We start from the raw sequence: 55793 nt of genomic DNA on the forward strand, positions 1-55793 counted from the left end.
TCCCGCAGTAAAGCAGGATCTGAAGCCATCCGTTGAGGGTCATGGGAGGAAACTTTCAGTACCCGGCTGCTTCTGGATGAGAAGCGCCGGCGCTTTCAGAAACGTTCTGGGCGGATGAGAGCGTAGGTGAGGTAGACGGTGAGAAACACGGTCACGGCACCGCTCAAGATGTAATCGAGGGTCATCTGTTCTCTCCTGTCAAAGCCTGTCGCAGGCGCGTGTATAGGCAAAGCAAAGTCCGAAGAATACGATTGCAGTGCCGAGTAAAATTATATCCATCATCGATCTTGACTCCGGTTGTTATTCTTGGAGTCAGACAAGACAAAGGGCGCCGGCTCGCAGAGGCGGCACCTTTTATGCTTTCTGGCGTGGAGATGATCTTTGCGATCTCTCGGACATTAATATGCGACCGAAGGGCATAAAGGTTCGAGATTGGGCGAAGGGTATCTATATAAAAATCTTATAAATGCCTTTATGCGGTCGGAGGGGCCAGTGAGAACGCTTCAACAGACAAAAACGCCGTGTCCAACGACACGGCGCAATATCAGATGGCGAAATATCGCAGCGTTCAAGGCTCAACCCTAAACTGGTAGTGGCCTTCGGCGCTGTGGCCGTCCATCGAGAGTACGCGCCAGTTGAGTGTATAAACACCGGGCGCCATGGACGGATCGAGAGGAACCTTGAAGACCGAACCTTCCGGTCCTGAAAGAAACGGCTTGCCGGTCGGCAATGTCAGGCCCTGGGCATCGAGAAGGGTGGCGGTCGAACGAGCGAGATCGACAGGGCCAGTGAACGTGAGCTCCAGATTGGCCGGCACCAGCCTTTCTTCCTGCTGCGGTGGCGGAAGGGATGCTTCCTCGATCGCCGCGGACGCCTCGGTTGCGGCAAAGAGAAGAGATGCGAACAGGCAGAATGACACAATCGATTTCATGACGGTCTTCCTTGTATTGCCGATCCGCATGGTGCCGGAAGCGTCATGCCCCCGCCACGCCATGCCGGCGCATGCCTAATAACGCTGCGGAGGCCGATTTCGATCCCGCGCCCGTGCAACAACCCTAACCGGCTGAAGCAATGCCTGCGGCTCGCGATCCTGATGGATTGCAGCAACAGCCTCATCCACCAGGTTGCGCCAGAATTCGCGGAGCTGCCGCGTGATCTGAGAGTTGGAAACCAAGTTTCGGCCGACATTGTCGTTGTCGTGCTTCATCGCTTTTCTCCTTCCCACTATGTCGTGGTCGTTGAAGATAAATGTAGTCCTCGCCGGGCTTCTCCGGAATCATACGGACGTCTAGGAAGAGCTTATCTTTCGGGTGATAATCATGTGAGCATTTCGTCACATAGCGAGCAAAAGCCTGACAGAGATGATTGAATTGCTGCGGCTTGCAGTCTTATAGTCGCCAGAACGGCGCCCCATGAACCGCGGGAGCCATAGGGAAGGAAACCGATCATGACAAAAGTCCGTGCGCTGGTTCTGGAGCGCCAGCATGAGCTTGCGCTTCGCGATATCGATCTGCCTCTGGAGACAGGTCCGGGGCAGGTGAAGATCAAGATCCATACCGTTGGTGTCTGCGGCTCCGACGTGCATTATTATACGCACGGCAAAATCGGTCCATTTATCGTCAACGAGCCGATGGTGCTCGGCCACGAAGCGGCGGGCACGGTGGTCGAGGTCGGCTCCGGCGTTACTTATCTGAAGGTTGGCGATCGCGTTTGCATGGAGCCTGGCATTCCTGATCCCAATTCCAAGGCAAGCCGGCTCGGCATGTACAATGTCGATCCGGCCGTCACCTTCTGGGCGACGCCGCCGATCCACGGCGTGTTAACCCCCGAGGTCGTGCACCCGGCCAATTATACGTTCAAGCTGCCGGACAATGTCAGCTTCGCCGAAGGCGCAATGGTCGAGCCTTTCGCGGTCGGCATGCAGGCAGCCACCAAGGCGAAGATCGCACCCGGCGACACGGCCGTTGTCCTCGGCGCCGGCCCGATCGGCACCATGGTTGCGATCGCCGCGCTCGCTGGCGGTTGCGCCCGTGCGATCGTTGCTGATCTTGCCCAGCCGAAGCTCGATATAGCTGCGCAGTATCAAGGTGTCATTCCGGTCAACATTCGCGAAAAGAACCTTGCTGAGGAAGTCGGCCGGCTGACTGATGGCTGGGGTGCGGATGTCGTCTTCGAATGCTCAGGTTCACCGAAGGCCTGGGAGACGATCATGTCTCTGCCACGTCCGGGCGGCGCTATCGTCGTCGTCGGCCTGCCGGTCAATCCTGTCGGTTTCGACGTCTCGACGGCTTCGACGAAGGAAATTCGCATCGAGACGGTGTTCCGCTACGCGCATCAGTATGAGCGCTCGATCGCGCTTCTCGGATCGGGGCGTGTCGACCTGAAGCCGCTGATATCAGAGACGTTCACCTTCGAAGATTCGATCAAGGCCTTCGATCGTGCGGTCGAGGCACGTCCTGATGATGTCAAACTGCAGATCGTCATGGACTAGGACCCTTTACGGGTACTTGACCAAATTTCCTCTTGCGAAGCACCAGCGCCGCGCCCGCGATCAGGGCCGCGGCGCCAAGTGCTATCAGCAGATGATGATGCAGTGGCAGGCGGCCGAATATCTGGTGAATTCCGTGGCCGAAGGCATAACCAAGCGCGGTGAAGAGCTGTCCCCAGACGAGCGCCGCCAGGAGGTTGAGCACGAGAAACCTCTGCGTCGAGATGTGTGTCGTGCCGATGACGATCGGGCTGATCGTCCGCAATCCCACCAGAAAGCGGAACGCGAAGATGAACCCGGTCGGATATTTTTCGAGAAGTCGCGTGACGCGTGCAAGCGCCGGTGTCTCCATCACGCGGCGAACGAAGTTCCATTGGGCTGCATAGCGGCCGGCAAAGAACCACATCTGATCTCCGGCGAATGATCCCGCCGAAGCTGCCATCGAGGCGGCCCAATAGGTTAGAAGCTCGCGATGCGCGATGACGCCGCCGAGAAAGGCAGCAGTTTCGCCCTCGAAGGCGGTGCCGAGAAAGATTGCCGGCAGGCCATAATTTTCGATCAGCAGTTCGATATTCAATGACCGGCCTCCGGCTGATTGCGATCTATCAGATCGCCTTCAAATCACCCAGAAGCGTCGGGATCAATTCCGAAACGGTGGGATGGATCGGTACCGACCACTGCAGCACCGGATAGGTCGTCCCGGCATTCATCGCATCGATGATGCCGTGAATCACCTCGTCGCCCTCGATCCCGAGGATCGCCGCACCCAGGATTTCCTTGCTCTCCGCATCCGCGACCACCTTCATGAAGCCCTTGGTTTCGCCGCGCTCATTGGCGCGGCCGACCTTGCTCATCGGGCGGGTCGACACCATGATCTTGCGGCCCGAGGCGCGTGCCTGCTTTTCCGTCATGCCGACGCGACCAAGCGGCGGATCGATATAGAGGGCGTAGGCGAGAATGCGGCTCGACAGTTTCCTGTCGCCACCGTCCAGCAGATTAGCTGCGGCGATCTCGAAGTCATTGTAGGACGTATGGGTGAAGGCACCGTGGCCGTTGCAATCTCCGAGTGCCCATATACCTTCGACATTGGTTGCCAGCCGGTCATCGACGGTAATGAAGCCGTGCTTGTCAGTGGCCACGCCAGCGGCATCGAGACCGAGGTCGTCGGTATTCGGCGTCCGGCCGGTCGCGACGAGCACATGGCTTGCTTCGATTGTTTCCTTGTCGACCGTGACCGTCGCGCCATTGTTGGTTCTGGCGAAGCTAATATCCTTGACGTCTGTATGGATCTTGATGCCCTCGGATCTGAGGATATCGGCGATCGCATCGGAAATATCCTCGTCCTCGCGGGAGGCGAGTTTCGGGCCGCGCTCGATCACCGTTACCTCGGCGCCGAAACGCCGGTACATCTGTGCAAATTCCAGGCCGATATAGCTTCCGCCGATAATGGCAAGATGCTTCGGCAGGCTGTCGAGATGTATGATACCGGTGCTAGTGAGATACTCGATATCGCCAATGCCCGGCATGTCGGGGACGACAGGGCGAGCGCCGACATTGAGGAAGATCTTCGGCGCCGTCAGCGTCTCGCCGTTGACGACGACTTCCTTCGGGCTCGTGAAGCGGGCGTGGCCGTAGATGACGGTCATGGTTTTCATGCCGCTGAACCAACTGCTCAAACCGTTGCGGGCATTCATGATGATTGTTTCTGCTCGACCCCGCACGGTCTTCATGTCGATAGCGATTTCGCCCGGTATCCGCACACCGTAATCGGCGCCGTGCCGCGCCACGTAGGCGGCGCGCGCACTTGCGACCAGCGTCTTTGTCGGCATGCAGCCTGCGTTGACGCAGGTGCCGCCGAGGAACTTGCGTTCGATCAGCGCCACCTTCATACCCTTTTCCGCCATGCGGGCAGCGAGGAATGGGCCGGCCTGGCCGGCGCCGATGAAGATTGCGTCGAAGCTCTTCATCAGACTGCCCACGCGATAATAATGGCACCGATGACGGCCACGGCATCCTCTATCAGGGCTGCCGGCCGATCCTGGCCGAAAGAGGCCGCGAGCTTGCTGCGCACCGCAGCCCCGCCAAGCGTGCCGATGACAGCGCCGATGACGCCGGCGAGAAGGCCTCCGAAGAGCAGGCTGCTGGCCGCGCCGATGACTGCGCCGGAAAGTGCCCCCATAACGATGCGTGCGCCGAATTGGACGGGCACCTTGCGCGAGGGGGTGGTCGGCAGCTGGTCAGTGATGAGCTCGACGACAGCCAGCACCGTGAAAATCCACGGTGTCCACTGGTAGCCCATGAAGGCGAGCGGTGTCTGGGAGACATCGAACCAGCCGAGCGCCGCGCCCCAGGCCACGGCGGCAGGTGCGGTCATGGCGCGAAGACCGGCAATGACGCCGATCAGAAGTGCGAGCAGCAGAAACATATGCAAATCCCCCTTGCACCGTCGGCCTGTCTGCCGCGGTGAGGGGAGGTTTGCACATTGTTATCCAGCTTGCAATTCGCCTCGTGCGCGACTGAATCAGTTGGAGAAGGCTGCAATGCCTGTGATCGCGCGACCGAGAATAAGCGCATGAATGTCATGCGTTCCTTCATAGGTATTGACCACCTCGAGATTGACGAGGTGGCGGGCGACGCCGAATTCGTCGGAAATGCCGTTGCCGCCCAGCATGTCGCGGGCTGCTCGCGCAATCTCCAGCGCCTTGCCGCAGGAATTGCGCTTGAGGATCGATGTCAGTTCGACGGGTGGATGGCCCTCTTCCTTCATGCGGCCGAGACGTAGACATCCCTGGAGCCCGAGCGATATTTCGGTTGCCATATCGGCAAGCTTCTTTTGAATGAGCTGGTTGGCGGCGAGCGGCCGGCCGAATTGCTGGCGGTCCAGCGTATATTGCCGAGCCGTTGCATAGCAGGCTTCGGCCGCGCCCAGCGCACCCCAGGCAATGCCGAAGCGAGCGGAGTTGAGGCAGGTGAACGGTCCCTTGAGACCGCTGACATGGGGCAGCAGGTTCTCTTCCGGTACGAAGACATTGTCCATGACGACTTCGCCTGTGATCGAGGCGCGAAGTCCGACCTTGCCCTGGATCTTTGGAGCCGACAGGCCCTTCGAGCCTTTTTCCAGGATGAATCCGCGAATAAGTCCATCCTCGGTCTTTGCCCAGACGACAAAGACATCGGCAATCGGCGCGTTCGAGATCCAGGTCTTGGAGCCCGTCAGGCTATAACCGCCATCGACCTGCTTTGCCCGTGTCGCCATGGAGCCCGGATCAGAGCCGTGATTGGGCTCGGTCAGGCCGAAACACCCGATCCATTCGCCGGTCGCAAGCTTCGGCAGATATTTCTTCTTCTGCTCTTCGGAACCAAAGGCGTCGATCGGCACCATGACAAGCGAGGACTGTACGCTCATCATCGAACGGTAACCGCTGTCGATCCGCTCTACTTCGCGGGCAATCAGCCCGTAGGCGACGTATCCGAGGCCAGCGCCGCCATATTCCTGATCGATTGTCGGGCCGAGAAGGCCGAGTTGGCCCATCTCCCGGAATATTTCCGGATCGGTCTTTTCGTTGCGAAAGGCTTCAAGAACACGGGGGGCGAGCTTTTCCTGCGCGTAAGCATGGGCGGTGTCCTGCACCATGCGCTCCTCGTCGGTCAGCTGTTCCACGAGCCGAAACGGATCAGCCCAGTCGAAAACCTCGCGCGTATGCCGCATGTCCAGTCTCCTCACCTGTAATCACGCATGCCTGACTTAAGGTCGCATAGACCTGCCTGTTTGCGGCGTCAACAAGGCGACCATCCCGACAAAGATCAGGGCACATCTTTTCAAATGCCGGCTGGTGCGCCAGTTTGCGCGCAATGGATTCGGATGTGAGGAGCAGACATGTCATCGAGCGATCTCTTCGTATCGGCGGAAGGTGCCGAATGGGTAAACCCCGAACCGGGCGTGACTCGCCGTATCATGGCCTATCTGCCCGAGATGATGATGGTGGAGGTCGCTTTCGAGGCGGGCGCCGTGGGTGCGGCTCATTTCCACCCGCATATCCAGGCAAGCTATGTCGCCGAAGGTAGCTTCGAGGTGACGATCGATGGTCGCACCGAAGTCTTGAAACAGGGCGGCAGCTTCATTGTGCCACCCAATCTGGTCCATGGTGTCAAGGCATTGGAAAAGGGGCGCCTCATCGACACCTTTACTCCGCATCGCGCCGAATTCCTGAAGTAGTCACATTTCTGCCTTTGCCTTTCGAGCTGCGGCGGAGCCAATGTAGGGCGGTATGAAACAGGCGTCTTCGCTGCGCACGGCTTCGCGCAGGAAGTCGATGACGGCGCGCACGCGCGGCGCCTGCTTCAGATCCCGATGGCAGGTGATCCAGTAATGCCGCTTGAGATCGATCTCGTCAGGCAGCACGCGCACCAGTTCGGGATAACGGCAGGCAAAGAAATAGGGCAGGATGCCGAGGCCCAGACCGTTTCTGGTGGCCGTCAACTGCGCGAAGATGCTGGAACTCTGGAATTGCGGCTTGATGCGCGGATGCACGTCGCCGAGATAATCTAGCCCCGGTGCGAAGATCATTTCCTCGATATAGCTGATGAAGGGATGGTTCAGCAGGTCGTCACGCGTGGCGATGGGTGCTGCGCGGGCGAGATAGTCGCGCGAGGCGTAGACCTGCAGATGATAGTCCGTCAGCTTTTCCGCAAAGTAGGGGCCACCTTTGGGCTCGTCGAGGACGACCGAGATATCCGCCTCCTTACGGGAAAGCGACATGATCTGCTGGATGGTGACGAGTTCCAGTGCCAGATGCGGATGGCGGGCGGCAAATTGCGGCAGGACGGTCGCAAAGAAGAAATTCGCAAAACCTTCCGGTGCGCTGAGGCGCACGAGGCCGCGCTGGCTGAGCGAGCCATCGGCGAGATCGGCGCGCAGCCGTTCCGTTTCCTGTTCCATCTTCTCGGCGGTTTCTACAAAACGTGTGCCCATGGCAGTCAGCACGTAACCGCGCGGATTGCGCTCAAAGAGCTTGACCTTCAATGCGAATTCCAGCCGATCAATGCGCCGTGAGACGGTCGCATGGCTTGAGCGCAACTGCCGGGCCGCCGTTGAAAGCTGGCCCGTGCGGGCGACGGCTAGAAAAAACTGCAGATCGTCCCAAGTAAACTGCGAAGCATGGCTCATCGGCGTCGCCCATCCGTCTACGTCTTTGGTCTAATGTCGCCCGGCAACGAGAGCGCTGCGACTGTTGGCGGAGCACCATTATGACGGGTTCTGTTCAAAAACGAACAGATACTGTTTGGAATTAGATGTAAACCGCCAGTTGCCTCGTGGAGGAAATTCCGTGATCGTAAGGGTGGAGCGGCCGCTTTGAGGAGAGTGGATCGCCAAATTTGAACAGATTCGCGATCTGGCCAATCTCTGGGAGGAGAGAATATGCGAAAGAATTTCATTGCGTCCATTGCATTTTTGCTTGCAAGCAGCACCGCCGTGTTTGCCCAGAGCGCAGCTATTTCCGATGGTAAGGTCAAGATCGGCATCCTGAACGACCAGTCGGGCGTTTATGCCGACTTTGGCGGCAAATCCTCTGTCGAGGCCGCCAAGATGGCCGTCGAGGACTTTGGCGGCAAGGTGCTGGACATGCCGGTCGAGATCGTCGATGCCGACCACCAGAACAAGCCTGATATCGCCTCCAACATTGCCCGCCAGTGGTATGACACCGAACAGGTCGATGCCATCATGGAACTGACGACCTCTTCGGTTGCGCTCGCAGTCCAGGCGGTCGCCAAGGAAAAGAAGAAGATCGATATCGTCACGGGTGCTGCGACGACTGATCTCACCGGCAAGGCCTGCTCGCCTTATGGCTTCCACTGGGCCTATGACACCCATGCACTTGCCGTCGGTACCGGCGGGGCACTGGTCAAGCAGGGCGGCGACAGCTGGTTCTTCCTGACGGCGGATTACGCTTTCGGCTACTCGCTGGAACAGCAGACCACCGACTATGTAAAGGCAAGCGGTGGCACGGTCGTCGGTTCGGTACGCCATCCCTTGTCGACACAGGACTTCTCATCCTTCCTGCTGCAGGCACAATCATCGGGCGCCAAGGTTATCGGCCTTGCCAATGCCGGCCTCGATACGTCGAATGCCATCAAGCAGGCGGCAGAGTTCGGCATCACCCAAGGCGGCCAGCATCTGGCGGCATTGCTCTTCACGCTCGCCGAAGTTCACGGTCTTGGCCTCGAAGCAGCTCAGGGCCTGACGTTGACGGAAGGCTATTACTGGAACCGCGACGACGACAGCCGCGCATTCGCCAAGAAATTCTTTGCCCGTACTGGCAAGATGCCGAACATGATCCACACCGGCACCTATTCGGCGGTTCTGCAATATCTCAAGGCGATCCAGAAGGCCGGAACGGATGAGACGGAGGCCGTCGCCAAGCAGTTGCACGAAATGCCTGTCGATGACGTCTTCGGCCGTGGCGGCACGGTTGGCCCGAACGGTCGCATGATCCATGACATGTACCTGCTGCAGGTCAAGAAGCCCGCGGAAAGCAAGGAGCCGTGGGATTACTTCAACGTTCTCGCCACCATCCCGGGCAAGGAAGCCTATATCGACCCCGCCAAGAGCGGCTGCGATCTGGTGAAGTGAACGATGGCGGTTTCCGCGATTGAAACTGGAGCCAAGCCGCGGGTGGTACTCTCCGCCCGCGGCCTGCGCCGCGATTTCGGCGGCTTCACGGCCGTCAAGAATGTCGATCTCGATGTGCATGATGCGAGCGTCCATGCACTGATCGGGCCGAACGGTGCCGGCAAGACGACGGTGTTCAACCTGCTCACCAAGTTCCTGCAGCCGACATCAGGCGCCATCACGCTGATGGGGACCGACATCACCAGGACGCCGCCGGACCGGGTGGCGCGCATGGGCCTCGTCCGTTCATTCCAGATCTCTGCCGTCTTCCCGCATCTTTCCGTGCTCGATAATGTCCGGGTCGCCCTGCAGCGGCCGAATAATCTTTCCACGCAGTTCTGGCGACCGCTTTCGGCGCTCGACAGCCTCAATGATCGGGCCGAGCAATTGCTCGCCAGTGTCGGGCTTTCCAAGGAGCGTGATCATATCGCCGCCGACCTCTCCTATGGGCGCAAGCGTGTACTGGAGATTGCGACCACTCTCGCGCTCGATCCGAAAGTGCTGCTTCTCGATGAGCCGATGGCCGGTATGGGGCAGGAGGATGTCAGCGTCGTCTCCGCCATCATTCGCGATGTCGCCCGCGACCGCGCGGTTCTGATGGTCGAGCACAATCTGTCCGTCGTTGCCAATATCTGCCAGCATGTCACCGTGTTGCAGCGCGGCGAGATCCTCGCCGAGGGCGACTACGCAACAGTCAGTCAGGATGAGCGCGTGCGCCAGGCCTATATGGGCACGGAGGAGCATCACTGATGGCGCCGCTTCTGGAAGTTCAGGGGCTGAACGCCTGGTATGGCGAAAGCCATATCCTGCACGGCATCGATATGATGGTCGGCGAGGGCGAGATGATTACCATTCTCGGCCGCAACGGCGTCGGCAAGACGACGACTTTGCGCACCATCACCGGTATTGTGCGCTCCCGGAAGGGAAAGATCAGCTTTGCTGGGACGGATATGATGCAGGTGCCGCTGCATAAGACCGCCCATAAGGGCATCGGCTTCGTACCGGAGGAGCGCGGTATTTTTTCGACGCTGACGGTTTCGGAAAATCTGATGCTGCCGCCGGTCGTAGCGCCCGGCGGCATGACCCTCGATGAAATCTACGAGCTTTTTCCGAACCTTTACGAGCGGCGCACGAGCTCCGGCACCAAGCTCTCGGGCGGCGAGCAGCAGATGCTGGCGATCGCCCGCATTCTGCGCACCGGCGTGCGCCTGCTGCTGCTCGATGAGCCAACCGAGGGGCTGGCGCCTGTTATCGTGCAGCGGATCGGCGAGGTTCTCAGGACGCTGAAGGAGCGCGGCATGACGATCGTGCTCGTCGAGCAGAATTTCCGTTTCGCAAGCCGTATTGCCGATCGCTTCTATCTGATGGATCATGGGCAGATGGTCTCGGAATTCCCGGTCGGCGAACTGCCGCAGCGCATGGATATGCTGCACAAGGTTCTGGGAGTGTGACGCGATGACGATGATCTTCGGCATTCCCTTGCAGGCACTGCTCGGCCAGCTGCTGATCGGCCTGATCAACGGGTCCTTCTATGCGCTTCTGAGCCTTGGTCTTGCGATCATTTTCGGTCTTCTGCGTGTCATCAACTTCGCGCACGGCGCCCAGTACATGCTCGGCGCCTTCGTGGCCTACCTGCTCTTGAACTATCTCGGGATCAGCTACTGGCCGTCGCTGATCCTGGCGCCCGTCATCGTCGGATTGGCCGGTGCTGTCATCGAGCGGCTCTTCCTTCGCCGGCTCTATGATCTCGATCCGCTCTACGGCCTGCTCTTCACCTTCGGTCTGGCGCTCGCAGTCGAAGGCACGTTCCGCTATCTCTACGGCTCATCCGGCCAACCCTATGCGACGCCACCGGCACTGGCCGGGGGCGTGAATCTCGGCTTCATGTTCCTGCCGATCTATCGCGGTTGGGTGGTGGTCGTTTCGCTCGTCGTCTGCATCGGCACCTGGCTGCTGATCGAAAAGACCAAGCTCGGCGCCTATCTGCGCTCGGCGACGGAAAACGCCACGCTCGTGCAGGTCTTCGGCGTCAACGTCCCGGTGCTCCTGACCTTTACCTATGCGCTCGGCGCCGGCCTTGCGGCCTTCGCCGGCGTGCTCGCCGCCCCCATCTACCAGGTCTCGCCGCTGATGGGCTCCAACATGATCATCGTCGTCTTTGCCGTGGTCGTCGTCGGCGGCATGGGGTCGATCATGGGCGCCATCATCACGGGCTATGTGCTTGGCATCGCGGAAGGCCTAACCAAGGTCTTCTATCCGGAGGCCTCCAATATCGTCGTCTTCGTCATCATGGCGATCGTGCTTCTCATCAGGCCCGCGGGCCTCTTCGGCCGGGATGCGTGACATGGCTGACATCACCGAAACCATCCGAACGGAAAAGAGCCGCACTGCTTTATCGGTGCAGACCGCGTTCCTGATCATCGGGCTCCTGCTTCTCTTGCTCGCGCCCTTCTTCTTCTACCCGATCTTCCTGATGAAGCTGCTTTGCTTCGCGCTCTTTGCCTGTGCCTTCAACCTGCTGCTCGGCTACACGGGACTGCTGTCCTTCGGCCATGCCACCTTCTTCGGCGGAGCTGCCTATTTCACCGCCTATACGGTGAAATCCTGGGGCTTTCCGCCCGAGCTCGGCATCCTCGTCGGCGTCGCCGGGGCCGCATTTCTGGGCCTCGTCATGGGTTTCTTTGCGATCCGCCGCCAGGGTATCTATTTCGCCATGATCACGCTGGCGCTGTCGCAGATGTTCTTCTTCTTCTGCTTGCAGGCAAAATTCACTGAAGGTGAGGATGGCATCCAGTCTGTGCCGCGCGGCCACCTCTTCGGCTTCGTCGATCTCAGCAGCTCCACCAACATGTATTATTTCGTGCTGGCGGTGTTCCTGATCGGACTTCTGATCATCTGGCGCTTCATCAATTCGCCCTTCGGCATGATCCTGAAATCGATCCGCGAGAACGAGCAACGGGCAATCTCGCTCGGCTATTCCGTGGCGCGTTACAAACTCGGAGCCTTCGTAATGTCGGCAGCTCTTGCCGGGCTGGCAGGATCGGTCAAGGCTCTGGTCTTTCAGTTTGCGACGCTGACGGATGTCGCTTGGCAGATGTCGGGTGAGGTGATCCTGATGACCCTGCTCGGCGGTATCGGCACGCTGATCGGCCCGGTATTCGGCGCTGGCCTCGTCGTGACGCTGCAGAATTATCTCGCGACGTCGGAATTTCCGGTGACTATCATCACCGGCGTGGTCTTCATGATCTGCGTGCTGATCTTCCGCCGTGGTATTATCGGCGAATTCTACGCCTCGCGGCTCGGGCGTAAACTGGGCTTTGTCTACCGCCGCTGAACGGGCGGACCTCTTTTCCTGCAATGGGAAAAGATGTGCAGCGGCGCCGCAAAATCCCGCCTCCGCTGCCCCGGGGAGGCGGGAGGGCAGCCATTTCGGAGTGCATGATCCATGGATCGCTACGACTATATCATCATCGGGGCAGGCAGTGCCGGCTGCGTGCTCGCAAACCGGCTATCGGCCGACCGCAATACAAGGGTCTTGCTGCTGGAGGCGGGCGGCAACGACAACTACCACTGGATCCATATTCCCGTCGGCTATCTCTATTGCATCAACAATCCGCGCACCGACTGGTGTTTTACGACCGCGCCCGAGGACGGGCTGAACGGGCGGGCGCTGAATTATCCGCGAGGCAAGGTGCTCGGCGGCTGTTCCTCCATCAACGGCATGATCTATATGCGCGGTCAGGCCCGCGACTACGATCTCTGGCGGCAGATGGGCTGCACCGGCTGGGGGTGGGACGACGTGCTGCCCTATTTCCGCAAGTCGGAGGATCACTATAGGGGCGAGGACGACATGCATGGCGCCGGCGGCGAATGGCGCGTGGAAAAGGCGCGCGTGCGCTGGGATGTGCTCGATGCCTTCCAGCAGGCGGCCAAGGAGGCCGGCATTCCCGAAACGGCAGATTTCAATCGCGGCAGCAACGAAGGCTCCGGCTATTTCGACGTCAACCAGCGCGCCGGCATCCGCTGGAACGCGACGAAGGCCTTCCTGCGCCCGGCCATGAAACGCGGCAATCTCACTGTCATGACCAAAGCGCAGGTGCGGCGGCTGCTGGTTGAGGAGGGCTCCGTCACCGGCGTCGAGTTCCAGCATGGCGGCAGGGCGAAGCGGGCCTATGCAGCGAAGGAGACGGTGCTTTCGGCCGGCTCCATCGGCTCGCCACACATTCTGGAGCTGTCAGGCGTCGGCCGCGGTGACGTTCTCCATCAGGCCGGTATCGACGTGCTGACCGAGGTGAAGGGCATCGGGGAGAACCTGCAGGATCATCTGCAGCTTCGGCTTGCCTATAAGGTGACAGGTGTGCCGACACTCAACGAAAAAGCGTCGAAGCTGCTCGGCAAGGCGGCAATAGGCCTCGAATATCTCATGCACCGTTCCGGACCCATGGCGATGGCGCCAAGCCAGCTGGGCATCTTCACGCGGTCTGGCCCTGATAAGGAAACACCCGATCTGCAGTATCATGTGCAGCCTGTATCCCTCGACAAGTTCGGCGATCCCGTCCACTCCTTTCCGGCAATCACGGCGAGTGTCTGCAATCTCCGGCCCGAAAGCCGCGGTTCTGTGCATGTCTCCAGCCCCGATTTTGCCGCTCAGCCCGTCATTGCGCCAAAATACCTCTCGACACAGCGCGATCGCGACATAGCTGTTCGCTCGATAAAGCTGACGCGCCGGATCGTCGCGCAGCCATCCTTCGCCCGCTTTCATCCAGAGGAGTTCAAGCCGGGGCCGAGCTACCGAAACGAGGCGGAACTGGAAAAGGCGGCAGGCGAGATCGGCACGACGATTTTTCATCCGGTCGGCACCTGCCGCATGGGCATCGACAGGGACAGCGTCGTCGATCCGCGGCTAAGATTGCGGGCGCTCGGCAGGCTCCGGATCGCGGATGCCTCGGTGATGCCGGCCATCACTTCGGGCAATACCAATTCGCCGACGATCATGATTGCCGAAAAGGCGGCGGCCATGATCATCGAGGACAACAGATAGGAGAAGAGCATGGCAAGGATCGGATTTATCGGGCTTGGCAACATGGGCGGGCCAATGGCTGCCAATCTCGTCAAAGCCGGCCACGAGGTTCTTGGCTTCGATCTGGCGGCTCCGGTGCTGAAGGCTGCGGAGCAAAGCGGCGTGAAACCGGCCAGCCATGCCAGCCAGGCGGTCAAGGAGGCCGAGATCATCATCACCATGCTGCCGCAGGGCAAGCACGTGCTGACGGCCTGGGCCGACATATTGCAATCGGCGGCGCGGGGTACGCTCGTCATCGATTGCTCGACCATCGATGTCGAAAGCAGCCGCAAGGCGAACGAAATGGCGAAAGCAGCAAGCTGCCTGTCGCTCGACGCACCCGTTTCCGGCGGCACGGGCGGAGCGAGCGCCGGTACCTTGACCTTCATGGCAGGCGGCTCGGAAGAGGCCTTTGCCAAGGCAAAGCCGATCCTAGAGGCTATGGGCAAGAAGATTGTTCATTGCGGTGAGGCAGGCGCCGGACAGGCGGCGAAGATCTGCAACAACATGATCCTCGGCATTTCCATGGTCGGCGTCTGCGAAGCCTTCGTGCTTGCCGAAAAGCTCGGTCTCTCGCATCAGGCGCTCTTCGATGTCGCCTCCACCTCATCCGGCCAATGCTGGTCGATCAACACCTATTGCCCGGTGCCGGGACCGGTGCCGACCTCGCCGGCCAACAATGACTACAAGCCGGGTTTTGCTGCAGCACTGATGCTGAAGGATCTGAGGCTTTCGCAGGAGGCTGCACTCGCGAGCGGTGCGTCCACGCCGCTTGGTGCGGAAGCCGCGCAGCTCTACGCACTCTTCGAGAAGCTCGGCAACGGCGGCAGGGATTTCTCCGCCATTATCGAGATGTTCCGCGAAAAGGCATAAGGCGCCTCTACCGCTCCCAATAGGCGCCGATGCTCATCTTGTGCCGGTCGTGGCCACGTTCGGTCTTGAGGAAATCGCGGATGCGCTTGGCCTCGGATCGTTCACAGCCGGCCCAGACGAAGGTCTCTGCGTCGACATCCGTCAGTGCGCCTTTGATGGCGCTTTCGATGAGACCCATGGTGCCGGCCGGCGCGCCGTTACGATGCATCCAGGTCAGGTCGACAATGCCAGCGGACGGCAGCGACAATTCCTCCGAGGTACCATCGACTTCGAGGAAGATACGCAACTTCGTTCCCGCGGGAACTTCTGCCGCAATGCGCGAGATCGCGGGCAGGGCCGTCTCGTCTCCGGCAAGGATCATCGACGTGGCATCGGGGACACCGCCGCCGCCGGGGCCGAGCGCACCGGCGATATCGCCGGGCTGCGCATTCACCGCCCATTCGGCGCCGGGCATGTTTTCGCCCTCATGCAAGACGAAATCGATATCGATCTGGCCGCGCTCCAGATCGATCCTGCGGAACGTGTAGATACGCACGGTCAGCGCATCCTCATCCTTCGCCCATTCAATGCGGCCATCGGAGCGGAGCCTTGGCCATACGGGCGCACGACCCTTCGGTGGGATCAGCAGGCGGAAGTGCAGCCCGCCGTGCGCGAAATGCCTGGCATCATCACATGCCACAGTCACCCGGCGCATATGCGGGCTGATGTTACGAGCGCCGATCACGCGGATTTCGCGCAGATCCGGCAGGTGGTCGGCTTTCGGTGCGTCCGACCATGTCAGCTCCAGCGTGTCTTCGCCGGCGAACTGAAAGAGATGCTCGGCAAGCACCGAGCGGACATTCTGGAGTGCACGCGCACTTCGGCACGAGAGTTCGATCTCAAGCTTGCGGCCCTCGTGCCGGATATCGGCCTTGCCGGTAATCATTTCCAGCGTGACCAGATCGCCGTCGCGCTTCACGGTGCTGTGCTCGACGAAATGCGAGCAAAGCTCGTCGAGCATTCGGCCTGGATCGACGGCGATTGCGACGCCGGATGCGGTAAAGGGTTCGCCCATCATTGTTTGATGTCCTTTCGCGAAAGCAGCCAGATGAGGTAGGGGCCGCCGATCAGGGCGGTGAAAAGGCCGACCGGCACCTGATAGGGGTAGATGACGACACGCGAGAGCCAGTCGGCCGTCATCAGCACCCCGGCGCCTGAAAGCACGCTCGCAGCAAGCTGATGTGCAGGTCGGTCGAAGCCGGCCAGACGCGCCAGATGCGGGGCGATGAGCCCGGTGAGGCTGAGTGGGCCGACCAGGAATGAAGCGATCGCCGTCATCAGTGCGGCGAGCACGGCCAGAACCAGGCGGCTTGCGCCGACCCGGAGGCCAAGAGATCGACTGGAATTGCCGCCGAGCGGCAACATCGTCAGCCAGCGGCCGAGGAAGGGCAGCGGCGTCACCAGCACGATGAGCGAAATCATTGCCGTCCAGGCTTCAAAAGCACCCGCGCGATTGGTCGAGCCCGAAAGCCAGGTGAGCAGGATGTAACCGCGCATGTCGCCCTGCGCGAGCACCATCGTGACGATTGCCATTGCGAAGGCGCCGATGCCGACACCGGCGAGCAGCATGCGCTCCGGCGAAAACTGCGCGCGAGCGGAAATGGCGATCATCGCGCCGAAAGCCGCGAGCGCGCCAAGCGCCATAGCAAGCAGCATGATGACGGGCGACGGGAAGCCGAACAGGAAGAGCGCGACAGTCAGGCCCGCTCCGGCGCCGCTGCTGATGCCGAGCACTTCCGGACTGGCGATCGGATTGCCGGTGACGCGCTGCATGATGAAGCCGGCGGCGGCGAGCATGCCACCGGCACCGGCCGCAACTAACGTGCGCGGCAGGCGGAAAGGCAGGACGTCAGTGAAGAGCACGCCGGTGGCCATATGCCAGCCATCATCGGACGGACCGAGCGTGAGGAAGAGTGCGAAGAGTAGCAGGATTGCGGCTGACAGCATGGCAAGGGCGGTGATTGGCTTCGACAGCCTCCTGAGCGCCTGTGTTGACTGCGCTGCCACGGCCGAGACGGAATGCACGCGCGGCAGCAGGAACAGCAGCAAGGGACCGCCGAGCAGCGCGGTGGCAGCGCCGGTAGGGGCGAGATCGGTGAAGCCGGGGCCGAGAATTTGCGTCAGGCAATCGGTAAGGAACAGTAAAGCGGCGCCGGTCAGTGGCGCAGCGATCATCAGGCTTCCGGTACTGCGCGCACCCAGGAGCCTGGCGATGGCTGGTGCTGCGAGGCCGAGGAAGCCGATGACGCCGACTTCAGAGGTGACCGAGGCTGCAAGCCAGACAGCGAGCGCGAGGACGGCAAAACGCGCCATATGCAGCGCGAGGCCGAGGCTTCTGGCGCTGCTGTCGTCGAGCGTCAGGATGCGCAGCGGTCGTATCAGGATCAGGGCGGAGACAAAGCCGAGAACGAGGCGGGGTGCGAGCGTGATGACGCCATCCCAGTCCTGCTGGCTCAGCGAGCCAGCACCCCAGATATAGATCGACATGGCATATTCGCCGCGCGCGAGGATGAGGGTCACGCTCAGCGCTGCAGCGATCATGCTGACGATCATGCCGGAGAGCGCCACGGTGACCGGATCGAGCCCGCGTCGGCAACTGAGCGCCAGCACGATCGCGACGGCGCCAAGGCCGCCGCCGAAAGCGACGATCTCTCGCGAAGGGCCGATCAGCAACGGCGAGAAACTAAGCGCTGCCGTCATCGCCAGTTCTGCACCGGAGGCAATGCCGAGTGTGGAGGCATCGGCTATCGGATTGCGCAGCACGCGCTGCAACAACGTTCCGGAAAGTCCGAGCGCAGCACCGGCAACCAGCGCCAGCACAGAGCGGGGGAGGATGCTGTTCCAAAGCAAAACGCTATCGAGGGCGGCCGCCTGAACGGCATTGCCGGGCACCTGCGGGCGTGTCGCGATCAGAAACACGAAGGCAGCGACGCAAAGGGCGGGAAGCACAATCGCCGCAAGCGGAAGACTGTGACCGCGGGCGGGCTGAGCAAGGCTAGCCATTCCATGCATGACCAAGCCCCTCCTGCAAAAGATCGGCGAAGCGCTTGGCAGCAGGCAGCGCGCCGTAGGGGTTGATCGAACCAAGTACGAGCACGCGTTTCTCGCGTACTGCCGGCAACGCATTCCAGAAGGCACTTGTCGACAGCGTGGCGAGCGCATCAACGGGATGCGGCGGGATCATGACGATCCAGGCATCCGGCATGGAGGCCAGCGTCTCGATGCCGACAGGGGCCGCAGCCGAGTAGCTGGTCGCGCCTTGCCAGGCGTTGATCAGACCGACGCGCTTCAACACCTCGCCGAACATGCTGTCGGAACCGAAGACGCGAAAATGCCTGGCATCGCCGAGATTGATCGGAAGGACAGGCCGGCCGTCGCCCGCCGCAAATGTAGCCTTGTAGCGGTCCAGCCTTCCGGCAAGCTCTTCTATGAGCTTTCTCGCAGCATCGAGCTCTAGCCGATCGCCGATGGCGATTGTTGCCTGTTCTGCGAGCATGTAAGGGCTCTCGCCAGGCTTATAGATCGCGTGGCTTTCGACGGGTGCGATCGGCTGCATACGGGCATCCGCCCAGGCGTAGAAGTTCGAATTGAAAATCAGGTCCGGTCGGGCAAACCGCAGTACTTCGAGGTTTGGCGTGCCCCGCAGGCCGAGATCGGCGACATCATCTGGCACCGCGGGTATGACCGCCACCTCGCGGAACTGGCGAAGTTCTGTTCCGGCAACAACATTGGCGCCGATTGCCAGCAGGGTTTCGAGCAAGGCCCAATCGAGGGTCGCGACACGGATGCTATCGGCCGCCCGCAGTAAAGCCGGGGCCGACAGCGTGGCCGCCGCACCGGCGAGAAGCTGCCTGCGGGAGAAAAATGCCATGGCCTACAACAGATAACTGACCGGCTCGTTTCGAACCGGGTGCGAGAAAACGCCCATGCCGACGCCGAAGATCGACTGCAGCATGTCGGCCTGCATGATATCGGCTGGCGTGCCTTCGGCGGTGATGCGGCCACGGTTGAGCGCGATGATCGCATCGCAGTAGCGCGCCGCGAGGTTGATGTCGTGCAGCACTATGACGACGGTTAGCCCGCGCTCATGGCTGAGTTCTTGCACCAGCGACAACACGCTGGCCTGATGCGCAAGATCGAGCGCCGACGTCGGTTCGTCGAGCAGCAGGCAGCGGGCGTTCTGGGCAAGCATCATGGCGATCCAGGCGCGCTGGCGCTCGCCGCCAGACATGCTCGCGACGAGACGATCGGCAAAATCCTCAAGCTCAGTGCGGACGATTGCTTCTTCGACCATGTCGCGATCGGTGGCACTGAAGCGGCCGAGCGTACCATGCCAGGGGAAGCGGCCGAGCGCCACCAGTTCCCGTAGTCATGCCATCGGTTGCTGGCGTGAACTGAGGCATATAGGCGACATGGCGGGCGAACGCGCGACTGCCCCAGTCGGCGGCCGCCTTCCCGTCGAAAGAGATGGACCCGCTCTTCGGGGCGATCTGCCGGGCAATGATCTTCAGAAGGGTGCTTTTGCCGGAGCCGTTTGGGCCGACGAGGCCATAGATACGGCCAGCCTCAAGTGTCAGATCGATACCGTCAAGTATCGGCCTGTTGCCTATCGCGTAATCGATCCCGGCAAGGTTCAGGAAGGGCGTGGACACGAGGAAACTCCGGCTTTGCTGCAAGGGTTCGGGAGGACTATGTCCTCCCGTTCATGCAGCTTCCTGAAAAACTAAACTCGATTTGTCAACTTACCATTTCTTGCTAAGCTTAAAAGTGACCGTGCGTGCGTCACCGTAACCGCAGACCGTCAGGCCCTGGCAGCTCGACACATACTCCTTGTCGAAGAGATTGGCGACGTTGAGCGACGCCGCCCAATTTTCCTTTTCGTAGCGGATGGCCGCGTCGAACACGGTCGCTGCCGGTACCTTCTCGGTGTTGGCCTCGTCAGCCCAGGACCAGCCCTGATGCCGAACGCCGGCGCCGAAGCTCACCCCTTCCAGCGCGCCCGTCGTGACGAGATAGTCGATCCAGAGCGAAGCCTTGACTTTCGGCGTGATGTAGGGGGATTTACCGACGAGAAGCGGGTTGGCTTCGTTTTCAAGCACTTCCATGTCGGTATAGTCGAGCCCGGCAGTGACCTTCCAGTTGTCGTTGACGTTGACCTTGCTTTCGAGTTCGAAGCCGCGCGAACGCACCTTGCCGAGCTGACTCTGTTCGAAGGTGACCGGGTTCGTCACGGCATTGTTGCGCTTGTCGATCTGGAACACCGAGGCCGTAATCACGCCGTCGAAGAAAGTCGGCTCATACTTGACACCGCCTTCGATCTGATAGCCTTCCTCAGGCTTGAGCGGGCCGGAAATGCCGGTGCCGATCAACGGGTTGAAGAAGCTTGCGACACTGACATAGGGGGTCAGGCCATTGTCGAACTCGTAGGCGAGGCCGGCACGGCCGCTGGCTGCGCCATCATCGAAGCTGTAGCTCGTCCCGATCGCGGCATCGGAGTCGATATCGACATGGTCATAACGGCCATTCAATGTCAGCAGCCAGCCATCACCGAAATGGATCTGGTCCTGAGCGTAAATACCGATCTGCTTCATGGTGACGATGCCATCGGCGTAAACGAAATTGGCTCCTTGCGGCGTGCCGTAGACCGGATCGGTTGCGCTGATCGGGTTAGAGCCGCAGCAAGCCTGCCAATTGTCCAACCGGTAATATTTGTAGTCGATGCCGGCGAGCAGGTTATGCGTTGCGCCGCCGAACTCGGCCTCGCCCTCGATGCGATTGTCGATACCGACGGAATCGACGCCGGAACGGCCTTCGAAGCCGATACGAGCCAGATCGTAATCCGGTGCTGTCGGAACGCCGCCGACATAGCCGTTGAGGTATGGGCCCTGCTCATGCTTGTCGAGCCGGCCATAACGGAAGTTCGAGGTGAATTTCACGCCGCTGTCGAATTCGTGCTCGAATTCATAGCCGATCATTTTCTGGACATAACTGCCGTCGTCGATATCGGGCTCGCCGTAGAAGGCGTCGCGCGGAATCTTGCCGAAGGGCGCGTCTACGACCGTGCCGACATATGGGAAGAAACCGTTGCCGGTATGGACCTGATCGAGGCCGGCGAGATAACCCCAGACGGTAAAGCTCGTCGTATCGTCAGGTGCGATCTTCAGCTGCGGCATGATGAAGCCGCGGAAATCATGAGAGAAATCCGAGTAGTTGTCGCCGCCGGAGACCTTGCCGGTGATACGGTAGGTCATCGTATCGCTGGAGCCAACCTTGTCGGATATGTCGAAACCGGTGAAGGCGTTGCCGTTACTGTTGATACCGATATCGGTGTAATAAAGCGGCTCGTCGAGTGGGCGCTTGCGGACGAGATTGATGATGCCGCCCGGATTGGCGCCACCGTAGAGAACCGAGGCCGGCCCCTTCAGAACCTCGACGCGCTCCAGCATGAACGGATCGATCTGGAAACCACCGAAGCCGTAGCTGAAGAGGTTCAGGTTGTCGAAGAAGACGCCGGTCTGGGTCGCGTTGAAGCCGCGGATATAGAACCAGTCCGTATCGGGATCGTTGCCGAAGGGCTGGGTCGTGACGCCGGGCGTATAAAGCAGGGCCTCGTCGATCTTGTTGGTGATGCCGTGATCGTCCATTTCCTGCTTGCCGATAACGGAGACCGACTGCGGGATCTCGTTCAGCGGCGTATCGCTTTTGGAGCCTGTGGAAGAGGTTTTTGCAACATAGCCTTTGACGGGGCTGGTGGCGGTTTCATCGCCGGCGCCCTGGATGACGATCGGCGCCAACTGCGTGGGATTGGCATCCTGGGCAACGGCGGAAGAGATCGCCATGATGCCGGTGACAGCCGTTCCTGCCAATAGATATGTCCTGAAGGTGAGCCCTTTGGTCTGCGCTCGCATAGATTACCCCACTCGTGCCGCGGCTTTTCCTGCCGCGCAATGGCCTTGAATAAGTCGAGTGTTTAACTCAAATTTAATTGGGCGGATTGTCCTGATCGGGTGGAAATTGAACGTTCTTGGGCAATATTCCGCCCGGCGCGCAAAAGCTCAGGCGCGTTGCACCTACGCAATCTGCGCCTTTTTCCAGTTCGCCGGCGTGGTTCCCAGATTCTTGCGGAAGACACGGGTGAAATGGGCTTGGTCAGCAAAGCCCGTTTCGACGGCGATGGTCGTCAGAGGATACTCGCTGCGCACGAGCAGATGTTTTGCGCGCTCGAGGCGGAGATTGGTCTGATATTGATGCGGTGCCACACCGGTCGATGCCTTGAAGGCGTGGCTGAAATGCGATTGCGACAGGCCGGTGACAGATGCCAGTTCCTCAAGCCGGATGTTGCGCAGGCAGTTTTCCTCGATGAAATCGGTGGCACGGCGCAATTGCCAGCCGGCAAGCTTGCTGCGCTTGCGCGGCTGCACCTTGGTAAGCTTCAGTACATCGATGATGAGGGAGAGCGACAGGCCGTCGCCATAGAGATCATGCAGCGGCTGCGGATTGACGCATTCAGCAGCAATCAACTGGGCGAGCGACAACAGCCGCTCGTCGGAAAACAGGAGCTGGGCATTGGCGAGGCGCTGCGGATCGAGATCATCGCCGAGCCTTCGGCCGATGGTCTCGACATCGAAATGGATATCGAGATGGCGCAGGGAATGCACATCCACCAGATCTGCCCAGACTTCCATATCGGCCGGCACATAGGAGATCGGCCGCTTTTCGGTGTCCTGGACCGTGCCATGGGCACGCGGCGAGAGTTTTACCCGCGAATTGCCCGGCCCGCGCTTCTCAAGGAGGATGAAAAGCCGCGGGTCGCGCGATACGTAGTAGCCGCCGGAATGGGGATCGCAGTCGACATCCCAGACATCCGCCACGATGCCGTTCCACACCCGGCGATTGACGCCTTTGGTGACGGAAAAGCCATGAATCCTGTTTTGCATGCGCGGTTGAAACGTCATTTCCACTTCTGTCTCCGGCTGGACGCCGAAATAAACCTTCGTAATAAACTCAAGTTTAATACAGGAGGCGGAGTGGGATGACAATCATCCAGTTCATGCGGGTAGAAATGCCGGTATCAGACGACGGAGAAGGTCAACCTTGCGCTGTCGCCGAAGCGGATGTCGATCTCGCCGGGTTCGGTGAGTTCGACGGCGCCACTGAGCGTGCCGGTGGTGACAAGCGCGCCCGATTTCAGCGAATCTTCCGGGCGCAGCGGGTCGTTGGCGTAATCGACCAGCCAGGTCACGACGTCGCCCTTCGGATGTTTGGCTAGGCCGTCATAGATCGTCTTGCTGCCTTGGGTGACCTTCAGCGGTGTGCTTGCGGCGGTATCGATGAAACTCTTTGCGACGGAGGGGCCGAGCACATAGCCGCTATTGCCGAGGCGATCTGCGAGGAAGAGAAGGAAGGAGACAGCACCGCTTTCCCTGACCGCGCTGACCAGCAGTTCGGCGCCGAGATAGGCGGTGGAGATCGCCTCCAGCACTTCGGCACGGCTGTAGGGGGTGCCCTTGCGGTAGGGCAGATCCCTGCCGAAGCGAACGGCAATTTCGGTTTCGAACTTCAGGCCCGGATACCAGGCAATGGTCGCGCCGGAGACGGCTTCGGCATAGGGATGGAGAGGTGCTGTAACCGGCTGGCCCTCGGGCGAGGACGTGACCTTCCAGGCGTTGCTCGCGATCCCTTCTTCAGCCTTCAGGGCATTCTGGGTTTCCATCGCCTGGTTCAGATCAGCCGGCAATGAAAAAGCGCTCGTCGGCTCCTGCTTTGCGGCCTGGCGCAAGCCGCGGAGTTTGGTGGCGAGTGCGCGCGGGTCGAATGAATCAGTCATGCTGTTTCCTCCATCAAATCGAGAGGTGCCACAGTAGCGGCGCAGCCGACGTGGACAAGGCTAGTCTTGGAAAGACTGTTATTCCATCGCGGCGTACCAGCGATCCCGGTAGGCGGGAAGGCCTGGAATTGCCTGGGGCGAGAAGTGTTTTTCCACCCCTGATACCGGCTTGATGCCGGCAAGCAGGGCAGCGCCCTGACTGGTGCCGGTCGAGCCCGGCAGCGCCATCGTATCACGGCCGGTGATTGCGGCAATCAGCGACAGATAGGTCTCGTTCAATGCGAAAGGGCCTTCGACGATGATTGGGCCTTTGGCGCCGATCAGCCCGAGGCAGGCCTCCGTCATCAATGCGAGATAGAGGCAGGCAGCGGCATATTGTTCGTCGCGGCTCGCATCTTCCACGTTGATCCAGCGGCTGACTTTGCCCGGAAAGGGGCCCGAGCCGGGTGCCACGTTCGGCAGCAGCATGATGCCCCTTTCGACGACATCCGCGATAGCAGCTTTTGCCTCAGCATCGCCAAGCTTGCCGATCTCGGCCGACAGGATTTCGAATTCGCGACCGCCCATGAAACGGGAGGAGGGCACGGCGCGGCCATAGGCATCGACATTGGCGAGCGCATCGCGCTTGGCGTCGAGATGGGCGAGATCCCCGCCGACGCCGAAATTGATGACCCAGGTCCCGGTCGAGACGACGGCAAAGGGCGCCTCGCGGCCGACGAGATGCGGCAGCAGTGACGCGTTGGAATCATGGATGCCGCAGTAGACCGGCACCGAGAGACCGATTTCTTCGGCAATGTCCGGCAGAACGGGACCGAGTGGATCAAAGGCCGAATGGATCGGCGCCATCCGGTCGCGAATGGCAAGCGCATCGACCAGCGAAGAGTAGGCACCGGTCTTCGGGTTCCAGAGGTCCGTGTGGCAGCCGAGCGAGGTTGCCTCGTTTGCCGCCACGCCGGTCAATCGTGCCGACCAATATTGCGCATAGGTGAGGATGGTTGCGACCTTGGCAAACTCTTCGGCAAAAGCCGTTTTCTGGTAATGGAGTTGTGCGCCGATATTCAGGCCCATTGAAAGACGGGGCGAGAAGGTTTCGGAGAAGGGCGGCCGCAACGCGTCATAGGCGTCCCGGATCTCCTGTGGATATTCATGCTCATAATCGATGACGGGCATCACAAGCTTGCCGTCCGCGCCGAGCAGGGCGGCGGCCGCGCCGTGCGTGGTGATCGAGATCGCATCGAAACCCGGCTCGCTCGCAAAGGCTTTCAGCGAGGCGAGAGCGAAGCTCCAGAGTGCTTCAATATCATAATGCGGATAGAGGCCGTCGCGGATGACCGTATTCGGCTGCTTGCGGACGGCGATTTCTGCGCCCGTCGTGCTGTCGAGAACGACGACCTTGGCGTTTGTCTTGCCGATATCGAGAACGGCGATGCGGCGGTAATCGCTCATGGCATATGAAAAACAGTAACGAGGTCGCTCTGTACGGGCGAATTGTCGGGATTGGACGCCATGATATCAGCCATATGCGCCCACCATTTCTTCATGACGGGATGGTCCGGCAGGCTTGCCATCGTGTGATCCTGCGGCCGGGTCAGCACGCCGAAAAGCGTGTTGGTCTCGCGGTCGAGATGGATCGAATAGTCGCTGGCGCCGGACTGATGCAGCAGATCGACAAGTTCCGGCCAAATCTCGTCATGCCGCTTCCTGTATTCGGCCTCCATGCCGGGATTGAGCTTCATCTTGAAGGCGTGTTTTTCCAGGGTCATTTGGCGCTCATGGCTTTGATGCGGCGGGCGATGATCGGGATCGCGATGGTGATGATCAGGAGCAGGCCGATGAAGATCGACATCACGATGCCGGGTACGTTCAGGAGCCCCAGACCGAAAGTGACGAGGCCCATAACGAAGGCAGCGATAACGACGCCGCCGATCGTGCCGGAACCGCCGAGGATCGAGATGCCGCCGAGCACGACCATGGTGACGACTTCCAGCTCCCATCCTTGAGCGATCGACGGGCGCGTCGAGCCGAGGCGCGAGGTGAGGCAAACGGCGGCGATGCCGCTCATCACACCGGTCAGCAGGAAGAGGATGAATTTTACGCGCTCGACCGGAATGCCGGAGAAGCGGGCGGCAAAATCATTGTTGCCGATCGTGTAGACTTGCCGGCCGAAATTCGTGGCATGCAGCAGGATGGCGAAAAGGATCGCCAGTACGATGAACAGCACGAATTCAAAAGAGAAAACCCAGACGACGTAACCCTGGCCGAAATAGGCGAAATCAGCCGGATATTTTCCATAAGCCTGGTCGCCGAGCACGATGTAGGAAATGCCTCGGAAGAGGCTCATCGTGCCGATGGTGACGACGATCGACGGCAGTTTCAGCACGGAAACGAGCACACCGTTGAAGATGCCGCAGAGAAGACCGGTGCCGATGCCGATCAGCACGAGGCCCGGTGTGCCGACGCCGGCCTGCGCCGCAGCACCCATGGCCGTGGAAGCAAGCGCGATGATCGCGGCAACCGACAGGTCGATTTCACCTGCGATGACGAGCAGCGCCATTGCAAAGGCGATCATCGCCTTTTCGGTGAAGTTGAAGGTCGCGTCAGAGAGGTTCCAGGCATCGAGAAAATAGGGCGAAGCCACGGAATTGAAGATGAAGATCAGGACGGCCACACCGAAGAGCAGCACTTCCCAGCTTGACATGACACGCTTGAAGGGTGTGCCGAGGCGATCGGGAATGACGCGCTTTTCGGGTGTTGACGAAACGGCGCTCATGCTGCGACCTCCGCTGCTGCGCGATCCCGCAGGATGATGCGGCCGCGATTGCGCTCGCGCCTTGCATTGAAGACGACGGCGAGAATGATGACGGTTCCTGAGATCGCCATCTGCGTGAAAGGCGAAATGCCGATGACGGGCAGGGCGTTCTTGATGACACCGAGGAAGAGCGCGCCGAGCACCGTGCCGGCAACCGAGCCGACACCGCCGGCAATCGAAATGCCGCCGATGACGCAGGCCGCGACGCTGTCGAGTTCGAAACCGTTGGCGATATCAACATAGGCGACCGCATAACGGGAAACCCAGAGATAGCTGGAAAGACCGGCGAGCGCGCCCGAGAGCACAAAGGCCAGGAATTTCGTCTTGCCCGTATCGATACCGGCATAAATGGCGGCGGTCGGATTGCCGCCGGTTGCATAGGCCGAACGGCCGAACGGGCTGTAGCGCAGGAGCATGTACATCAGCGCGACGATGATGATGGCGACCCAGCTCAGCACAGGCAAGCCGAGGATCGGCGTGCGAGGAACGGCAAGGAAGGTCGGCGTCATCTGATGCGCGTTCACCCAGGCGCCGCCCGAGAGCACGAAGGCCATGCCGCGATAGATGGTGAGGGTGCCGAGGGTAACGACAATCGGCGGTATTTCGAGCCGCCAGACGAGGAAACCGTTGATCGAGCCGAGGGTTGCGCCGATCACGACTGCCGCAAGGATGAGAACGATGAGCGGCAGTCCGGGAAAGGCGGCGTTCATCATCGCGATCGCCATGCCGGTAAAGGCGAGGTTGGCTGCGACCGAAAGGTCGATCGATTTCGTCAGGATCACCGTCATCTGGGCAAGCGCCAGGATGATGAGGATTGCCGTATCGTTGAAGATGCCGGCGAGATTATCCGGTGTGGCGAAATCGGCTGCGCGCGTCGAGAACACGGCAATCATCACCACGATGATGGCGAAGAGCAGGGTTTCGCGTTTTCTGATCAGTCTCATCATGCCCGTCACCTCATGCATTTCCGGTCGCCGCGCGCACCAGCGCTTCCGGCGAAAGCTGATCGCGTTCGAAGAATCCCGCCGACAGGCCTTCCTTCATGACGAGCACACGGTCCGACATGCCGATGATCTCGGGCAGTTCGGAAGAGATCATGATGATGGAGAGACCTTCTGCCGCAAGCTCGCTGATGAAGCCATGAACGGCAGCCTTCGAACCGATATCGATGCCCTTGGTCGGCTCATCGAGAATGATGACCTTCGGCATGGTGGCAAGCCATTTGCCGATGACGACCTTCTGCTGGTTGCCGCCCGAAAGTGTGCCGACCGGTACGGAAAGGGCAGCAGCGCGCAGGTCCAGCCGCTCGGCATATTTGCGGGCGAGCGCGAATTCCTCCGCGGCCTGCAGGAAGCCCTTGCGTGAGGTGCGCGTCAACGACGGCAGCGTCATGTTCTGATAGATCGGCATCGGCAGGGCCAGGCCGTGTCGGCCGCGCTCTTCCGGCACGTAGACGATGCCGGCGCGGATGGCGTCATGCGGCGAGTTGATCGAAATTGAACGGCCTTCAAGTGTCAAACTGCCCGAGAGCGGCTTGGTGATGCCGAAGAGCGACTGGGCCAGCTCCGAACGCCCGGCGCCGATCAGCCCGTAGATACCGAGGATTTCGCCCTTGCGCAGCGTCAGGGAAATGTCACGGAATTCGGTGCGATGGCTGTATTTCTCGACTTCGAGGACCGGGCCGCCGATCGCCACATCGATTTTCGGGAACGCGTTCTCGACGTCACGGCCGACCATCATGCGGACGATTTCGTCCTGCGGTGTTTCCTTGAGCTTTCCGTGGCCGACGGCACGGCCGTCGCGGAAGACGACGTAATTGTCGGCGATCTCGTAGAGCTCGTCGAACTTGTGGCTGATGAAAAGGATTGCCTTGCCGCTTGCCTTCAACCCCTCGACGATGCGGAAGAGATCGTCGATTTCCTTGCGCGACAGCGCAGCCGTTGGCTCGTCCATGATGACGATCCGGGCCTCGATCGACAAAGCGCGAGCGATCGCCACGAGATGGCGCTGCGCAATCGAGAGGTCCTTCAGCCGGATCGTTGGATCGATATTGCTTTCAAGTGAGGTCAGCAGCGCCCGTGAGCGGCTATTCATCTCGCTCCAGTCGATCGTACGCCAGCGGGTGCGCGGCGCGTGGCCGAGGAAGATATTTTCGGCGACCGATAGCTCGTCGAAGAGCACGGTCTCCTGGTGGATGGCAGTTACACCTGCATCGATCGCGGCCTGTGCCGTTGCAAAATGCACTGAGTTGCCGTCGACAATGATCTCGCCCTCATTGGGGCGATAGATGCCGGTCAGGATCTTGACGAGCGTCGACTTGCCGGCGCCATTTTCGCCGATAAGTGCCGTCACCTTGCCGGGATAAAGCGCGATGCTGACATTATCGAGCGCCTTCACGCCCGGAAAGATCTGCGAGATGCCGCGCATTTCCAGAATGGCGGATGCGTCATCGGTTTTTTGATCCGCGACGGGGTGTTGAAGGGCAGGGGACATCAGCAAGCTTACCACCATCGAAAGAGAAGCCCGGCGGCAGAGCCGCCGGGTGTCCGTTCATGATCTCTGAAATCAGAAGACCTTGGAGAACTGGTCGATGTTCGAGGCATTGTAGACGAAGGGGTCGGCCATAGCGGCTTCGCCATTGTCGCCGATCTTGATCTTGCCCATGCGGCCGGCTTCGATTTCGCTGCCCGGCTTGCCATCAGCATCACCCTTTGCAAGGTGATAGGCGATCTGCGTTGCAGAGTAGCCGAGATCGATCGGGTTCCAGATGGCGAATTCCTTCGTGGCACCCGACTTGATCGCGCCAGCCATTTCAGAGGGCAGGCCGAGACCGGTGACGTAGACCTTGCCGACCAGACCCTTGTCTTCGACAACCTTGGAGGCCGCGAGAACGCCGACCGTCGTCGGAGCGACGATGACCTTGACGTTCGGGTTGGACTTCAGGAGGCCTTCGGCCTCACGATAGGACTTGTCCGAGAGGTCGTCGCCGTAGACGGTGGTGACGAGGTTCAGGCCCGGGAAGTCCTTGAGCTGCTTCTTCATCTGGTCGATCCAGATGTTCTGGTTGGTCGAGGTCGTCGTTGCCGACAGGATGGCGAAGTCACCCTTGCCGCCGTCAAGATGATCCTTGGCGAGCGTCAGGCACATCTTGCCGATCAGCTCGTTCGAAGACGGGTTGAGCTGCAGGATGCGGCCTTCCGGAGCAACGCCGGAGTCCCAGGAAATAACCTTGATACCGCGCTGGGTAGCCTTCTTCAGCGCCGGAACGACGGCGTCGGGGTCATTCGCCGAGATCGCGATGGCATCGACGCCCTGAGCGATCAGCGAGTTGATCACTTCGATCTGGCCTTCGGCCGTCGTGCTCGTCGGGCCGGTGTAGATGACTTCCACGCCGCCGAGTTCCTTGGCTGCTTCCTGGGCACCCTTGTTGGCGGCGTCGAAGAAGCCGTTGCCGAGCGACTTTACGACGAGGCCGATCTTGATGTCCTTGGCGCTTGCGGCGCCAGCCATCATGGCGACGGCCACACCGATTGCAAGTGTCTTTGCAAGTTTCATGTCATGTCCTCCCACTAAGATTTAGACTTCCACACCTCGCCGACGCCTCATGCGACCGACGAGGAATCCTCCTTCACAGCCTGGGCCACCGCGCTTGCCACGACGAGTCGGACGCCGGCATTCTCGATCATGCGAGCCGCTTCTTCCGAGATGCCGTCGTCGGTGATGACCACAGATACGCGGTCGAGCGGGCAAAGAATGAGGCTCGACCGGCGATTGAATTTGCTTGAATCGACCATGACGATGAGTTCATCGGCCTGGTGCATCAGTTTCTGCTCGCTCTGGATGATGAGGGCATCCGCCTCCATGATGCCGAGCGGGCCGACGCCCTGGGCGCCAATGAACATGCGCCGCGCATAAAAATTGCGGATCGCATCATTGTCGAAGGGCGACAGGATCAGGCTCTGCTCGCGATAGATCGCGCCGCCCGGCACTGTCACACTGTTCTTGGAATGCTTCACCAGATGTTCGGCAATGGCGAAGGAATTGGTCATGACCTGCATGCGATGGCCGGCCATGTAATGCACCATCTGGAAGGTCGTGGTGCCGCCATTGATGATGATGGCGTCGCCCGCTTCACAGAGATCGACGGCTGCACGCGCGATTGAGCGCTTTTTATCGATGTTGACCGATTCTGAAACCCTGAACGGGCGTCCTGCAAGATTTCCAAGCTGCGGCGGGTGCACAGCCTCCGCGCCGCCACGAACGCGCCGGATCTTACCCTGCACGTGAAGAGCCGCAATGTCGCGCCTGATCGTCGCTTCAGAAGCGTCCGTCAGCTCGGAAATGTCCTGAATCGTAACGACGGACTTTTCCTGGACAGCGCTTAAGATAATACGATGGCGTTCGCGTTCGTGCATCGGGCTCCTCCTCTTGTCATATTTATTTCGTATCCGTTAAAGCCTGTCAATCAGAAACGATCATAAATTTTCATATTGCGATGCAGCATAATCGAATTTGATCGTTTTCGATTGACAAGCGCCATTTTGATGCGCGATACCGTGAGCGAAAGGGCGTGCTTATCGCGGCGCCCGCAGGCCTATACACAAGCCTATATGGGAGGATGACATGGCGGCAAAGGTTCGACTACTCGAGAACCGGTGGGATGATGCTTATGCGGCGGGCCTCGATGAGCCCGGCAAGCTTCTCTATCGCTCGAATCTGCTCGGCGCCGACAAGCGCATCACCAATTATGGTGGCGGCAACACGTCGGCCAAGGTCATGGAAACCGACCCGCTAAGCGGCGGCAAGGTTCAGGTTCTCTGGGTCAAGGGCTCGGGCGGTGATGTCGGCACGATCAAGCTCGACGGTTTCGCGACACTTTATCAGGACAAGCTGGAATCGCTGAAAGGCATCTACAAGGGCGTCGAAGACGAAGACCGCATGGTCGGCTTCCTGCCGCATTGCACTTTCAACCTCAATGCCCGCGCCGCTTCGATCGACACGCCGCTGCATGGTTTCGTGCCCTTTACGCATGTCGACCACATGCATCCGGACGCGATCATCGCCATCGCCGCCTCCAAAAACTCCAAGGAACTGACCAAGCAGATCTTCGGTGACGCGATCGGCTGGCTACCGTGGCGCCGCCCGGGCTTCCAACTCGGCCTCGACCTTGAAGCGTTTGTCAAGGCGAACCCCACCGCTAAGGGTGTCGTGCTCGAGAGCCACGGCCTCTTCACCTGGGCAAACGATGCCAAGGCTTGCTACGAACTGACGCTCGATATCATCAACAAGGCAATCGAATGGTTCGCCGGCCAGACCGAAGGCAAGACGATCTTCGGCGGTGCCGTCGTGCAGAGCCTGCCGGTAGCGGAGCGCCGCGCGATTGCCGCCCGCCTGATGCCGGAAATCCGCGGCCGTATCGGCAAGCAGGAGCGAAAGCTCGGGCACTTCGATGATCAGGACGCCGTACTTGAGTTCGTCAATTCGAAGGACCTGCGCCCGCTTGGTGCGCTCGGCACCAGCTGCCCTGACCACTTCCTGCGCACCAAGATCCGCCCGCTGATCGTCGATCTCGATCCGGCAAGGCCTGATGTCGATGCCATCATCGCCGGCCTCGACAAGGCGCTTGAAGATTATCGCGCCGATTACGCGCGCTACTACAATGCCTGCAAGCACGCCAATTCGCCTGCCATGCGTGACGCCAATCCGGTCATCTTCCTGGTGCCGGGCGTCGGCATGCTGTCCTTTGCCCGGGACAAGGCGACGGCTCGTATCGCCAGCGAATTCTATGTCAACGCAATCAACGTGATGCGCGGTTCCTCGACGGTGTCAGAATATCAGGGCCTGCCGGAGCAGGAAGCCTTCGATATCGAATACTGGCTGCTTGAAGAAGCCAAGCTGCAGCGCATGCCGAAGCCGAAGAGCCTGGCAGGCAAGGTCGCCTTCGTGACCGGCGGCGCCGGCGGTATCGGCCGCGCCACGGCTGCGCGCCTCGTCGGCGAGGGCGCCTGCGTGGTGCTTGCCGATATCGATCAGGCCGCCCTTGAATCGACCGAAGCCGAATTCGTGAAGAAGTACGGCGCGGATGCGGTGCGCACTCTGAAGCTCGACGTTACCAAGGAAGACGGAGTCATCTCTTCCTTCGCCGAATCCTGCGTCGAGTTCGGCGGCATCGATATCCTCGTTTCGAATGCCGGCATCGCGTCTTCGGCGCCGATCGAGACGACAGAGCTTTCGACGTGGAATCGCAATATCGACATTCTGGCGACCGGCTATTTCCTCGTTTCGCGAGAGGCTTTCCGTCTCTTCCGTCGTCAGGCGCTTGGCGGCAACGTCGTCTTCATTGCATCGAAGAATGGTCTTGCCGCTTCGCCGAATGCGGCGGCCTATTGCACGGCAAAGGCTGCCGAAATCCACCTTGCCCGTTGCCTGGCGCTCGAAGGCGCAGAGGCCGGCATCCGCGTCAACACAGTCAATCCGGATGCTGTGCTCCGCGGCTCGAAGATCTGGAGCGGCGAATGGCGTGAACAGCGCGCGGCTTCTTCGAAGATCGAAGTGGACGATCTTGAGGAACATTACCGCAAGCGTTCCATGCTGAAGCTCAACGTCTTCCCGGAAGACATCGCCGAAGCCGTCTACTTCCTGGCATCCGATCTTTCGGCCAAGTCGACCGGCAATATCATCAACGTCGATGCCGGCAATGTTCAAAGCTTCACGCGCTGATAGCGAGCGGCGGGCGTTGCCCGCCGCAACAAAATCTCTGGGAGGAAGACATGGCTGAATTCAGGATTGCGCCGGATCTGGTCGCAACGGAAAACGACAAGCGCGCTGGCGCGCTGAAGGCTGACTACGAAGCGCTTGGCGCCACACTCGCCCGTCGCGGCGTTGATATCGAGGCGATCACCCGCAAGGTTTCGGAATTCACCGTGGCCGTGCCCTCCTGGGGCGTGGGCACCGGAGGCACGCGCTTTGCACGATTCCCGGGCACCGGCGAGCCGCGCGGTATCTTCGACAAGCTCGACGATTGCGCCGTCATCAACCAGCTGACGCAGGCAACGCCGACCGTTTCCCTGCATATTCCCTGGGACAAGACCGATGTGAAGGAGCTGAAGGCGAAGGGCGATGCGCTCGGCCTCGGTTTCGACGCGATGAACTCCAACACCTTCTCGGATGCGCCCGGCCAGAAGCTGACCTATAAATATGGTTCGCTCAGCCACACGGATGCGGCGACCCGGCAACAGGCGATCGAACATAACATCGAATGCATCGAGATCGGCAAGGCGATCGGCTCCAAGGCGCTCACCGTCTGGATCGGCGACGGTTCCAACTTTCCCGGCCAGAGCAACTTCACCAAGGCGTTTGAGCGTTATCTCGCCTCGATGGCTGATATTTACAAGGCGCTGCCGGACGATTGGCGGCTCTTTTCCGAACACAAGATGTACGAGCCAGCCTTCTACTCGACGATCGTGCAGGATTGGGGCACCAACTATCTGATTGCCCAGACGCTCGGTCCCAAGGCCCATTGCCTTGTCGACCTCGGTCATCACGCACCGAACACCAATATCGAAATGATCGTCGCCCGCCTTATCCAGTTCGGCAAGCTCGGCGGCTTCCATTTCAACGACTCGAAATATGGTGACGACGATCTCGATGCTGGTTCGATCGAGCCCTATCGCCTGTTCCTCGTTTTCAACGAGCTCGTCGATGCCGAACAGCGCGGCGTCAACGATTTCCATCCAGCCCATATGATCGACCAGTCGCATAATGTGACGGATCCGATCGAAAGCCTGATCAACAGCGCCAACGAAATCCGCCGTGCCTATGCGCAGGCCCTGATCGTTGATCGCAAGGCGCTCGAAGGTTATCAGCAGGACAATGACGCGCTGATGGCGTCGGAAACGCTGAAGCGCGCCTACCGCGCCGATGTCGAGCCGATTTTGGCCGAAGCGCGCCGCCGTGCGGGCGGGGCGATCGACCCAATCGCTGCCTACCGCACCAGCGGCTACCGCAAAAAGGTAGCCGCTGAGCGTCCCGCCTCCGTCTCCGGCGGCGGTGGTATCATCTGATCGGTTGGAAGCCGTCGATCACGGCTTCCACTGTCCCGCGACCTGCCGGGTGGCGACGTTCAGCCGGTTCCAGACATTGATATTGGCAATTGCGATGACGAGGGCCGCAAGGCTCTTGCCATCGTAATGGCGCGTGCATTCCTCCCAGACCTCATCCGGCACCGGATCGGCTCGGTCGCTGAGGCGGGTGACGGCTTCGGCCAGTGCCAGCGCGGCGCGTTCGGCGTCGCTGTAGTAGGGGGCTTCGCGCCAGCCGGCCACGGCAAACAGCCGCTCGTCAGTCTCGCCGTGCTTGCGGGCAATGCGCCAATGTCCATCGATGCAGACGCTGCAGCCGTTGATCTGGCTGGCGCGCAGATAGATGATCTCTAGAAATCCCGGCGCAAGGCCGACCGTAACCGGCAGTTTGCCGAGGGCATTCAGTGCCTGCATGGCGTCGGGGATGACGAGGGCTGGATTTCCCATTCTCTCTTGCATGTTCAGTCTCCTGATGACGTGTTCCGTTTGACGCAGAGCCGGGCAGTTGCCGGTTTCGTTCGTCATGGATTTGACGGACCAGGGGCAGAGAGTGTGACGAGGGCAGCGTAAAAAGATGAGAAGCGAATTGGTGAGCATTTGCAACGTCAGGAATGAACGGCCGTCGTCAAGGCCGTTTCGCCAGCAGCCCACAGGCTCTCAAACGCCGTGAATTTCCGATCCCGGGCTCCTGCGCCGGCGACAACGATATCAGGCTCAGAGGTGGTTGGGGGCGTGGATCTAGCGGCCTCGTACCTGTGGCTGTCCGCAATCGCTATCGGGTGCGGACTTTGTATCGCAAGGCGACGGCGCCGTTGTCTTTCGTCTCGGCCGAAATGAGCGAGAGTTGTGTCTTGCCCGCCAATCCTCCTTCGAAGGTGACGATAGGCTGGCCGCCGCTACCGTCGAGAGCCGGGGCGACAAGCAGATAGAGTTCGTCGATAAGATCAGCGGCAAAGAAGGCTCCGTTGATCGCGGCTCCGCCTTCGAGCAGAAGTTTGCGGATGCCGAGTTCCTTCTCCAGCACATCGAGCGCTGCGGGCAGGTCGATATCTACTGATGGCGAAACGATGTAGGAGATGCCGTCGGCAGCGAGTTCTGCTAGATGGGTGTCCGGCACGGTATTGCCGAGGATGACAACGATATGGTCGCCTTCAATATCTGCTCGCGTGAAATGCAGCTTGCCCGACGTGTCGAGTGCGATCGCGTAGTTGTTTGCCTTGCGATCGGCAAAATTGTTCGGCCGTTCGACCGAGCCGGCAGATTGTGGCGGATGCGGCCCTCCCTTCGCCATTTCGGCCATGGTCACGCGCCCGACAAGCCAGGCGTCGCCCTGCAGTTCTTCATGGATCTGCTGATAGAGCGCCGACCATTCCTTGCGTCCGCCATCGGGGCTTTCGGTCCATTTGCTCGGATGCAGGCCACCGTCGAGCGACGACATCATCAGGCAGACGATTTCCGGCTTCATGGGAATTCCTTTCGGCTGTGCGGCAGGCACTCAGAACTTGATCGAAAGGTGGCCGCTGTCAGCAATGACAACGGTCGCATCGGCATAATGTTCGATCTCCGGATAACCTTTCAGCGAATGCTTGTGACCGGCGGCCGTGATGACCATGACATCGGCGCCGGCTGCCGCTCCTGCCTTTACACCGGCTTCGACGTCTTCAAAGACCAGGCATTCATGCGTTGCAAAGCCGAGCTTCTCTGCGCCGAGGATATAGCATTGCGGGTCGGGCTTGCCGACGGTCACGTCTTCCGCCGTCACGATCGCCTGCGGCATCGGGAGGCCGGCTGCCTCGAGCCGTCGCTCAGCAAGGCGACGCGGTGAAGAGGTGACGATCGTCCACCGGTTTGGCGGCAGCGAAGCCAAAAAATCGGCGGCACCCGGCAGCGCGATGACGCCTTCGACATCCTGGATTTCCTCTTCGGTGATCTGCGCAGCTTCTGCTTCTGCATCAACGCCGGGAAGGTTCAGTCGCCGGATCGTGTCGATACCTCGTGATCCGTGCATAATCGGCAGGAATTTTTCTACATCCAGCCCGTGCCGCTCCGCCCAGCGTCCCCAGACGCGCTCTGCTGACGCCGTCGAGCTCAGGATCGTGCCATCCATGTCGAACAGGAAGGCGGCATATTGTCTGGAACTATCAAATCGGGAGGACATCGGGAAACACCATAGGGAGGGATATACGCGCCATCAGCCAATGAAAAATGCGGCAGGTCAAGTCGCCAGTAGAATTTCATGGGCTTGATGTGATGCCGCTCCTGTCACATCGTCCCGCTTCCGTTCGTCATGGTCTTTGATGCAACAGGACAAGGAATGGATCGATGGACGAGAAAAGATGGCTGGCCGAGGAATTCGAGGCGAACCGTGGGCATCTGCGGGCCGTCGCCTTCCGCATGCTCGGCTCCCGGGCGGAGGCGGAGGATGCAGTGCAAGAGGCATGGCTGCGCCTGACAAGATCGGACAGAGGCAGTATCGATAATCTCGGCGGCTGGTTGACGACAGTCGTCGCGCGCATTTGTCTCGACATGTTGCGCTCGCGCAAGACGCGCCATGAAGAGCCGCTCGACCTGCCGGCGCATGGCGCGATTGTCGATATTGCCAGCAATCCTGAACGGGAGGCAGCCTTTGCCGATTCCGTCGGCATCGCCTTGCTCGTGGTCCTGCAAACCCTTTCGCCGGCCGAACGCGTCGCCTTCGTGCTGCACGACATGTTCGATCTCCCGTTCGAAGAAATTGCCGCAGTCATCGGGCGAAGTGCTGCCGCCACCCGGCAGCTTGCCAGCCGCGCCCGGCGCCGGGTGCAAGGGCAACCGGAAACGCCTGATGTCGACCTTACGCGCAAGCGGAGCATTGCCGAGGCTTTCCTCATCGCCTCGCGCAACGGCGATCTGGCCGGGCTGATTGCAGTGCTCACGCCGGATGCGGTCTTCCGGCCGGATGCGACTGCGATCCAGCTCGGGGATGTCACTCCGCTTCACGGCGCTCAAGCCGTCGCCGAAAACTTCAAGGGACGGGCGACGTCAGCGAAAGCTGCACTTGTCGATGGCGAAATCGGTCTTGTTGTTTTCATCCACGGGCAGTTGCGCGTTGTGCTGGCGCTGGGCTTCGAGGGCGACAGGATCTCGACGGTCGATGCGATTGCCGATCCGGATCATCTGCGCGATATCGGCTATTCGATCTTCGAAGGCTGACGATCACATCGCTAAGTCTTTCCCACAAGGGGGCGAAGGCCGGTCGCCGGTCCCGAAAGCAGATCGAAAGAGGGCGATTCCGTCCATATAAAAAATCGCCAATATCAAGCGGTTCGCGTTCTTTCTTGATTTCTGTCAAGGCGAGGATTGTCGAATGCGGCTACTTATTCGGCGCGGAACGGATCGAATCTGCCCCGTCGTTATCATGCCTTTCCGGGTTTTCGCCCATCAAGATTTTTCACCTGTGGTTTGTGCTCCGGAGGAAACGTAGTGCTCATACGAGAGACCTTCCTGGCATGCTGTCTTTTCGTCCTGGGAGCAAACATGGCCCCTGCCCAGGAAGCCAAGGCCTATCCGGATGACATGGCCGAGCGCGTTCAAGCCTGTACCCCGTGCCACGGTGTGGAAGGGAAGGGCACGAACGACCCCTATTTCCCGCGACTTGCGGGTAAGCCTGCAGGATATCTCCATAACCAGCTGGAAGCCTTCAAATCGGGCAGGCGCAAGTACCCGCCGATGAACTATCTGCTCGCCTATTTGACGGACGACTACCTGCGGCAGTTTGCCGAGTATTTCGCCGACCAGCGGCCGGCTCTGCCCGAAAAGTCTCCACCTGACGTCAGTCAGGCGGTGCTCGATCACGGGCATGCGCTCGTCACGCAGGGCGACCTCGACCGCTCGATTCCGGCCTGCGTCAGCTGTCATGGCGGTGCCCTGACGGGGCAGTCACCCGGAATCCCCGGACTTCTCGGATTGCGGGCAAGCTATATCAGCGCACAGCTCGGCGGATGGCGCTATGGTACGCGAACGGCAATCGCGCCTGACTGCATGCAGCTTGTGGCCGGGCACCTTACGGAAGACGATGTGCGTGCCGTCGCCGCCTATCTCGCCAATCAGCCTCAGCCCGCAGATCCCGCGCCGTCTCCTGCCGGATCCTATTCTCTGCCTTTTGCATGTGGCAGCCAGCCGGAGGGCAATAAGCCATGAGCGCGCATCTGAGAATTTTGCCCGCCCTTGCCCTGGTGGCGTTTGTTGCGGCTCTTTCCCCGGTTGCAGCGCAGTCCCCGCAGGACGCTTCCTCCGATGTGGTCAAAAAGGGAGAATATCTCGCGCGCGCCGGAGACTGCGTTGCTTGCCATACGGCGCCCGACGGAAAGCTCTTTTCAGGCGGGCGAGCCATGCCGACGCCTTTCGGCACGCTTTATACATCGAACATCACGCCGGATGAGACGGGTATCGGCCGATGGTCTGCCGACGACTTCTACAACACGATGCATCATGGCCGTTATCCGGACGGGGGCCTGCTTTATCCCGCGATGCCGTTTGCCTCCTATACCAAGGTCACCCGCGAAGACAGTGACGCGATCTTTGCCTATCTGAAGACGATCACGCCGGTGCATCAACCGAACCGTCCGCATGAGCTCGACTTTCCCTATAACAACCGCTCTCTCATTCTCGGGTGGCGGACGCTGTTCTTCAAGGAAGGCGAGTTCACGCCGGATGCCAAACAGTCAGAGGAATGGAACCGGGGGGCCTATCTGGTCGAAGGGCTCGGACATTGCGGCATGTGCCATACGCCGATCAACGCGCTTGGCGGAAGCCGTGAATCGGAAGCCTTCCAGGGCGGACTGATTCCGATGCAGGACTGGTATGCGCCATCGCTGACCTCCAACAAGGAGGCCGGGCTTGGCGACTGGTCGATCGAGGAGATCTCCGATCTCCTGCAGAAAGGTATCTCGACGCGGGGCGCTGTCTATGGCCCGATGGCGGAGGTGGTCTTCAATAGTCTCCAGTACATGACGGACGAAGACATCCGCGCCATGGCCGTCTACCTGAAGAGCATCGCGCAGGACCAACCCACACCGCCTCGCTCCTCCGTCAGGACGGAAGAGGCGAGTCTTCTGATCAGTCTCGGCAAATCAGTCTATGACAAGCAGTGCGCCAGCTGTCATGGCGCCCAGGGCGAAGGCCGGCCGCCGCATTATCCGCTGCTCGCCGGCAATCAGTCGATCCAGATGGAATCGGCAGTCAACGGCATCCGCATGGTGCTCAATGGCGGCTATCCGCCTGCGACCGAAAAGAACCCCATGCCGCACGGCATGCCGCCCTTTGCGGTAACACTTTCGGACGACGAGGTGGCGGCCGTCGTCTCCTACATCCGGACCGCATGGGGTAATCGTGGCACGCCGGTCACTGCCGCCGAGGCGAACAAACTTCGTTCTGCTCCACTTCAATGAGGACGCCATGATCAATTCGGAAGATCCAGCAGACGCTCCTGACAACGCCTTGGTCGAACAGATCGTCGCCGAGGGACCACGCGGCGCCCTTGCCGTAGCGGGGATAGCGACCGCGATCGTCGTCCTCATGTGGATACTTTTCTATCTGCTCGTGTTCGTGCCCAGGAGCGGCTGATGACCGATATGCATAATCAGGCAGCGGCAGTCTCGGAGCGTGTCGAACGGCGCTGGGCGACAGTTGCAGTCCTCATCATCGTCTTTCTGGCGGGAATGGCAGCTTTCGCAGGCATTCACAATGCAACGATGCCGCAGACGACCGTCGAGACCATCGATCCCACGACGATCCATCTCGCAGGCGAATTCATCGAGTCCAATCTCGGGAGTGCAGTCGAGCCTGACGGCTCGGTGACGGTCCGGGCGATCGGCCAGCAATATTCCTTCTCTCCGCCCTGTATCGTCGTGCCGGCCGCGACGCCGATCACTTTCCGCGCCACCAGCGCCGACGTCGTGCACGGCTTCCTCATTCAGGGCACCAACATCAATACGATGCTCGTACCGGGTTACGTGTCGATCCAGAAGGCAAGCTTTGCAGCCCCCGGTGACCACCTGATGCCCTGCCAGGAGTTCTGCAGTGTCGGTCATGAGGGCATGTGGGCAAGGGTGAAGGTCGTGGACAAGCAACAGTTCCTCTCGGAAATGGCGGACAAGAGGAGGCTTTCCTGTGCTCCATAATCGCAGATTGATCCTTGCGCATTTCTGGCTCGCCTTTGCGGTTTTCGGATTGGCTCTGTTGCTCGGCGCCTGGCAGATGTATGTCCGCAGCCCGTTGTCTCCGTGGGTCAACAATCCGGAATGGTATTATCGCTCGCTGACGGCGCATGGCACTGTCATGGGTTATGTATTCCCGACCCTTGTGGCGATGGCCTTCGGTTATGCGATCAGCGAGTCTTCCCTGAAGCAGAACCTGGTTGGTGTGCGCTGGGCATGGGCAGGGTTCTGGCTGATTGCTGTCGGCTCCGTCGTCGCGATGATTCCGGTAGCCCTGGGCATGGCTTCCGTTCTTTATACATTCTATCCGCCGCTGATCGGCAATCCATTCTACTATATCGGCGTCGTGATGGTCGTCGTCGGTTCCTGGATTTGGGTGGCATTGATGTCCGTCAATCTGGGCATCTGGAAAAAGGCCAATCCGGGTGCTCCCGTCCCGCTGGCGATGTTTGCCAATGTCGCAGGCTCCTATCTTTGGGGCTGGACTGCGGTCGGTGCGGCGCTCGAACTTCTGCTGCAGATCATTCCCGTAGCGTTGGGCTTCAAGTCGACGATCGATGCAGGTCTTGCCCGCGTGTTTTTCTCGTGGACACTGCACGCCATCGTCTACTTCTGGCTGATGCCAACCTATATCGCCTATTACACGATCGTGCCGCGGTCGATCGGCGGGCGGATCTACAGCGATACGATGGCGCGGATTTCCTTCATCCTGTTCCTGGTCGTCGCAATGCCGATCGGCATCCACCACGCGTTTGCCGATCCGCAGGTCGGCGCAGGCTTCAAGTTCATCCACTCTGCTTTTACCGCGCTCGTTGCGCTTCCGACACTCTTGACCGTCTTTACCATCTGCGCGTCGATAGAGATCGCCGCCCGCGCGCGCGGCGGCCGTGGCATGTTCGGCTGGCTGAAGGTCCTGCCGTGGCGCAACCCCATGATGCTGGCTGTGACATTCTCCTTCATCATGCTCGGTTTCGGCGGGGCGGGCGGGCTCATCAACATGAGCTACCAGCTCGACGCGTCGATCCACAATACGCAGTGGATAACAGGGCACTTCCATCTCATCTTCGGCGGCGCCATCGTCATCATGTATTTTGCGATCGCCTATGATCTCTGGCCCCATTTGACCGGTCGACAGATCGTCAGCCTCGGGCTCGTCAGGCTGCAGCTCTGGCTCTGGTTCATCGGGATGATCGTGACGACATTTCCCTGGCACTATGTCGGCATTCTCGGCATGCCACGTCGAATGTCTTTCTTCGACTATACCGATCCGGCGCTCGCCAACGAGGCCCTATCGGTCGTGTTCTCCGTCTTCGGCGGGTTCATTCTCGTCGCGGCGGGAATTCTCTTCATTGCCATTCTGGTCCGCACGCAATATTCGGCGCGGCAAGAGCCCGAGGAATATCGCTTCGCGGTCGCTGTCCATCCGCCGACCAGGGTGCCTGCTGCGCTCAACAGCTACGGCCTCTGGGTCGCCCTGATGATCGGGCTGACCATCACGAATTACGGGTATCCAATCCTTCAGCTCGCCGTGCGTGACGATACATCTGTGCCCGCAGTCTATGTGGGAGAACGATGATGGCTCGCGAAAAGATGATCAGCTTCCGCAATCGCTGGACGGTCACGAGCGTGACCGTCACCGCGGGCATCTTTGTCGTAGCAGCAGGTTTGGGCTTTGTGCTGCTGCCGCGCCTGGAGGCAGGAGGTCAGGTAGCGGGCATCTGGGATTCCATCTGCCGGGCCGCGGGATTGCCGCGGCCGGGAACGCCTTCCGAAACGATCACGCCGGATTACAAGACATCCCTGGTCAAGATCGCGACGGCGGTGCCGAGAAGACGGGACGAAGAGGCGATCGGGCGGGGCGCTACACTGGCCCAGCAATGCGCGATCTGTCACGGCCCCACGGGCGTCAGTCGTGCCGACTCTCCCAACCTTGCGGGACAATACGCAAGCGTCGTCTACAAGCAGCTTCGTGACTTCAAGGACGGTGTGCGTGTCAACGCCGTCATGAGCCCATTTGCCGTGAAGCTGACCGAGCAGGACATGCAGGATCTGGCGGCCTATTATTCCTACCTGCCGCGCCTTCCAGGCTTTCATCCGTCAGGCAGCAATCCTGTGCCGCGGATCGTCGCGAGCGGCGCGCCGACGCGCGGCATTGCGCCTTGCGGTTCTTGCCATGGAAGCATCGAGAACAAGCTCGGCAGCCCCTGGCTCGAGGGTCAGTCGGAACTGTATCTGAAGACCCAGCTTCTGGCCTTTATATCCGGCTCACGGCAGAACGACATCAGCAGCCAGATGCGCAATGTCGCTCGCGCTATGACGCCGGAGGAAATCGACCAGGCAGCCCAATACTATGCCAATAAGGAGCCACTGGCGGCCGAATGACCCGTCCGAATAGTGCTTAATGGCTGCGCCAGCCCATCAACTTTTCGATGCGCTCGGCGGAACTGCGTACCTGTGCGGTATAGTGGCTTTCGTCAGAAAAGGCTTTCTGCTCCGGCAGCACGATGGAAATGGTGGCGACGCATTGACCTTCACGATCGCAGATCGGCGAGGCGATGCAGGCAACCGCATAATCGGATTCGCCCGCCTGGATCGAGAGGCGCGATTCAAAGGCTTTTCCGGCGGATTCCGATAGTGTTGCGGGATCGATCTCTGCGCGGCCCGTCGGCGAGGAGCGGGCACAGCGCTTGAAGAGCTCGACCCGCTCGTCTTCCTGCAGATGCCCGACCAACAGACGGCCAGATGCAGTCCAATTGAGCGGTACACGAGTACCGACGCGGGAGGCGACCTGGAAATGACTGGGGCCATCGGCCATGGCCAGAACCAGCATGAAATCGCCGTCACGGCCGCAGACCTGAACGGTTTCGCCGGCCTGGCGGCAAAGGTCATGCATCTCATGCGTCGCGACACTCATGAAATCGAGCGACCGCGCATAGGCGAGGCCGTAATGGTAGAGCCGCGAGCCGAGCCAGATCGACCCGTCGGACTGCCGCGTCAGCATATTCTTTTCGACCAGATCGTCGACGATGACATAGACGGTAGAAAGCGGTGCCTTTACTGCCTTGGCGATGGCGTAGACGCCGGCCGGCGATCCCGTCTCGTAGAGATGGTCGATCACCTGCAGCGCGCGATCGATGCCGCTGACGCGTGCACGGCGCGCGCCCTTGGCGCCGGTCCCTTCGGCCGGGTCTTCATCTTCGGAGTGGATTGCGGGGGATGTCTTTCCGTCCAATTCAACATACCTCTGATATCATGCGAACCTGTTACATTACTATGGCATAGCCGTCCGCGAAGCAAATCGCAAAATTTCTGGATATGAAATCTTCGGTGGCTGCCGCAGACGGGCATCGGGTGCCGTCATGGGACGTGCTGTAATTGCAGGCGACAGATCCATCTGCGGGCGCCCGATCACGCATCGGCGGTGCCGCAGACGGAACAACAAGCCGCAGTTTGAGTTTTCGTCCCATCAGCGATACCGGCTGATCGGATGTCGGCCAAGTCTCCTGCCAGACATCGCGGTCAGCAGTGGCAAGCCGACGCCCCTTTTGCGGCTTGCCGGAGCCACCGCCGGTGGGCGTTGTCAGAGGATGGCGCCCCCGGCGGCGAGCGTCTCAAGGTCGCGGGATGAATTATTGGGAATCGATATAGATGTGAGCAATCACGACATCGCAAGGGCTGCCGCCTGATAGCGGCAGCCCGTCTGGGAACAGGGCTTATCCCCAGTGCCGATCGGGCCTTGTGGGGCCAGTGGTCAGGTCAGCCGAAGCAGGGCATCGCCGGCAGATTGGCGCGGCTGGCAAAGGACCCGATCATTTCGCTCACCGTGGAGGGACGCGGCTCGCGTTTGTGTGCGGCCGTCTCAAGGAGTTGCTTGAAATCTTCAAGCTTCACGCCGTCGGCGCGGAGCACCATGGCGATCAGCGGGTCGCGAAGGGCTTCGGAAATGGTCAAATCTTCTCTGGTCTTTCTCATGGTACGGTCCTCCTTTCGTGGGCGGTCGCCCGTGTTCCACTCCCGTTGCCAAGTGCTCCTGGCATTGACTTCTGCGAAGAGTGGTGTTACCGGTAAGTAACAATGCATTTGTTACCGATCGGTCACATCGATGTCAAGGACTTCGTCCGCGAAAAAATCAGAATCGTTGAATGAAATCTCCGTAGCTGCTTCAGATGATCGAATCCCTCCCAGGGAACGTATCGTCTCGACAGCGTCGGAGCTTTTCCGTGAGCGCGGCATTCGCGGCATTGGCGTCGATGCCATTGCGGATGCGGCTGCCACCAACAAGATGACGCTCTACAGGCATTTCGGCTCCAAGGATGAGCTGGTCTGCGAGACACTGCGCCGCGCCTCCGAAAAGGCCGAGAAGATCTGGCGCGATCTCGAAGCCGCACACCCGGGCGACGCACGCGGCCAGTTGCTTGCCTGGGTCGAGGACAGAGCTCACTGTCTGAACGGCGAGCCCGCCGGTTGCGATCTTGCCAACGCTGCCATCGAATTGAAGGGCGAAGGCCATCCGGCGCACGAGTTGATCGAGCGTCACAAGGCGATGCAGCGCAACCGTCTTGCGGCCCTTTGTATGGCTGCCGGCTCGCGCGAGCCGGAACTGCTCGCCGATACTCTGACACTGCTGCTTGAGGGTGCGCGTGTTACCCGCCAGGCCATGGCGGATGGCGGCTGCTCCTGCCATTTTGAAAAAGCCTGCAACGTGGCGATCTCCGCTTTCGGCTGATATTGTCGCAGCCAGGGAACCTTAGGGGTTGCATGGTCGTTCTGCTGATCTGGGGGCAATCTGGAGGCAGAGATGAATTACACCTATCTCCGGCACCTATATGCCAGACGCGCCGAGCTTGAAGCCAAACTCGAACTGCACGATGCACGCTATTGCTTTGGCGAAGAGGAAGTGGACGACGGTACGCAAATCGATCTGAGGCAGCGTATCGAGGAAATCTCTGAGGAGATCGCGGCGCTGGAGCATACTCCAGGTTAGCCGTTGCCGGCACTCAGGACGGAAATTGTCCGTTCGTCGAATTTTCCGTCGTAGAAATGATCGATCGCCTTGTGAAAGGGCGAGCCGTGATCGCTGACCGCGGCAAACAGTGTCATGGAGGAGCGAAGCTTCAGATCATCCAGGGAGCCCATGATATCGTGCGCGCTGCGATCCTTGACGGAGAGGATTGCCTCGACGCAGCGCAAAAGGCGGCTGCCGAGGATGGGGTCAGCGAGATAGGCCGAGGCTTCTTCTGCCGAGCGAATGGCATATTTCTCCGCCATCGAAGACGTTCCAAGACCGGCGATCTGCGGGAAGATGAACCACATCCAGTGGGAGCGCTTGCGACCGGCTTCCAGCTCTGCAAGAGCCTGCTTGTATATGCCGTTCTGCGCTTCGATGAAGCGGTGAAGGTCATAGTCCAAGTCGCCGGCCATGGTTCTTTCCTTTCCTATGCTTGAAATGCACGTCAGACGAAAGATTCCATGCCCGGCGAAAATCGCTTGCCCTTAGCAGACCTTGTCTGCGTAGGGGCTCGTTTCACGGCAATGGCCGTAGCGCTGGTGGTGTGGCACCAGACTATCACCCGGAGGCGCTTGCTCTTCAATAGCCGAAGTCGTCATCGGATCGGTCGCTGATGTCTGTGCCGACGGTGCTGTGAAGCCTACAAAGCTCAGCAGTACGAGGGCGCCCACGACCACGATCCGCTCCAGGACCGACAGCTTCTGTGCGCTGACGTGGTCGGCGTAATCGCGTTCAGCTTCGCCGTAACTCACGTCCTCCTTCACATGCTGGTGCACCATATCCTGGTGACCGGAGGTCCAAGTTTCAGATTGTGTCATTTCAAGTCTCCTGCAATGCACCGGGATACGGCTTGGGAAGGCAAGCTAATGGCATGCCGATCCGGCTCCCGCGTGCAGCACCGCATGTGTGTCTTAACTGCAGTAAATTGAAGAGCGCTAAATCAAACTCAGTGTTCACAAAATCGTACTAATCATCGTGAAAAGCCGTGCAAGGGCTGGTCCTGCCAAATGATAGGAGGTAAATCCTGTTCGATATCCACAGGACTTTCCCCATGACCCCTGCTTTCGGTGCGATGTCTATCGCTCAGCTTTCCCTACTCATCCAGAGCGGCGAGGTCGATCCTGTGGATGTCGCGGACGCGATTTTCGACGGGATCGAGCAATATGCCGACAAGGCGGTCTTTACGGTATTGTTGCGCGAGCGGGCGATGCGGGAGGCTCATGCTTCCTCCAGGCGTATACGTGACGGCCGCTCGCTCGGTGCACTCGACGGGATTCCGATTGCCTGGAAAGATCTTTTCGATATCGAGGGCATGCCGACCACGGCCGGTTCGGTGGTCCTGACGGACGACGCACCCGCGAAGCACGACGCGGCCATCGTCACGCTGCTCAAGAATGCCGGCATGCTGGCGGTCGGTCGCACCAATATGAGCGAATTCGCTTTCTCCGGACTCGGCATCAATCCGCACTACGGTACGCCGGAAAATCCCCATAGCAAGGATGAACCGCGCATTCCCGGCGGGTCGTCCTCCGGTGCGGGCGTGGCGGTGGCCGCAGGCCTTGTACCGGTTGCGATGGGCACGGATACGGGCGGCTCGGTGCGTATTCCCGCCGCCCTGAACGGCATCGTCGGTTACAAGGCAACGCGCGGGCGCTATGCCATGGAAGGCGTCTATCCGCTGGCGACGAGCCTCGATTCGCTCGGCCCGCTCTGCCGGTCCGTCCAGGACGCGATATGGATCGATGCCGCCATGCGTGGTCTGACCGCCCCGGTCATTACCCGGCAGTCGCTGAAAGGCATCGATATCGTCATACCCAGGAATGTCGTGCTCGATGGTCTGGGGCCTGGTGTCGCCGAAGCCTTCGAAGGCGGTGTCGAGCGACTGCGTTCTGCCGGCGCGCTTATCAGTTCGATCGAAATCCCGGCTTTCGACGAAATCATCTCGCTGATGGCAAAACATGGCGCGCTCGTGACTGCTGAAGCCTTCGCTCTCCATCGCGAAAGGCTTGCAGGGCCGGAGGCCGCACGCATGGATCATCGCGTCGTCATGCGCACCCGTCTCGGCGAAAAGACCAGCATGCCCGACTATATCGCCATTCTTGCTGCACGCGCCCGGTTGATCGCCGATACCGAGCGACTGATCGGCAATCGCCTGGTCGCCTTCCCTTCGGTTGCCCATGTCGCGCCGCCGATTGCCGCACTGGAGCGTGACGACGAGCTTTTCGTTGCCACCAATGGCAAGACACTGCGCAATACGGCGCTCGGCAATTTCCTGGATTGGTGCGGCGTTTCCATCCCCTGCGGCAAGGGCGAGGCGGATATGCCGGCCGGCTTCCTTCTCTCGGCTCCGGCTAATCGCGACGATGCACTTCTCGCGGTTTCGCTGGCGGCGGAAGCTATCATTCGCGGTGACCGGATCTAGGTGATTGCGGGCTTGAAGCCGCGCATCATTCTTGACAATGTCGTCCCGAGGAAATGGGAGGAGTTGAAAGATGCAGGCTTTGCAGAACGGCCGGTTTGCGGTTTCCACGTGGTCGCTTCATCGGATGCTGGGTGCAACCTACCCCTATGGTCCCGATCCGCAGAAAAGTGCAGCACGCCAGGAACCCTATGGGCAGGGCACTGTCAGCCTGCTCGAAGTACCCGGCATGCTCGCTGAGCGCGGACTTGGTCGGCTGGAGGTCTGCTCGTTCCATCTGCCGAGCCTTGATGCTGGCTACCTCTCGGAATTCCGTGATGCGCTGAAGGCCTCCAACATTCTCTTCCAGACACTGCTCGTGGAAGACGGCGACCCCAGCAATCCCGAGACGGCGGAGCGCGACATAGGCTGGATTGCCGGCTGGATCGAAATCGCCAAGTCTCTCGGCGCCGAGCGCATTCGCGTTATCGCCGGCAAGCAGGCGCCGAACGAGGAGAATCTGGCGCGGTCCGCGCGGCACCTGAAATGGCTGGCCGGGCAGGCGATGGGAAGCGGCGTGCGTGTCGTCACCGAAAACTGGTTCGCGCTTCTGCCCTCGCCGAAGGAAATGAACTGGCTGCTCGACGAACTCGACGGCAAGGTCGGCCTCAATGGTGATCTCGGAAACTGGGCGGCACCCGCCAAATACGAAGGGCTGGCCAATATCATGCGCCGCGCCGAAATCTGCCATGCCAAGGCCGACTACAACGCTTCCGGGCTTGATGCTGCAGACTACCGCCAATGCCTGGAAATGTGCGAAAAGGCCGGCTATGCCGGACCCTATACGCTGATCTACGATTCACCGTTCTTCGCGGACGAGTGGGACGGCATCCTGCTGCAAAAGAAGTTCATCGAGGAATTCCTTGCCGACGCTCCCGCGCGTCGAACGGCCTAGGTTCGCTCCAGCCTGTTCTTCTCCCGCTTGCGCCAATCCTTGGGCGTCTCGCCCGCATGCTTGAGGAAGAAGCGGCAGAAATAGGCCGGGTCTGCAAAGCCAAGTCGATAGCCGACCTCCCGGACGTTTGCGAGCGTGAAGACGAGTTCACGCTTGGCCTCGTCGATGAGCTTGTTGGCGATCAGGTCGTGAGCCGTCTTTCCGGTCATCAAGCGAACGATGCGATTGAGATGGGTCGGCGAGACGCCGATTTCCCTGGCATAGAATGAAGCGGGTCTGTGTGAGCGGAAATGCTGCTGGATGAGCCCTGTCAGCTGCTCCATCCGCCGTTCGTTTTCATCAGCGGGAAACCGGCTGACATTCTCCTGATGGGAAATCCTGGCCGTTAGCCGTAGCGCGACCGCGACATAGGAGGCGAGAAGTTCGCTGCGGCCGCTGCGGTCGTGTCGATATTCTTCGCCGAGCCGTTTCAAGCTCTGCATGAGATAGGCTGCGTCGGGATCTTGAGGATCGAGCGCCGTGAGATGCGGGACGGCGAGCCACTCGCCGAGCAGGCTGCGGTCGCCGGGAAGGTGGCTGAGATTGGCGCTCAGCATGGTGACGACAAGACCGTCAATATCACGCGAAAAACGAAAGCCATGGTCGAGACCGGGAGGAACCGTGACAACCGCAGGCGGCTGGATGGCGAGGCTCTGCTCGCCGAAAATAGCATCGCCTTCGCCAGCGTCGATGTACAATATCTGAAAGAAGCTCGCGTGCCGGTGCAATTTGATCTCCCAACGGTGCAGGCTGCTGCGCGAGGGGATCGTTTCGCAGTGAAGCCAGAAGTCGGGTTCCTTGCCCGATGTCTCGCCGTAGAGCTCATAGGTCGGCACATGTCTCGTCATGGGTTTCCTTCCGTTCCCATGTTCGTTTTGTGCAATTTTTCGGTGGGAAAGTCCATTGCTGCGGGAAGGGCTAAAGGTCACAATTTGCCAAAAGCCAATTGCGTGGAGGAAACAATTGCGCACCCAAATCGCCATCATTGGTTCGGGCCCCTCGGGCCTGCTGCTGGGTCAGCTGCTGACAGAAGCCGGCATCGACAACATCATTCTCGATCGGGTCGGCAAGGACTACATTCTCGGCCGCGTTCGGGCAGGGGTGTTGGAAGAGGGCACCGTCCGTCTTCTGAATGAGGCCCGCTCGGCTGCCAGGCTGCAAGCTGAAGGCTTGCCGCATGACGGCTTTTCACTGGCTTTCGACGGACGCGATCACCGCATCGATCTCTATGGCCTGACCGGCGGCAAGCGCGTCACGGTCTACGGCCAGACCGAGGTGACCCGTGACCTGATGGAGCGGCGCGAGGCAAGTGGTGCTGCGACGATTTATGACGCCGCCAATGTCGTGCCACACGATTTCGCGGGTGGTTCTTCCTTCGTAAGCTACGAGAAGGATGGTGTCACTCACCGTGTCAACTGTGATTTCATCGCCGGCTGCGACGGCTTCCACGGCCCAAGCCGCAAGGCGGTTCCGGAGAAAGCGATCACCACCTTCGAAAAGATCTACCCCTTCGGCTGGCTCGGTCTGCTCGCCGATGTCTCCCCGGTCAATCACGAACTGATCTACGCTAATCATCCGCGCGGTTTCGCGCTCTGTTCCATGCGCTCTGCGACGCGCAGCCGCTATTACATCCAGTGTTCCCTGGACGAGAAGGTCGAAGACTGGAGCGACGAGCGCTTCTGGGACGAGTTACGCCGACGTTTGCCGGCCCATCACGCCGAGGCCCTGAAGACCGCTCCATCCTTCGAAAAGTCGATCGCGCCGCTGCGCTCCTTCGTTGCCGAGCCTATGCGCTTCGGCCACCTGTTCCTTGTCGGCGATGCCGCCCATATCGTGCCGCCGACCGGCGCCAAGGGGCTGAACCTTGCTGCGAGCGACGTGCATTACCTGTTCGAAGGACTGATGGAATTCTACGACGATCGTTCGGGAGCCGGTCTCGAAGCATATTCGCGGAGAGCGCTTGCCCGCATCTGGAAGGCTGTACGCTTTTCTTGGTGGATGACGACGATGATGCATCGTTTTCCCGATACTGGCGATTTCGATCAGAAGATCCAGGAGGCGGAACTCGACTATCTGACCCATTCGCGTGCCGCCTCGACAGCGCTTGCGGAAAACTATGTCGGATTGCCGTTCTGACGGGCACGTGAAGGCCCATTGCCTGCCGCATTGGTGCTCTGAGTGAAGCGTCATTCCGCGCCAGACGCGGATTGAAAATACCGCAAAATATCGTCGAGAATCCTGGTTATCTGTGCAAGAAATCAACAGCCAAGAAAGCAGGATCGCCAACAGGCTGAAGCTGCAACCCGGATGATTGCCAAGCAGATGCTGCTGGCCCGATTTGACGATTAATGGGGGTCGCATGAACGCCGATACCAATACGCAGCTACGACGCTATCGCATCGCCTCCGTTCCCGGCGACGGTATCGGCCCCGAAGTCATCGCTGCCGGCCTTGAAGTGCTTGAAGTGCTGGCCGCCCGCAGCGGTGCCTTTGCGCTCGACGTCGATCACCATGACTGGGGCAGCGAACGCTATCGCAGGACCGGCGCGTTCATGCCGGACAATGCTTTGTCTCTGTTGAAAGAGACTGACGCGATTTATTTCGGCGCCGTCGGCGCACCCGACGTGCCGGACCACATCACGCTCTGGGGTTTGCGCCTGCCAATCTGCCAGCGTCTGGACCAATATGCCAATATCCGCCCGACGCGCATCTTTCCGGGCGTGAAAAGCCCGCTGAGGGGTGTGGAGGAAGGCGATCTCGACTGGCTGATCGTGCGCGAAAATTCCGAGGGGGAATATTCCGGCCATGGCGGCCGTGCGCATATCGGCCTGCCGGAGGAAGTGGCGACCGAAACCTCGATCTTCACGCGCCGGGGCGTCGAGCGCATCATGCGTTTTGCCTTCGGCGAGGCGCAGAAGCGTCCGCGCAAGCTTCTGACCGTCGTCACAAAATCAAACGCCCAGCGTCACGGTCTGGTGCTGTGGGATGAGATCGCCGCAGAAGTAGCCAGGGACTTTCCCGACGTGACCTGGGATAAGGAACTGGTCGATGCCATGACCTTCCGCATGGTCGCAAAACCAAAGAGCATCGACACAGTCGTTGCAACCAACCTGCATGCCGACATCTTATCCGACCTTGCGGCCGCACTTGCCGGCTCGCTTGGTATCGCACCGACCGGCAATGTCGATCCCGAGCGCCGCTTTCCGTCGATGTTCGAGCCGATTCACGGTTCGGCTTTCGATATTACCGGCAAGGGCATCGCCAACCCGGTCGGAAGTTTCTGGACGGCATCGCTGATGCTGGAACATCTCGGCGAAACGGCCGCGGCAAAGATACTGATCTCGGCAGTGGAACAGGTCTGTGCCGCCGGCATTCTCACTCCGGATCTCGGTGGCAAGGCCACGACGGCGGATGTGACGCGCGCCGTTTGCGAGGCTGTGCGAGGATCGAATTTCGCCCCTGGTGACGAGACTATCCCGACCGTCTGATCCGCGTCGGCCGCATCTTCCGGGTTGCCGTGGCTCTCGAATTCGGCATTCTCGGTACAGATGAGGGACTCATTTCGACGGCGGTCGCTCCTTTCGGCGACGTGAAGCAGTCCGGCATCGGTCGAGGGTTCGAAATAAGGCATCGAAGAGTTCCTCGAAGTCAAATATACGGCTATTGCTAGTCTGGCGAACTGAGGAGAATGCCATGAGTGCAGCTGACATCGAAGGCTTTGCGGCCCGGATCCGGAACCATGAAAGCCGGATGATCTCCGCCTGGGTGGGCATTCCCGATCCGCTGCTTGTCAATCACCTGGCACAGGAAGCCTTCGATGCCGTCGTCCTCGACATGCAGCACGGCATGTGGGACCTGCCGTCTGCAGCGGCTGCCGTCAGCCATGTGCGTATTGCCGGCAAGCCGGCGCTCGCCCGTATTCCGGTCGGCGATTTCGCCTCTGCCTCGCGCCTGCTCGATGCCGGCGCGTCCGGCATCATCGCGCCGATGATCAATTCGGCCGAAGATGCGAGGGCCTTCGTTAAGACCACGAAATACCCGCCGGCCGGCGAGCGCAGCTGGGGTCCGTCGTTGGCGCTCAACCACACCGGCCTTTCGGCGGACGATTATCTCAAGAACGCCAACGACCTGACGGTCGCAATCGCCATGATCGAGACGCGCGCGGCGCTGGAGGCGATCGATGATATCCTCGGCGTAGCCGGGGTCGACGGCATCTTCATCGGTCCCTCGGACCTTTCCATCGCGCTTTCCCATGGCGATCAGGTCGCACCGAATGCAGCTGAGATCGACAGCGCCATGCAGCACGCAGTTGCGCGTTGCCGCGCACATGGAAAATTCGCCTGCGCCTTTGCCGGTGACGGCGAGCGTGCGGGCGAGCTTCTGAAATTCGGCTTCGCCTTCGTCATCGCCGGCGCAGAAACCGCGCAATTGCGATCCGGTGCGCGCAGGGCGATCAACGCTGCCAGGAAGATTGCTTCCGCCGGTTGACCCGCCGAAACCCCAACGAAGTTGCATGTTGAGTATCGTCAGATGTTGGCGGTTTTCTTGGCCGGTCCGCGCTCGGCCAGGGAACATAGGGCGCTACGCGATCATGTAACCGCCATCGATAGGCATCGAGATGCCGTTGACCATCGCGGCTTCGTCCGACAGTAGGAATAGGATCACCTCCGCCACATCCTCGGGCTCCGCGAACCGGCCGACTGGGATGCGCTGTTGCATTCCCGCCGCCTTTTCGGGATCGCTCCAGGCCTTGATCGCCATTGGCGTCAAGGTCACCGTGGGATGAACGCCATTTACACGAATCCCTTGCGGCGCCAATTCCTTGGCCATGACACGAGTCAGGCCGTCCAAACCGCCCTTCGAAGCGCAATAGGCCGCATGATCGGGGATGCCGACGAAGGCCGCGACGGAGGACACGTTGACGATGGCGCCGTGGCGACCGTCTTCGATCAAGGATCGTGCATATTCCTGTGCCACGATCATCGGAGCGCGCGTGTTGACTGCAATCAGGTGGTCAAACGCCTCGACCGTGGTTTCGAGGAAGGACTGCAGTTCGGTCGTTCCTGCGCAACTGATGAGGAAGTCTGCTGGAAGCGCGGCGCGCACCGCCTCCCGCGTCGCGTTCGCATCGGCAAGATCAACCTGAATGGCCTGGCAGCCTAAGTCCTCACGGAGCGAAACGACGTCATCAGCACTTCTGGTCAGTGCCGCGACCTTGGCGCCGCGTTTGACCAATATCTCTGCCACAACGCGGCCGATACCCTTGCCGGCGCCGGTGACGATTACTTTCTTACCTTCGAAATTCATATGCTCCTCGCTTTACAATCGCTGTCCCGTTGCCTGATCAAAGATGTGAACGCGGCGGGGATCAATATGAAAATGCAGCACCTTGCCGGGTGTGACTTCGATACGCTCGCGGATGAGGGCATCGATCGGTACTCCACCGACGCGGCCGAAGATCAGCGTTTCGGAACCTGTTGGCTCGTAGACCGACACCTCAACCGGGATACCGTCTTCGGCGATAGTGATGTGCTCGGGACGGATGCCATAGGTTACGGCCTTCCCATCTTCGGCATTTAGGCCTCCGACGGGAAGGACGACGCCCTGATCGGTGACGACGACCTGTTTGCCTTCCCGGGTTGCGATCTTGCCCTGGAGAAAGTTCATTGACGGGCTGCCGATGAAACCGGCCACGAAGAGATTGGCCGGAAAGTCATAGAGATCGAGTGGCTTGCCGACCTGCTCCACCCTTCCGTCGCGCATGACGACGATCTTGTTCGCCATGGTCATCGCTTCGATCTGGTCATGCGTCACATAGACGGTCGTCGTCTTCAGGCGCTGGTGCAGTTCCTTGATTTCGACGCGCATGGTGACGCGAAGCTTGGCATCGAGGTTGGACAGCGGTTCATCGAACAGAAAGACCTGAGGGTCGCGGACGATCGCCCGGCCCATGGCGACGCGCTGTCGCTGACCGCCGGACAGCTGCTTCGGATAACGGTCCAGATAACGCGTCAGATCAAGGATCTCGGCCGCCTTGCCGACCTTCTCGGCGATTTCCGATTTCGGACGCTTCGCCATTTTCAGCGGAAAGCCCATATTCTCGGCGACTGTCTTGTGAGGATACAGCGCGTAGCTCTGGAAGACCATGGCAATGTCGCGTTCCTTCGGCGGAGCATTGGTGACCACCCGCCCGCCGATCCTGATGTCGCCGCTGCTGACGGTCTCCAGACCGGCGATCATGCGCAGCAGCGTGGATTTGCCACAACCGGAGGGGCCGACCAGGACGACGAATTCACCATCCTCGATATCGACGCTGACGCCGTGCATGACCTGAAGCGCGCCATATCTCTT

57 protein-coding genes and 1 pseudogene (2 of these 58 running past the window's edge) are annotated in these 55793 nt (G+C 60.2%); 25 read left to right on the forward strand and 33 right to left on the reverse strand.

Annotation, left to right across the window (positions count from 1 at the left end):
- The 4 genes from kdpA to FHX06_RS14040 all read right to left on the reverse strand — a co-directional run.
- Positions 1-43, reverse strand: the 5' end (the start) of a protein-coding gene (gene kdpA, locus FHX06_RS14025; RefSeq protein WP_183879709.1) for a potassium-transporting ATPase subunit KdpA. Its footprint begins 1661 nt before the window's first position; the window shows 43 of its 1704 coding nt (coding positions 1-43); the start codon lies at positions 41-43; the stop codon falls past the left edge of the window.
- 52 nt (positions 44-95) lie between these two features.
- Positions 96-185: a K(+)-transporting ATPase subunit F gene (locus tag FHX06_RS14030; protein WP_016556800.1), complete on the reverse strand. Its 90-nt coding sequence runs from the start codon at positions 183-185 to the stop codon at positions 96-98.
- A gap of 383 nt (positions 186-568) precedes the next feature.
- The gene (locus FHX06_RS14035) at positions 569-931 is read right to left on the reverse strand and encodes a copper resistance protein CopC (protein ID WP_029868888.1); all 363 of its coding nucleotides are present in this window, start codon (positions 929-931) and stop codon (positions 569-571) included.
- A 75-nt stretch (positions 932-1006) separates the two neighbouring features.
- The gene (locus FHX06_RS14040; RefSeq protein ID WP_029868889.1) at positions 1007-1207 is read right to left on the reverse strand and encodes a hypothetical protein; all 201 of its coding nucleotides are present in this window, start codon (positions 1205-1207) and stop codon (positions 1007-1009) included.
- A gap of 240 nt (positions 1208-1447) precedes the next feature.
- On the opposite strand from FHX06_RS14040, the gene FHX06_RS14045 reads away from it, so the two are divergent.
- Positions 1448-2491, forward strand: coding sequence for an NAD(P)-dependent alcohol dehydrogenase (locus FHX06_RS14045; RefSeq protein ID WP_183879710.1), 1044 nt, complete (start codon positions 1448-1450; stop codon positions 2489-2491).
- Here the strand turns inward: FHX06_RS14045 and FHX06_RS14050 are convergent.
- From FHX06_RS14050 to FHX06_RS14065, 4 genes are all read right to left on the reverse strand, one after another.
- Positions 2481-3065, reverse strand: a complete 585-nt coding sequence (locus tag FHX06_RS14050; protein ID WP_112546235.1) for a DedA family protein — start codon at positions 3063-3065, stop codon at positions 2481-2483. The genes FHX06_RS14045 and FHX06_RS14050 overlap by 11 nt on opposite strands.
- Positions 3066-3093: 28 nt before the next feature.
- A complete protein-coding gene (locus FHX06_RS14055; protein ID WP_183879711.1) occupies positions 3094-4455 on the reverse strand; it encodes an FAD-containing oxidoreductase in 1362 nt (453 codons plus the stop codon).
- Positions 4455-4913 (reverse strand): DUF4126 family protein, encoded by a 459-nt coding sequence (locus FHX06_RS14060; protein WP_113114443.1) that lies wholly within the window; start codon positions 4911-4913, stop codon positions 4455-4457. The genes FHX06_RS14055 and FHX06_RS14060 overlap by 1 nt, the downstream gene beginning before the upstream one ends.
- A 96-nt stretch (positions 4914-5009) precedes the next feature.
- On the reverse strand, positions 5010-6197 hold the full coding sequence (locus FHX06_RS14065; RefSeq protein WP_183879713.1) for an acyl-CoA dehydrogenase: 1188 nt from the start codon (positions 6195-6197) through the stop codon (positions 5010-5012).
- A gap of 168 nt (positions 6198-6365) precedes the next feature.
- Between FHX06_RS14065 and FHX06_RS14070 the strand changes: the two genes are divergently transcribed.
- The gene (locus tag FHX06_RS14070; protein ID WP_113208356.1) at positions 6366-6704 is read left to right on the forward strand and encodes a cupin domain-containing protein; all 339 of its coding nucleotides are present in this window, start codon (positions 6366-6368) and stop codon (positions 6702-6704) included.
- Here the strand turns inward: FHX06_RS14070 and FHX06_RS14075 are convergent, their stop codons facing one another.
- A complete protein-coding gene (locus FHX06_RS14075) occupies positions 6705-7655 on the reverse strand; it encodes a LysR family transcriptional regulator (RefSeq protein ID WP_112546240.1) in 951 nt (316 codons plus the stop codon).
- A gap of 252 nt (positions 7656-7907) precedes the next feature.
- Here FHX06_RS14075 and FHX06_RS14080 point away from each other — a divergent pair, with 252 nt between their 5' ends.
- The 7 genes from FHX06_RS14080 (at position 7908) to mmsB (ending at position 15090) form a co-directional block, all read left to right on the forward strand.
- Positions 7908-9119 (forward strand): ABC transporter substrate-binding protein, encoded by a 1212-nt coding sequence (locus FHX06_RS14080; protein WP_183879715.1) that lies wholly within the window; start codon positions 7908-7910, stop codon positions 9117-9119.
- 3 nt (positions 9120-9122) lie between these two features.
- Positions 9123-9908 carry an ABC transporter ATP-binding protein gene (locus FHX06_RS14085; protein WP_112546241.1) on the forward strand — a complete coding sequence of 262 codons (786 nt, stop codon included), beginning with the start codon at positions 9123-9125 and terminating at the stop codon, positions 9906-9908.
- On the forward strand, positions 9908-10609 hold the full coding sequence (locus FHX06_RS14090) for an ABC transporter ATP-binding protein (RefSeq protein WP_029869009.1): 702 nt from the start codon (positions 9908-9910) through the stop codon (positions 10607-10609). The genes FHX06_RS14085 and FHX06_RS14090 overlap by 1 nt, the downstream gene beginning before the upstream one ends.
- A gap of 4 nt (positions 10610-10613) precedes the next feature.
- The gene (locus tag FHX06_RS14095; RefSeq protein ID WP_112546243.1) at positions 10614-11501 is read left to right on the forward strand and encodes a branched-chain amino acid ABC transporter permease; all 888 of its coding nucleotides are present in this window, start codon (positions 10614-10616) and stop codon (positions 11499-11501) included.
- A gap of 1 nt (position 11502) precedes the next feature.
- Positions 11503-12492 carry a branched-chain amino acid ABC transporter permease gene (locus tag FHX06_RS14100; RefSeq protein ID WP_183879717.1) on the forward strand — a complete coding sequence of 330 codons (990 nt, stop codon included), beginning with the start codon at positions 11503-11505 and terminating at the stop codon, positions 12490-12492.
- A gap of 111 nt (positions 12493-12603) precedes the next feature.
- Complete coding sequence (locus tag FHX06_RS14105; RefSeq protein WP_183879719.1) at positions 12604-14199, forward strand: GMC family oxidoreductase; 1596 nt, start codon at positions 12604-12606, stop codon at positions 14197-14199.
- Positions 14200-14208: 9 nt separating this feature from the next.
- Complete coding sequence (gene mmsB / locus FHX06_RS14110; protein WP_183879721.1) at positions 14209-15090, forward strand: 3-hydroxyisobutyrate dehydrogenase; 882 nt, start codon at positions 14209-14211, stop codon at positions 15088-15090.
- 7 nt (positions 15091-15097) lie between these two features.
- Here the strand turns inward: mmsB and FHX06_RS14115 are convergent, their stop codons facing one another.
- The 14 genes and pseudogenes from FHX06_RS14115 to FHX06_RS14180 form a co-directional block, all read right to left on the reverse strand.
- Positions 15098-16147 carry a siderophore-interacting protein gene (locus tag FHX06_RS14115; protein ID WP_183879723.1) on the reverse strand — a complete coding sequence of 350 codons (1050 nt, stop codon included), beginning with the start codon at positions 16145-16147 and terminating at the stop codon, positions 15098-15100.
- The gene (gene fhuB / locus FHX06_RS14120) at positions 16144-18141 is read right to left on the reverse strand and encodes a Fe(3+)-hydroxamate ABC transporter permease FhuB (RefSeq protein WP_409564393.1); all 1998 of its coding nucleotides are present in this window, start codon (positions 18139-18141) and stop codon (positions 16144-16146) included. Before fhuB ends, FHX06_RS14115 begins: the two co-directional genes overlap by 4 nt.
- Positions 18125-19000 (reverse strand): ABC transporter substrate-binding protein, encoded by an 876-nt coding sequence (locus tag FHX06_RS14125; RefSeq protein ID WP_183879725.1) that lies wholly within the window; start codon positions 18998-19000, stop codon positions 18125-18127. The genes fhuB and FHX06_RS14125 overlap by 17 nt, the downstream gene beginning before the upstream one ends.
- Positions 19001-19003: 3 nt before the next feature.
- A pseudogene (locus FHX06_RS36050) lies at positions 19004-19781 on the reverse strand (ABC transporter ATP-binding protein).
- A 90-nt stretch (positions 19782-19871) separates the two neighbouring features.
- Positions 19872-22037, reverse strand: a complete 2166-nt coding sequence (locus FHX06_RS14135) for a TonB-dependent siderophore receptor (protein ID WP_183879728.1) — start codon at positions 22035-22037, stop codon at positions 19872-19874.
- Positions 22038-22199: 162 nt separating this feature from the next.
- Positions 22200-23084, reverse strand: a complete 885-nt coding sequence (locus FHX06_RS14140) for a helix-turn-helix domain-containing protein (protein ID WP_183879729.1) — start codon at positions 23082-23084, stop codon at positions 22200-22202.
- A gap of 116 nt (positions 23085-23200) precedes the next feature.
- On the reverse strand, positions 23201-23956 hold the full coding sequence (locus FHX06_RS14145; RefSeq protein ID WP_183879737.1) for a fumarylacetoacetate hydrolase family protein: 756 nt from the start codon (positions 23954-23956) through the stop codon (positions 23201-23203).
- 78 nt (positions 23957-24034) lie between these two features.
- Positions 24035-25402, reverse strand: a complete 1368-nt coding sequence (locus tag FHX06_RS14150; RefSeq protein ID WP_183879740.1) for an FGGY-family carbohydrate kinase — start codon at positions 25400-25402, stop codon at positions 24035-24037.
- Positions 25399-25719 carry an L-rhamnose mutarotase gene (gene rhaM / locus FHX06_RS14155; protein WP_018114476.1) on the reverse strand — a complete coding sequence of 107 codons (321 nt, stop codon included), beginning with the start codon at positions 25717-25719 and terminating at the stop codon, positions 25399-25401. Before rhaM ends, FHX06_RS14150 begins: the two co-directional genes overlap by 4 nt.
- Complete coding sequence (locus FHX06_RS14160) at positions 25716-26726, reverse strand: ABC transporter permease (RefSeq protein WP_018114477.1); 1011 nt, start codon at positions 26724-26726, stop codon at positions 25716-25718. Before FHX06_RS14160 ends, rhaM begins: the two co-directional genes overlap by 4 nt.
- Positions 26723-27712 (reverse strand): ABC transporter permease, encoded by a 990-nt coding sequence (locus tag FHX06_RS14165; RefSeq protein WP_029616356.1) that lies wholly within the window; start codon positions 27710-27712, stop codon positions 26723-26725. Before FHX06_RS14165 ends, FHX06_RS14160 begins: the two co-directional genes overlap by 4 nt.
- Before the next feature lie 10 nt (positions 27713-27722).
- Entirely contained in the window at positions 27723-29258 is a 1536-nt protein-coding gene (locus FHX06_RS14170; protein ID WP_112969179.1) for a sugar ABC transporter ATP-binding protein, read from the reverse strand.
- A gap of 72 nt (positions 29259-29330) precedes the next feature.
- Positions 29331-30320 (reverse strand): rhamnose ABC transporter substrate-binding protein, encoded by a 990-nt coding sequence (rhaS, locus tag FHX06_RS14175; RefSeq protein WP_183879742.1) that lies wholly within the window; start codon positions 30318-30320, stop codon positions 29331-29333.
- A gap of 47 nt (positions 30321-30367) precedes the next feature.
- Positions 30368-31180 carry a DeoR/GlpR family DNA-binding transcription regulator gene (locus FHX06_RS14180; RefSeq protein ID WP_018114481.1) on the reverse strand — a complete coding sequence of 271 codons (813 nt, stop codon included), beginning with the start codon at positions 31178-31180 and terminating at the stop codon, positions 30368-30370.
- A gap of 208 nt (positions 31181-31388) precedes the next feature.
- On the opposite strand from FHX06_RS14180, the gene FHX06_RS14185 reads away from it, so the two are divergent.
- Together FHX06_RS14185 and rhaI are read left to right on the forward strand one after the other, a co-directional pair.
- Positions 31389-33485 carry a bifunctional rhamnulose-1-phosphate aldolase/short-chain dehydrogenase gene (locus tag FHX06_RS14185; RefSeq protein WP_183879744.1) on the forward strand — a complete coding sequence of 699 codons (2097 nt, stop codon included), beginning with the start codon at positions 31389-31391 and terminating at the stop codon, positions 33483-33485.
- 50 nt (positions 33486-33535) lie between these two features.
- Positions 33536-34828 carry an L-rhamnose catabolism isomerase gene (gene rhaI / locus FHX06_RS14190; RefSeq protein WP_113014422.1) on the forward strand — a complete coding sequence of 431 codons (1293 nt, stop codon included), beginning with the start codon at positions 33536-33538 and terminating at the stop codon, positions 34826-34828.
- 18 nt (positions 34829-34846) lie between these two features.
- On the opposite strand, the gene FHX06_RS14195 is transcribed toward rhaI, so the two are convergent.
- From FHX06_RS14195 to FHX06_RS14205, 3 genes are all read right to left on the reverse strand, one after another.
- Positions 34847-35305 (reverse strand): carboxymuconolactone decarboxylase family protein, encoded by a 459-nt coding sequence (locus FHX06_RS14195; protein ID WP_112546258.1) that lies wholly within the window; start codon positions 35303-35305, stop codon positions 34847-34849.
- A gap of 313 nt (positions 35306-35618) precedes the next feature.
- Positions 35619-36311 (reverse strand): RibD family protein, encoded by a 693-nt coding sequence (locus tag FHX06_RS14200; RefSeq protein ID WP_183879746.1) that lies wholly within the window; start codon positions 36309-36311, stop codon positions 35619-35621.
- Positions 36312-36341: 30 nt separating this feature from the next.
- Positions 36342-37004, reverse strand: a complete 663-nt coding sequence (locus FHX06_RS14205; protein WP_112546260.1) for an HAD-IA family hydrolase — start codon at positions 37002-37004, stop codon at positions 36342-36344.
- Positions 37005-37168: 164 nt separating this feature from the next.
- Here FHX06_RS14205 and FHX06_RS14210 point away from each other — a divergent pair, with 164 nt between their 5' ends.
- From FHX06_RS14210 to FHX06_RS14240, 7 genes are all read left to right on the forward strand, one after another.
- A complete protein-coding gene (locus tag FHX06_RS14210) occupies positions 37169-38038 on the forward strand; it encodes a sigma-70 family RNA polymerase sigma factor (protein ID WP_183879748.1) in 870 nt (289 codons plus the stop codon).
- A 324-nt stretch (positions 38039-38362) separates the two neighbouring features.
- Positions 38363-39025 (forward strand): c-type cytochrome, encoded by a 663-nt coding sequence (locus FHX06_RS14215; RefSeq protein ID WP_112546262.1) that lies wholly within the window; start codon positions 38363-38365, stop codon positions 39023-39025.
- Positions 39022-40275: a cytochrome c gene (locus tag FHX06_RS14220; RefSeq protein WP_113145291.1), complete on the forward strand. Its 1254-nt coding sequence runs from the start codon at positions 39022-39024 to the stop codon at positions 40273-40275. Before FHX06_RS14215 ends, FHX06_RS14220 begins: the two co-directional genes overlap by 4 nt.
- A gap of 7 nt (positions 40276-40282) precedes the next feature.
- A complete protein-coding gene (locus tag FHX06_RS14225) occupies positions 40283-40450 on the forward strand; it encodes a hypothetical protein (protein ID WP_183879751.1) in 168 nt (55 codons plus the stop codon).
- Entirely contained in the window at positions 40450-41007 is a 558-nt protein-coding gene (locus FHX06_RS14230; RefSeq protein WP_183879753.1) for a cytochrome C oxidase subunit II, read from the forward strand. The genes FHX06_RS14225 and FHX06_RS14230 overlap by 1 nt, the downstream gene beginning before the upstream one ends.
- Entirely contained in the window at positions 40997-42619 is a 1623-nt protein-coding gene (locus FHX06_RS14235) for a b(o/a)3-type cytochrome-c oxidase subunit 1 (protein WP_183879755.1), read from the forward strand. Before FHX06_RS14230 ends, FHX06_RS14235 begins: the two co-directional genes overlap by 11 nt.
- A complete protein-coding gene (locus FHX06_RS14240) occupies positions 42619-43425 on the forward strand; it encodes a c-type cytochrome (protein WP_112969086.1) in 807 nt (268 codons plus the stop codon). Before FHX06_RS14235 ends, FHX06_RS14240 begins: the two co-directional genes overlap by 1 nt.
- A gap of 16 nt (positions 43426-43441) precedes the next feature.
- Here the strand turns inward: FHX06_RS14240 and FHX06_RS14245 are convergent, their stop codons facing one another.
- Positions 43442-44275, reverse strand: coding sequence for an IclR family transcriptional regulator (locus FHX06_RS14245; RefSeq protein WP_112546267.1), 834 nt, complete (start codon positions 44273-44275; stop codon positions 43442-43444).
- A 524-nt stretch (positions 44276-44799) separates the two neighbouring features.
- The gene (locus FHX06_RS14250) at positions 44800-45015 is read right to left on the reverse strand and encodes a hypothetical protein (protein ID WP_007825758.1); all 216 of its coding nucleotides are present in this window, start codon (positions 45013-45015) and stop codon (positions 44800-44802) included.
- Positions 45016-45145: 130 nt separating this feature from the next.
- Here FHX06_RS14250 and FHX06_RS14255 point away from each other — a divergent pair, with 130 nt between their 5' ends.
- Positions 45146-45769, forward strand: a complete 624-nt coding sequence (locus FHX06_RS14255; RefSeq protein WP_112546268.1) for a TetR/AcrR family transcriptional regulator — start codon at positions 45146-45148, stop codon at positions 45767-45769.
- 72 nt (positions 45770-45841) lie between these two features.
- The gene (locus FHX06_RS14260) at positions 45842-46027 is read left to right on the forward strand and encodes a hypothetical protein (RefSeq protein ID WP_112546352.1); all 186 of its coding nucleotides are present in this window, start codon (positions 45842-45844) and stop codon (positions 46025-46027) included.
- On the opposite strand, the gene FHX06_RS14265 is transcribed toward FHX06_RS14260, so the two are convergent.
- Together FHX06_RS14265 and FHX06_RS14270 are read right to left on the reverse strand one after the other, a co-directional pair.
- Positions 46024-46464 (reverse strand): DUF1810 domain-containing protein, encoded by a 441-nt coding sequence (locus FHX06_RS14265; RefSeq protein ID WP_183879757.1) that lies wholly within the window; start codon positions 46462-46464, stop codon positions 46024-46026. The genes FHX06_RS14260 and FHX06_RS14265 overlap by 4 nt on opposite strands.
- 72 nt (positions 46465-46536) lie before the next feature.
- Positions 46537-46830, reverse strand: a complete 294-nt coding sequence (locus FHX06_RS14270) for a hypothetical protein (protein WP_081493320.1) — start codon at positions 46828-46830, stop codon at positions 46537-46539.
- A 272-nt stretch (positions 46831-47102) separates the two neighbouring features.
- Between FHX06_RS14270 and FHX06_RS14275 the strand changes: the two genes are divergently transcribed.
- The gene (locus tag FHX06_RS14275; protein ID WP_183879759.1) at positions 47103-48473 is read left to right on the forward strand and encodes an amidase; all 1371 of its coding nucleotides are present in this window, start codon (positions 47103-47105) and stop codon (positions 48471-48473) included.
- A gap of 70 nt (positions 48474-48543) precedes the next feature.
- A complete protein-coding gene (locus FHX06_RS14280) occupies positions 48544-49404 on the forward strand; it encodes a sugar phosphate isomerase/epimerase family protein (RefSeq protein WP_183879761.1) in 861 nt (286 codons plus the stop codon).
- Here FHX06_RS14280 and FHX06_RS14285 read toward each other — a convergent pair.
- Positions 49401-50291, reverse strand: a complete 891-nt coding sequence (locus FHX06_RS14285) for a helix-turn-helix domain-containing protein (RefSeq protein ID WP_183879763.1) — start codon at positions 50289-50291, stop codon at positions 49401-49403. The genes FHX06_RS14280 and FHX06_RS14285 overlap by 4 nt on opposite strands.
- Positions 50292-50406: 115 nt before the next feature.
- On the opposite strand from FHX06_RS14285, the gene pobA reads away from it, so the two are divergent.
- The 3 genes from pobA to FHX06_RS14300 all read left to right on the forward strand — a co-directional run bounded on the left by pobA (position 50407) and on the right by FHX06_RS14300 (position 53930).
- On the forward strand, positions 50407-51579 hold the full coding sequence (gene pobA / locus FHX06_RS14290; RefSeq protein WP_183879765.1) for a 4-hydroxybenzoate 3-monooxygenase: 1173 nt from the start codon (positions 50407-50409) through the stop codon (positions 51577-51579).
- A 223-nt stretch (positions 51580-51802) separates the two neighbouring features.
- Positions 51803-52930: a tartrate dehydrogenase gene (locus FHX06_RS14295; protein WP_113014412.1), complete on the forward strand. Its 1128-nt coding sequence runs from the start codon at positions 51803-51805 to the stop codon at positions 52928-52930.
- Positions 52931-53135: 205 nt separating this feature from the next.
- Positions 53136-53930, forward strand: coding sequence for an HpcH/HpaI aldolase family protein (locus FHX06_RS14300; RefSeq protein WP_113014411.1), 795 nt, complete (start codon positions 53136-53138; stop codon positions 53928-53930).
- A gap of 93 nt (positions 53931-54023) precedes the next feature.
- Here FHX06_RS14300 and FHX06_RS14305 read toward each other — a convergent pair whose 3' ends face one another.
- Positions 54024-54749, reverse strand: coding sequence for an SDR family oxidoreductase (locus FHX06_RS14305; RefSeq protein ID WP_183879767.1), 726 nt, complete (start codon positions 54747-54749; stop codon positions 54024-54026).
- 12 nt (positions 54750-54761) lie between these two features.
- On the reverse strand, positions 54762-55793 hold the 3' portion of the coding sequence (locus FHX06_RS14310; RefSeq protein WP_112546277.1) for an ABC transporter ATP-binding protein. The gene runs 30 nt beyond the window's last position; 1032 of the gene's 1062 nt are visible here — the last part of the coding sequence; its start codon lies beyond the right edge, outside the window; its stop codon occupies positions 54762-54764.

Origin of the sequence: Rhizobium sp. BK512 (assembly GCF_014194915.1) — a bacterium.
Taxonomy (GTDB): domain Bacteria; phylum Pseudomonadota; class Alphaproteobacteria; order Rhizobiales; family Rhizobiaceae; genus Rhizobium.

Excerpts from the sequence above, each read along its gene's own strand:
- FHX06_RS14030 (WP_016556800.1), bottom strand. The coding sequence starts at position 185 with ATGACCCTCGATTACATCTTGAGCGGTGCCGTGACCGTGTTTCTCACC.
- FHX06_RS14035 (WP_029868888.1), bottom strand. The coding sequence starts at position 931 with ATGAAATCGATTGTGTCATTCTGCCTGTTCGCATCTCTTCTCTTTGCC.
- FHX06_RS14040 (WP_029868889.1), bottom strand. The coding sequence starts at position 1,207 with ATGAAGCACGACAACGACAATGTCGGCCGAAACTTGGTTTCCAACTCT.
- FHX06_RS14045 (WP_183879710.1), top strand. The coding sequence starts at position 1,448 with ATGACAAAAGTCCGTGCGCTGGTTCTGGAGCGCCAGCATGAGCTTGCG.
- FHX06_RS14055 (WP_183879711.1), bottom strand. The coding sequence starts at position 4,455 with ATGAAGAGCTTCGACGCAATCTTCATCGGCGCCGGCCAGGCCGGCCCA.
- FHX06_RS14060 (WP_113114443.1), bottom strand. The coding sequence starts at position 4,913 with ATGTTTCTGCTGCTCGCACTTCTGATCGGCGTCATTGCCGGTCTTCGC.
- FHX06_RS14065 (WP_183879713.1), bottom strand. The coding sequence starts at position 6,197 with ATGCGGCATACGCGCGAGGTTTTCGACTGGGCTGATCCGTTTCGGCTC.
- FHX06_RS14070 (WP_113208356.1), top strand. The coding sequence starts at position 6,366 with ATGTCATCGAGCGATCTCTTCGTATCGGCGGAAGGTGCCGAATGGGTA.
- FHX06_RS14075 (WP_112546240.1), bottom strand. The coding sequence starts at position 7,655 with ATGAGCCATGCTTCGCAGTTTACTTGGGACGATCTGCAGTTTTTTCTA.
- FHX06_RS14080 (WP_183879715.1), top strand. The coding sequence starts at position 7,908 with ATGCGAAAGAATTTCATTGCGTCCATTGCATTTTTGCTTGCAAGCAGC.
- FHX06_RS14085 (WP_112546241.1), top strand. The coding sequence starts at position 9,123 with ATGGCGGTTTCCGCGATTGAAACTGGAGCCAAGCCGCGGGTGGTACTC.
- FHX06_RS14090 (WP_029869009.1), top strand. The coding sequence starts at position 9,908 with ATGGCGCCGCTTCTGGAAGTTCAGGGGCTGAACGCCTGGTATGGCGAA.
- FHX06_RS14095 (WP_112546243.1), top strand. The coding sequence starts at position 10,614 with ATGACGATGATCTTCGGCATTCCCTTGCAGGCACTGCTCGGCCAGCTG.
- FHX06_RS14100 (WP_183879717.1), top strand. The coding sequence starts at position 11,503 with ATGGCTGACATCACCGAAACCATCCGAACGGAAAAGAGCCGCACTGCT.
- FHX06_RS14105 (WP_183879719.1), top strand. The coding sequence starts at position 12,604 with ATGGATCGCTACGACTATATCATCATCGGGGCAGGCAGTGCCGGCTGC.
- mmsB (WP_183879721.1), top strand. The coding sequence starts at position 14,209 with ATGGCAAGGATCGGATTTATCGGGCTTGGCAACATGGGCGGGCCAATG.
- FHX06_RS14115 (WP_183879723.1), bottom strand. The coding sequence starts at position 16,147 with ATGATGGGCGAACCCTTTACCGCATCCGGCGTCGCAATCGCCGTCGAT.
- fhuB (WP_409564393.1), bottom strand. The coding sequence starts at position 18,141 with ATGCATGGAATGGCTAGCCTTGCTCAGCCCGCCCGCGGTCACAGTCTT.
- FHX06_RS14125 (WP_183879725.1), bottom strand. The coding sequence starts at position 19,000 with ATGGCATTTTTCTCCCGCAGGCAGCTTCTCGCCGGTGCGGCGGCCACG.
- FHX06_RS14135 (WP_183879728.1), bottom strand. The coding sequence starts at position 22,037 with ATGCGAGCGCAGACCAAAGGGCTCACCTTCAGGACATATCTATTGGCA.
- FHX06_RS14140 (WP_183879729.1), bottom strand. The coding sequence starts at position 23,084 with ATGACGTTTCAACCGCGCATGCAAAACAGGATTCATGGCTTTTCCGTC.
- FHX06_RS14145 (WP_183879737.1), bottom strand. The coding sequence starts at position 23,956 with ATGACTGATTCATTCGACCCGCGCGCACTCGCCACCAAACTCCGCGGC.
- FHX06_RS14150 (WP_183879740.1), bottom strand. The coding sequence starts at position 25,402 with ATGAGCGATTACCGCCGCATCGCCGTTCTCGATATCGGCAAGACAAAC.
- rhaM (WP_018114476.1), bottom strand. The coding sequence starts at position 25,719 with ATGACCCTGGAAAAACACGCCTTCAAGATGAAGCTCAATCCCGGCATG.
- FHX06_RS14160 (WP_018114477.1), bottom strand. The coding sequence starts at position 26,726 with ATGAGCGCCGTTTCGTCAACACCCGAAAAGCGCGTCATTCCCGATCGC.
- FHX06_RS14165 (WP_029616356.1), bottom strand. The coding sequence starts at position 27,712 with ATGATGAGACTGATCAGAAAACGCGAAACCCTGCTCTTCGCCATCATC.
- FHX06_RS14170 (WP_112969179.1), bottom strand. The coding sequence starts at position 29,258 with ATGTCCCCTGCCCTTCAACACCCCGTCGCGGATCAAAAAACCGATGAC.
- rhaS (WP_183879742.1), bottom strand. The coding sequence starts at position 30,320 with ATGAAACTTGCAAAGACACTTGCAATCGGTGTGGCCGTCGCCATGATG.
- FHX06_RS14180 (WP_018114481.1), bottom strand. The coding sequence starts at position 31,180 with ATGCACGAACGCGAACGCCATCGTATTATCTTAAGCGCTGTCCAGGAA.
- FHX06_RS14185 (WP_183879744.1), top strand. The coding sequence starts at position 31,389 with ATGGCGGCAAAGGTTCGACTACTCGAGAACCGGTGGGATGATGCTTAT.
- rhaI (WP_113014422.1), top strand. The coding sequence starts at position 33,536 with ATGGCTGAATTCAGGATTGCGCCGGATCTGGTCGCAACGGAAAACGAC.
- FHX06_RS14195 (WP_112546258.1), bottom strand. The coding sequence starts at position 35,305 with ATGCAAGAGAGAATGGGAAATCCAGCCCTCGTCATCCCCGACGCCATG.
- FHX06_RS14200 (WP_183879746.1), bottom strand. The coding sequence starts at position 36,311 with ATGAAGCCGGAAATCGTCTGCCTGATGATGTCGTCGCTCGACGGTGGC.
- FHX06_RS14205 (WP_112546260.1), bottom strand. The coding sequence starts at position 37,004 with ATGTCCTCCCGATTTGATAGTTCCAGACAATATGCCGCCTTCCTGTTC.
- FHX06_RS14210 (WP_183879748.1), top strand. The coding sequence starts at position 37,169 with ATGGACGAGAAAAGATGGCTGGCCGAGGAATTCGAGGCGAACCGTGGG.
- FHX06_RS14215 (WP_112546262.1), top strand. The coding sequence starts at position 38,363 with ATGGCCCCTGCCCAGGAAGCCAAGGCCTATCCGGATGACATGGCCGAG.
- FHX06_RS14220 (WP_113145291.1), top strand. The coding sequence starts at position 39,022 with ATGAGCGCGCATCTGAGAATTTTGCCCGCCCTTGCCCTGGTGGCGTTT.
- FHX06_RS14225 (WP_183879751.1), top strand. The coding sequence starts at position 40,283 with ATGATCAATTCGGAAGATCCAGCAGACGCTCCTGACAACGCCTTGGTC.
- FHX06_RS14230 (WP_183879753.1), top strand. The coding sequence starts at position 40,450 with ATGACCGATATGCATAATCAGGCAGCGGCAGTCTCGGAGCGTGTCGAA.
- FHX06_RS14240 (WP_112969086.1), top strand. The coding sequence starts at position 42,619 with ATGGCTCGCGAAAAGATGATCAGCTTCCGCAATCGCTGGACGGTCACG.
- FHX06_RS14250 (WP_007825758.1), bottom strand. The coding sequence starts at position 45,015 with ATGAGAAAGACCAGAGAAGATTTGACCATTTCCGAAGCCCTTCGCGAC.
- FHX06_RS14255 (WP_112546268.1), top strand. The coding sequence starts at position 45,146 with ATGTCAAGGACTTCGTCCGCGAAAAAATCAGAATCGTTGAATGAAATC.
- FHX06_RS14260 (WP_112546352.1), top strand. The coding sequence starts at position 45,842 with ATGAATTACACCTATCTCCGGCACCTATATGCCAGACGCGCCGAGCTT.
- FHX06_RS14265 (WP_183879757.1), bottom strand. The coding sequence starts at position 46,464 with ATGGCCGGCGACTTGGACTATGACCTTCACCGCTTCATCGAAGCGCAG.
- FHX06_RS14270 (WP_081493320.1), bottom strand. The coding sequence starts at position 46,830 with ATGGTGCACCAGCATGTGAAGGAGGACGTGAGTTACGGCGAAGCTGAA.
- FHX06_RS14275 (WP_183879759.1), top strand. The coding sequence starts at position 47,103 with ATGACCCCTGCTTTCGGTGCGATGTCTATCGCTCAGCTTTCCCTACTC.
- FHX06_RS14280 (WP_183879761.1), top strand. The coding sequence starts at position 48,544 with ATGCAGGCTTTGCAGAACGGCCGGTTTGCGGTTTCCACGTGGTCGCTT.
- FHX06_RS14285 (WP_183879763.1), bottom strand. The coding sequence starts at position 50,291 with ATGACGAGACATGTGCCGACCTATGAGCTCTACGGCGAGACATCGGGC.
- FHX06_RS14295 (WP_113014412.1), top strand. The coding sequence starts at position 51,803 with ATGAACGCCGATACCAATACGCAGCTACGACGCTATCGCATCGCCTCC.
- FHX06_RS14300 (WP_113014411.1), top strand. The coding sequence starts at position 53,136 with ATGAGTGCAGCTGACATCGAAGGCTTTGCGGCCCGGATCCGGAACCAT.
- FHX06_RS14305 (WP_183879767.1), bottom strand. The coding sequence starts at position 54,749 with ATGAATTTCGAAGGTAAGAAAGTAATCGTCACCGGCGCCGGCAAGGGT.